The organism is Streptomyces sp. NPDC058985 (assembly GCF_042740985.1).
Lineage (GTDB): Bacteria > Actinomycetota > Actinomycetes > Streptomycetales > Streptomycetaceae > Streptomyces.
Window position 1 is genome coordinate 238679 of record NZ_JBHYJX010000001.1, and the last position, 57671, is coordinate 296349.

Below are 57671 nucleotides of genomic sequence, written 5' to 3' on the forward strand. Positions count from 1 at the left end.
TACCGGTCGTGCGAGTGGGCGCGGCGGTGGCGGCGCTGGGCTCGCTGCTGGCGTTGATCCTGGGCGTGTCACGGACCACGCTCGCCATGGCCCGGGACCGTCATCTGCCCGAAGCGCTGGCCGCGGTGCATCCGCGTTTTCAGGTGCCGCACCGGGCCGAGCTGGCCGTGGGCGCGGTGGTCGCCGGCCTGGCGGCCACGGTGGACGTGCGGGACGCGATCGGCTTCTCCTCCTTCGGTGTGCTCGTGTACTACGCGGTGGCCAACGCGTCGGCCTGGACGCTCGACCGGTCGAGGGCGTCGCGGGTGGTACCGGCGCTGGGTCTGATCGGGTGCGTGGTGCTCGCCTTCTCGCTTCCGGCGGGGTCGGTCGTCGTGGGTGTGGGTGTGCTGGCGGTGGGGGTCGTCGCGTACGGCGTGCGGGGGCAGCAGGTTTCGCGGTAGGTGGCCGTGGGGGGGGGGAGGGCCGTGGGGCGGGCTGGCCGCGAGGCCGTCATGCCTCGGGCTTCTCAGGGGGGTCTGGGCGGGGGGCGCGGCCGCCGTGGGTCCTCTTCCCTTGCGCAGGGGGAAGTCGGTCCACGGGACCGGTTCCGGGCCCTCGCTGGCCTCCTCGTACCAGCCCGTGCCGCCGAGCCAGGTGTGCAGCCGGCCCGTGAGGCACGGGGCATCGACGTACCAGTCGGCAGCAGACCGCACCCCGGCCGGAACCCGCCGTCCCCTATCCGCAGATACGGCTCGGCGAGCAGCGGAGGGAGGGAGTGGCCCAAGGCTGTCCCGGGCCGGGGCGGGGTCGTCCCGTCGACGGGCGCGGGCAAAGAATCCCGGCTCCAGGGGCGGGTGTTGTGTGCCTTGTCGGCCACCCGTGCCGGCAACTGCTCGTTCTCGCTCATGCATTCATCATGCAGGCCGCCACCGACGAACGAGCGGGCCTGTGGACAACCCGGAAGTTGTGGACAACGAGCGCTCCAGGCTCGTTCTACCAACCCGTCTGCCGGCCGCCCGCGGTGGCCGTGAACGGCTGGTCCGTCCGTACGATCTCGCGTCCCATCGGGAGCAGCGAGACGGGGATCAGCTTGAAGTTGGCGATGCCCAGCGGGATGCCGATGATCGTGACGCAGAGCGCGATGCCGGTGACGATGTGGCCGAGGGCCAGCCACCAGCCGGCCAGGACCAGCCACAGCACGTTGCCGACGCAGGAGGGGGCTCCGGCGTCCTGGCGCTCGACCGCCGTGTAGCCGAAGGGCCACAGCGCGTAGACGCCGATACGGAAGGCCGCGATCCCGAAGGGGATGCCGATGATCGTGACGCAGAGCAGCACGCCCGCGAGCAGGTAGGCGAGGAACAGCCAGAAGCCGCTGAGCACGAGCCAAATGACGTTGAGGATGGTCTTCACTGCTGACGACCTGCCATCTTTTCGAGCCGGGCGATTCGCTCCGCCATCGGCGGGTGGGTGGAGAACATCTTCGACAGCCCCTGTCCTGGTCGGAACGGGTTGGCGATCATCATGTGGCTGGCGGTCTCGATCCGGGGCTCCGGAGGCAGTGGAAGCTGCTTCGTGCCCGTTTCGAGTTTGCGCAGGGCGCTGGCGAGGGCGAGGGGATCGCCGGTGAGCTGCGCACCGGAGGCGTCGGCCTCGTACTCCCTGGAGCGGCTGATCGCCAGCTGGATGACGGTGGCGGCAAGCGGACCGAGAAGCATGATGAGGAGCATGCCCAGCAGACCGGGTCCGTCATCGTCGTTGGAGCGTCCGATGGGGATGAGCCAGGCGAAGTTGACCAGGAACATGATCACTGAGGCGAGGGCGCCCGCGACGGACGAGATCAGGATGTCCCGGTTGTAGACATGGCTGAGCTCGTGCCCGATGACGCCGCGCAGCTCGCGCTCGTCGAGCAGGCGCATGATGCCTTCGGTGCAGCACACGGCCGCGTTGCGCGGGTTGCGTCCGGTCGCGAAGGCGTTGGGTGCCTCGGTCGGTGAGATGTAGAGGCGCGGCATGGGCTGGCGGGCCTGCGTGGAGAGGTCTCGGACCATGCGGTACAGCGCCGGGGCCTCGAACTCGCTGACCGGGCGGGCCCGCATCGCGCGCAGGGCCAGCTTGTCGCTGTTCCAGTACGCGTACGCGTTGGTGCCCAGGGCGACGAGGACGGCCACGACAAGCCCCGCTCGGCCGAAGAAGCTGCCGATGACGATGATGAGCGCCGACAGTCCCCCGAGGAGTACTGCGGTCCTGAGCCCGTTGTGCCGGCGGTGCACGGTACGCCCTCCAAGTGGTGCGGCAGGGGAACCCTTCGCTTGCTGGTCTCGCTCGCTGTGGTTGCTTCCTGGTCTCCGGTGCCACCGGTGCCGTGGCATCACGTCCAGTGGACCCTTCCGTACTGGTCAACGCCAGGCGAGGGCCACCAGTTCCCCGGCGCTCACGGCGGGGCGCGTGGTCCGTACGGGTGACGGCCGCGGCGTCGGCACGCGCGTGGGGAAGCCGGGTGCGGCACGCGCGAGTGCCGGAGCGGCTGTGCTCAGAAGAGACCGGTGTCGGTGAAGCGGAGGATCAGCTGGGGTGCTCCGGAGAGGGCGAGGGCGAGGACCGCGGTCACGGTGATCGCCGCTGTGAGGGGGACGGGCACATGGTGGCCGACGGTCGGCTCCTCGGGCGCCCGGAACAGCTGGGCCGTCCATTGGAGGTAGTAGAAGAGCGCGATCACGACGTTGACCGCCATGACGACGGCCAGCCAGCCGAGCCCGGCGTCGACGGCTGCGGAGAAGACCGTGACCTTGGCGAAGAGGCCGATGACGCCGGGCGGCAGTCCCGCGAGGCAGAGCAGGAAGAACGCCAGGAGGAGGGCGGTCAGGGGGTTGGACGCGTACAGGCCGCGGTAGTCGGCGACGCGGTTCAGTGACCTCGTACGGCCCACCAGGGCGGCCACCGCGAAGGCGCCGAGGTTCACGGCGGCGTACATGAGCGCGTAGGCGACGGTGGAGCCGATGGACCGCTCGGGATCGTCGGAGTACGCGGCGGCGGCGATCGGCACCAGGAGGTAGCCGGCCTGGCCGACGGACGACCAGGCGAGCAGGCGTACCGCGCTGTACGCGCGCGTGGCCTGTTGCCGGAGGGCTCCGACGTTGCCGACGGTCATGGTGAGCGCGGCCAGCGCAGCGAGGGCAGGGCCCCAGAGGTCGGCGTAGGACGGGAGGGCGATGACCGTGACGAGGATCAGGCCGGAGAAGCCGACCGCCTTGCCGATCACGGACAGGTAGGCGGCGATCGGCAGGGGCGCGCCGACGTAGGTGTCGGGCACCCAGAAGTGGAAGGGCACGGCGGCCGTCTTGAAGGCGAAGCCGACGAGGGTGAGGACGACGCCGGTCTGGGCCAGCGTGGTGAGCTGCCCGTCGACGCTCTGGATGCGGTCGGCCACCTGGGTGAGGTAGAGGGTGCCGGTGGTGGCGTACACGAAGCTGATGCCCATGAGGCTGACCGCGGTCGCGGTGACCGAGGACAGGAAGAACTTGAGAGCGGCTTCGGAAGACCGGCGGTCGCCCTGTCGCAGGCCCACCAGGGCGAAGGCGGGGAGGGAGGCGACCTCCAGGGCGACGATCAGGGTCGCGAGGTCGCGGGAGGCGGGGAGCAACGCGGCGCCGGCCGCCGAGGAGAGCAGCAGGAACCAGAACTCGCCCTCGGGCAGTCCCCGGCCGGCGTCCTTGACCGCGGTGACCGAGAGGAGCGCGGTCAGGAGGGCCCCGCCGAGGACCAGGAACTGGATGGCGAGGGTGAAGGTGTCCGCGGTGTAGCTGCAGACATCGGCGTCGCCGGTCTGGCAGAAGGTCGAGCGGTCGCCGTTCACCAGGGGCAGCAGCATGAGGGCGGAGGCGGCGAGTCCGGCGACCGACATCCAGCCGAGCAGCGGCTTGCGGGCGTCCTTGACGAAGAGGTCGGTGACGAGGACGACGAGTCCGACGACGGCCGCGATGGTGGGCGGCGCGATGGCGAGCCAGTCGACGGACTGGACGAGGTTCTGGGCCAGCGGCTGCGAGACGGTCCCGGCGAGGGGGTGGTCCTGGAAGCTCATCGGGTGCCTCCTGAGAGGAGCTGCTGCACGGCCGGGTCGGTCAGCCCGAGGAGGGTCCTGGGCCACAGCCCGGCGACGACGGTGAGGACGACGAGCGGGGTCCAGGCGGCGAATTCGTACGTGCGTACGTCGGCGAGCCTCGGGGCTTCGCGCGGCAGGACGCCCATGCAGACGCGGCGGACCACGATCAGCAAGTACGCGGCCGTCAGCAGGGTGCCGAACGCGGCGATCACCATGAAGGTGAGGAAGGCGGGGCGGCTGAGGTCGTCGTGGGGGTCGAAGGCGCCGAACAGGGCCAGCATCTCGCCCCAGAAACCGGCCAGGCCGGGCAGGCCGAGCGAGGCGACCGCGGCGAAGGCGAGCAGGCCGCCGAGGCGGGGTGCCTTGCCGTACAGGGCGGCGCCGGTCTCCTCGGCGAGGGTGTCGAGGTCGGTGGTGCCGGTGCGGTCCTTGAGAGCGCCGACGACGAAGAAGAGCAGGCCGGTGATGAGGCCGTGGGCGATGTTGGCGAACAGGGCGCCGTTCACGCCGGTCGGGGTCATCGTCGCGATGCCGAGCAGGACGAAGCCCATGTGGCCGACGGAGGAGTAGGCGATGAGGCGCTTGAGGTCGCCCTTCGCACCCCTCTTGGCCAGGGCCAGGCAGGCCAGGGAGCCGTAGATGATGCCGACCACGGCGAAGGCCGCGAGGTAGGGCGCGAAGGTGCGGAATCCGTCCGGCGCGACCGGCAGCAGAATCCGGACGAACCCATATGTACCCATCTTGAGCAGAACACCGGCCAGCAGGACCGAGCCGACGGTCGGCGCGGCGGTGTGGGCGTCCGGCAGCCAGCTGTGCAGCGGCCACATCGGGGTCTTCACGGCCAACCCGATTCCGATCGCCAGAACCGCGATGACCTGCACGGACGTGGTCAGCGACCGGCCGTTGTCAGTGGCGAGTGCCACCATGTCGAATGTGCCCGCCGTGATTCCGATCAGGAGCAGGCCGAGCAGCATGACGACGGAGCCGAGGAGCGTGAAGAGGATGAACTTCCAGGCGGCCCCCGCCCGTCCCTCGCCGCCCCAGCGGGCGATGAGGAAGTACATGGGGATGAGGACCATCTCGAAGGCGAGGAAGAACAGGATCAGGTCGAGGGCGGCGAAGGTCGCGAGGGTGCCGGACTCCAGGACGAGCAGCAGCGCGACGAAGCCCTTCGGGCCGTGGCCCGCGGTCCGCGGCTCCGTCGGCGGCTCCTGCCGCTGCTTGAAGTACGAGTAGAGCGCGCACAGGAAGGTCAGCAGCGCGGTCAGGACCAGGAGGGGGAGGGAGATGCCGTCGATGCCGAGGTGGATGCGCACGTCGAGTGCGGGGATCCAGCTGATGTCCGTGCTGGCCTGCATCTTCGACGGATGGTCGTGGTCGAAGCCGAGCACGAGGACGATCGCGGCGATGAGGACGGCGCCGGTGACGGTGACGCCGTGCCGCAGGACGGCCTGCTCGGGCGACTTCCCCTTCAGCCCGGGCGGGGCGGGCAGCAGAGCGGCGGCGGCCCCCAGGAGCGGGCCGACGACGACGAACGCCAGAAGGATCTGCATCACGGACTCGTTGATATCGATCACGCCTGCTCACGCTCCCGTGGCGACGAGGACGGCGGCGACCGCGAGGACGACGGTGCCGGCGAGCAGCGCGCTCACATAGGTCTGCACATTGCCGGTCTGGGCACGTCGTACGGCGCCCCCCAGCCAGCGGGGCAGGGCGCCCGCCCCGCGTACGTAGGTGTCGACGACCTCGCGGTCGAGGAACCGCACGAGGCTCGCGCCGGCCTGGACGGGCCGGACGAAGAGGGTCGTGTACACCGCGTCCAGGTGGAAGCCGGCGGCCGCGTGCCGGTGCAGCGGGCCCAGCAGGAGCCGTCCGGGATCCGACGGGTCGGGTGCGGAGGCGACATCTCCGTAGGCGGGCTCGTGACTGGCGATGGCCTCGGCCTCCACCCGTGCGGCGTCGCCCTCCGGGTGGGCCGCGACCGCGCCGAGCGGGATTCGGGCCGCGAACGCGGTGGTGTGCCGCCAGGTCGCGTAGGTCACGATGCCGCCGATCAGGGCCACGCCAGTGCCGAGCACGGAGGTGGTGAGGGTCGGGGTGAGGTCCCGGCCGTCGAACCAGTCGGGCAGCAGTCGGAAGGCGAGCCCGCCGAGAGCGAGTGAGGGGATGGCGAGCACCCAGAGCACGGCGTTCATGACCACCGGCTGCCGCCCGTGGTCGGGAGCCTCGGCGCCCCGCCCGCGGAAGGCCAGCAGCCACAGGCGCGTCGCGTATGCGGCGGTGAGCAGGGCCGTGATCAGCCCGGCGACGAGGACCGTCCAGCCCGCGGCTCCGGGGGCGTGCTCGGTGTGGCCGGTGGCGACGTGCTCCGCGACGCCGAGGACGGACTCCTTGGAGAAGAAGCCGCTGAAGGGAGGGATCGCGGCGAGGGCGAGCAGCGCCACGCTCATCGTCCAGTAGGCGTCCGGGACCCGGTCGCGCAGGTTGTGCATGCGGGACATGGCGGCCAGCGAGTTGGTGCCGGCGGCGTGGATGATCACGCCGGCGGCGAGGAAGAGCAGCGCCTTGAAGGCGCCGTGGGTGAGGAGGTGGAAGACGGCGGCACCGCGGTCGCCGGCGGCGAGGGCTCCGGTCATGTAGCCGAGCTGCCCGATCGTCGAGTAGGCGAGGACGCGCTTGATGTCGTCCTGGGCGAGCGCGGCGAGCGCCGACCCGACCATCGTGACGGCGGCCATGACGGCGAGGACGACCATCGCTGCCCGTGAGGCCTCGAAGAGCGGAAGGAGCCTGGCGACGAAGTAGACACCGGCGGCGACCATGGTCGCCGCGTGGATCAGCGCGGAGACGGGTGTTGGGCCCGCCATCGCGTCGGGGAGCCAGGTGTGCAGCGGGAACTGCGCCGACTTGCCCGCCACACCGGCCAGGAGCAGCAGGGCGATCAGCGTCGGGTGGTCGAGCGAGCCGTTCGCGACCGCGCCGAGGATCTTCGTGATGCGGAAGGAACCGGCCTCGGTGGCCAGCGCGAGCAGACCGATCAGGAAGGGGACGTCACCGAGCTTGGTCACCAGGAAGGCCTTGAGGGAGGCGGCACGCGCCTCCGGGGTCTCCCAGTAGTGGCCGACCAGGAAGTACGAGCAGATGCCCATGATTTCCCAGCCGACCAGCAGCACCATCAGATCGCCGGAGTAGACGACGAGGAACATGGCGGAGGTGAACAGGGAGACGAGCGCGGCGTACGAGGGGTAGCGCGGGTCGTCGCGCAGGTAGCCCGTCGAGTAGATCTGCACGCAGGTGGCGACGGTGCCGACCAGGACGGCGACGAGGGCGGCGAAGCCGTCGATGTGCAGGGCGAGTTCGACGGGGACCGAACCGGTGGGCGTCAGCTCCGTGGCGGCGTCCACGGCCCGGCCACCGCCTTGGCGGGAGGCGACCAGGACGGCGAGGACGAGGGCAGCCAGGGTCGGCAGGACGGCCAGCGGGCGGACGAAGCCGGGCGCCGTGCGGCCCAGGAGGAGGCCGGCGGCAGCTCCGAGGAAGGGGAGGAGGGGGACGAGTACGGCGAGGGTGGTCGTGGTCACGCGGTGGCCTCAGCCTTCTCGGCGGCCGTCCCGGTCGCGGGGGTGTCGGTGTCGGGGCCGTCCGGCTCGTGGCCCTCGGCGGTGTCACGCAGTTTGTCGATGTCGGCGGTGCCGCGGTTGCGGTGGACGGCGAGCACGATCGCCAGGCCGATGCCGATCTCGGCGGCCGCGATGGCGATCGTGAACAGGGTCAGGGCCTGGCCGGAGTGCAGGGTCTCCTCGGCGGCCTTGCTGAGCCAGACGTCGAAGGCGACCAGGTTGAGGTTGACGGCGTTGAGCATCAGCTCGACCGACATCAGGACCAGGATCGCGTTGCGGCGGGCCAGGACACCGTAGAGGCCCGTGCAGAAGAGGAGGGCGGAGAGGACGGCGGGATAGGCGAGGTGCATCAGCGGTCACCGCCCTTGGCGGGGGCGTTCGGGGCGGCGGCCTCGGCCTTGGATCCCTCGGCGTTGGACCCCTCGGCCCCGAGTGCGTCGGCCCTGGGCGCGTGGGTCTTTGGACCGTCGGGCTTGGGCGCGTGCATCTTCGGGCCGTCGGTCTTGGGCGCGTCGCTCGCGCGGTCCGCCTTGGCCTTGCGGGACAGGACGATCGCGCCGACCAGCGCGGCGAGGAGGAGGACGGAAAGGGCTTCGAAGGGGAGAACCCAGTTCTGGAAGAGACTCGCTCCGGTGACGGCGGTCGAGCCGGCTGCCGGACCGTCCAGGTCGATCCAGGTGGCGCGGATGGCATCGACGACGACCCACACCAGGGCCGCCGCGGAGGCCACGGCCACGGTGAGGGCCGCCCAGCGGTTGCCGGAGTCGGCGTCCGGGGACCGGCCGATGGGGGCCCTGGTGAGCATCAGCCCGAACAGGATGAGAACGACGACCGCCCCGACGTAGATGAGGACCTGTACCCAGGCGATGAACTCGGCGGTGAGCAGCAGGTACTCGACGGCCAGGCCGCCGAGGGCCACCACCAGCCACAGGGCGGCGTGGACCAACTGCCGCGTGGTGACGGTGAGGACGGCGGCGCCGAATGTGACCAGGCCGACCAGGAGGAAGGCGATCTCGACGCCGGTCGGCGAGAGGAAGCCGTGGGCTTCGGCGGCCGTGGTCGCGGGGTCCGCGGCCAGATGGCGGACGGTCGCGGCGAGGGTCATTCCCGGCCCTCCTGTTCCGGCTTCGGCTGCTCGGGAGCGGCGGCCGACTCCCGCTTGTCCGCCTCCTGCTGGGCGGACTCCTGCTGGGCCGCCAGTTTGTCGGCGGTCTTGCGGGCGGCTGCGAGTTCCTTCGGTTCCTCGGCGCCCGGGTCGAGGGCCGGCGGGGCCGGGACGGTCCACATCCAGTCGCGGAGCCTGTCGCGCTCGTGGGTGAGGTCACGGATGTCGGTCTCGGCGTACTCGAACTCCGGGGACCAGAACAGGGCGTCGAAGGGACAGACCTCGATGCAGATACCGCAGTACATGCACAGGGAGAAGTCGATGGCGAAACGGTCGAGGACGTTGCGGCTGCGGTCGCGCCCGCCGGGGGTGGCCGCCGGGACCGTCTCCTTGTGGGAGTCGATGTAGATGCACCAGTCGGGGCACTCGCGGGCGCACAGCATGCAGACCGTGCAGTTCTCCTCGAACAGGCCGATCACGCCGCGGGTGCGGGGCGGCAGTTCGGGCTGGGCGTCCGGATACTGCTCGGTGACGGTCTTCCTGGTCATCGTGCGGAGGGTGACGGCCAGGCCCTTGGCCAGACCCGAGCCGGGGATGGGGGCCATGGTTACTGGATCACCACCTTGACGATGCCGGTGAGGGCGATCTGGGCGAGGGAGAGGGGGACGAGGAGGGTCCAGGAGAGTTTCTGGAGCTGGTCCTCACGCAGTCGCGGGTAGGTCACGCGCAGCCAGATCACGACGAAGGCGAGGACGGCCGCCTTCAGCAGGGTCCACACCCAGCCCAGGCCGTCCGCGCCCCACGGCCCGTGCCAGCCGCCCAGGAAGAGGACCGTGGTCAGGCCGCACAGGACGATGATCCCGGCGTACTCGGCGAGGAGGAACAGAGCGAAGCGCAGGCCGGTGTACTCGGTGTAGGCGCCGAAGATGATCTCCGAGTCGGCGACCGGCATGTCGAACGGAGGGCGTTGCAGTTCGGCCAGGCCGGCGACGAAGAAGACGATCGCGCCGACGATCTGCCAGGGCAGCCACCACCACTCGAAGGCGTTCAGGATGCCGACGAGTGAGACCGTGCCGGCCGCCATGGCCACCGAGGCGGCGGTGAGCAGCATCGGGAGTTCGTACGCGAGGAGCTGGGCGGCGGTGCGCAGGCCGCCGAGGAGGGAGAACTTGTTGGCGGAGGACCACCCGGCCATGAGCGAGCCGAGGACGCCGACGCCCATCACGGCGAGCACGAAGAAGACGCCCGCGTCGACGACCTGGCCGACCGCGCCCTCGCCGGGGCCGATGGGGATGGCCAGGAGCACCAGGAGGTACGGCAGCAGGGCGACTGCGGGAGCGAGCTGGAAGATACGGCGGTCCGCGTCGGCGGGGACCACGTCCTCCTTCTGCGCGAACTTCACGCCGTCCGCGACGAGCTGGGCCCAGCCGTGGAAGCCGCCGGCGTACATCGGGCCGAGGCGGCCCTGCATGTGGGCCATCACCTTGTGCTCGGTCTGGCCGACGATCAAGGGGAACGTGAGGAAGACGACGAACACGATCAGGAGGCGCAGGGTGACGTCGAGGGCGTCGTTCACCGCGGGCCTCCTGGGGGGTTCGGGGGGTTGCTGGGGTTGCTGGGGTTCTCGGGGTTCTCGGGGTTTTTCCGGTCCGACTTCCGGGGCTCGTCCGGCTCGTCCGGCTCGTCGGGAGCCTGCGGCTCCCCGGAGGCGTCGCCTTCGGCGCGCTTGTCCGCCGGCTCGTCGAACGCCGGGCGGTCGTGATGCCAGGGGGCGTCCGGGCTTCGGGGGGCGGAGGCGGGGGCCTCGCCGGACGACCCGGTCTTCTCCGGCTGCCCCGCGTCGGTGCCAGCCCGCTGGCTCGCCGAGCCCTGCGACACGCTGCGGCTGCGCCGGGGCGCCGGAGCCGCCGGAGCCGCCGGAGCCGCCGAGGGCTCGTCGGCCGGCGACGGCTGATCGGCCGTGGGCGTCTGGCTCGCCGAGCCCTCCGCCGCCGTACGGGAGCGACGCGGAGTGGACGGCGCTTCGGTGCCGGCCCCGGCGCCGGTGCTGGTGCTGGGCGGCGATGCCTGACTGGCGGAGCCCTCGCCCGCCGTACGGGTCCGGCGGACCGGCCGGTCACCGGCCGCGCGAGCCGGGCGCTCTCCGGCCGCACGTCCCGCGCCGCGTGCCGGGCGGGCCGGGGCGGGCGGGAGCTGGCCCTTCTGCGGGCCCCACTCGTTGGGGTCGGGGACGCCCGGCGGCAGCATCTGGCGGCGACGGGGTCCGCCGTGGTCGGACTCGCCCGGTTCCTTGGCGCCGGGCCAGGCCTTGGCCACGCGGGCGGCGAGGACGAAGTCCTTCCGCAGCGGATGGCCCTCGAATCCCTCCGGCAGCAGCAGATGGTCCAGCGCGGGATGGTCCGCGAACTGGACGCCGAACATCTCGTGGGTCTCGCGCTCGTGCCAGGCCGCCCCCGCGTACACCGCGACGGCGGTGGGCAGGGCCGGGGACTCGTGCGGAACCGTCGTGCGCAGCAGCAGCCGACGCACGGGTCCGAGGGCCACGACGTGTGCCGCGACGCGGAACCCCGTGCCCGGCTCGTCGACCGCGCTCAGCCAGTCGAAGTACGTGCAGCCCAGCCGGTCACGCGCGGTCTCCAGGGCGGAGATCCAGGAGGCCGGCGGTACGTCGACGGTCAGGACGTCGTACGACTCCTCGGCCGTGGCTTCAGGGCCGAAGAGCTCCTCGGCGCCGACGGGCAGCCAGCCGACCGCCGTCATCGCGCACCCCCTGCGCCCGATCCCGATGCAGGACCCGTTTCCGATTCAGGTCCGGAGCCCGACCCCGAGCCCGACTCCGGCGGTCGCACCAGTCCGCTCTGCAGCGCGGCCGTCGACGGCCGGCCCGACGTGCCGTACCGCTCGCCCAGCGACTCCCGTGCGATCTTCTCCTGGAGCTTGAGGATCCCCTGGAGCAGTGCCTCGGGGCGCGGCGGGCAGCCGGGGACGTAGACGTCGACGGGGATGATCTGGTCGACGCCCTTCGTCACGGAGTAGGAGTCCCAGTACGGGCCGCCGCAGTTGGAGCAGGCGCCGAAGGAGATGACGTACTTGGGCTCGGGCATCTGCTCGTACAGGCGCTTGACGGCGGGCGCCATCTTGTCGGTCACCGTGCCCGAGACGACCATCAGGTCGGCCTGGCGGGGGCCCGGCGCGAAGGGGATGACGCCGAGCCGGATGAAGTCGTGGCGGGCCATCGACGCGGCGATGAACTCGATCGCGCAGCAGGCGAGGCCGAAGTTGAAGACCCAGAGGGAGTACCGGCGGCCCCAGTTCAGGACGACCTTCATCGGCTCGGGGGCCAGGCGCGCGAGGGTGCCCAGCCGCTTCGGCCCGGGAAGCGGTACGGGCTCCGGGAGCGGTACGGGTCCGGAGGGGTTCACGTCCACGACAGGACGCCCTTCTTGTATGCGTAGAGCAGGCCCACGGCCAGGAAGCCCAGGAAGATGAACATCTCCACGAGGGTCGTCGCTCCGTAACCAGGATCGGCGAAGACCGTCGCCCAGGGGAAGAGGAAGATCGAGTCGACCGCGAAAATGACGTAGAGGAACGCGTAGACGTAGTAGCGGACCTGGGTGTGTGCCCAGCCCTCGCCGACGGGGTCCACGCCGCACTCGTACGTCAGCAGCTTCTCGGGCGTCGGGACCACGGGCCGCAGCAGCCGCCCGGCCCCGAAGGCCACGGCGACGAAGAGCACACCCACCCCGGCGATCAGTGCGACGACCGAGTAGGACTGGAAGTAGTCCGCGGCGAGCCCGACGGTCGGTTCCGGCACGTGCGCCCCCTCAATCCCTGTCCTGACCTGTCCTGGCCCTGTCCTGGCCCTGTCCTGAACGCCGGCTGCTCGACGATCTGTACGCACGGGAGTCTAGGGCCTGATAAAGAGACGGTAAGCAGCCCGTCGTACGTTGAGACGTGGGCCGGGGCCGGGGTGGGGTTTTCCTCAGTACATCCCGGCGGTCCACCTCATGGCGCGGTGCCGTGCCGCACGGCACGCTGATCCGTATGACCGAACACCTCGCGACTTCGACCCCCGCCGGGACCGCCGGTGGGGCGGACGGCGACCGCCTGCCGCCGGCCCGTCTCGCCTTCGACTGGCACACCTGGAAAGAGATCGCCCACCTGCTGGCGAACTTCCCGGCGTCGCTGATCGGCTTCGTCTATGTCTCCACGGTGCTGTCAGTCGGGGTCGGGTTGACGGTCACGGTGATCGGGTTGCCGCTGCTGGCGGCCGGACTGCTCGGCGCGCGTCAGCTCGGCAAGCTGGAGCGGGCGCGGGCCCGGGCGCTGCTCGGAGTGCGGGTGGAGGAGCCCAGTCCGCTGCCGTTGCACGGCGGGGGCGGGTTCTTTCCCCGGTTGTGGATGGCGCTGAAGGACCCGGTCGGCTGGCGCGCGGTCCTGTACGACTTCATGCGGCTCCCCTGGGGCGTGGTCACCTTCGTCATCACGCTGACGTCGTTGTTCGTGCTGTGGCCGGTACTGCCGTTCATCGCGCGGGGCCTGGCCAACGCCGACCGGGCGATGGTGCGCGCGCTGCTGTCCCCGTCCGACGAGCTGGAACGCCGGATCGCCGAGCTGGAGTCGGACCGGGGCGTCGTGGTGGACACGGCCGCGGCCGACCTGCGGCGCATCGAGCGCGACCTGCACGACGGGGCGCAGGCCCGTCTGGTCAACCTGGCCATGGGCCTGGGGCTGGCCAAGGAGAAGCTCCTGGAGGATCCCGACGCGGCGGCGGCGATGGTCGACGAGGCGCACGGCGAGGTGAAGCTGGCCCTTCAGGAGCTGCGGGACCTGGCGCGGGGCATCCACCCGGCCGTCCTGACCGACCGCGGTCTGGACGCGGCGCTCTCCTCGGTCGCCTCCCGCTGCACCGTGCCGGTCAGGGTGACCGTCGACTTGGCGGAGCGTCCGGCGCCGGCCATCGAGGGCATCGCGTACTTCACGGTGTCGGAGCTTCTCCAGAACGTCAGCAAGCACAGTGGGGCGCGTTCCGCCTCCGTGGAGGTGTGGCGGTCGTCCGACCGGCTGCTCATACAGGTGGGGGACGACGGCCAGGGCGGCGCACGCCTCGACGGCGGTACGGGGATGAAGGGCCTCGCCGACCGGCTCTCCGCGGTCGACGGCCTGTTCGTCGTCGACTCGCCGGAGGGCGGACCGACGGCGATCACGGCCGAGCTGCCGTGGCGCGACCGCACCGCGGCGGACGCGGCTCCCGGCACGTCCGACGTCGGCCAGGCGCGGCCGACGTCCGGGACGCGGTGACGGACGACACCGCCCCGCACGCGAGGCACACGGGCGCGCGCCTCCCTGCCCGAGGTCTCGGGGCCCCGAGGCCCCGAGGTAGGGAAAACCCCCCTCTCCAGACGCCGACGGGCTCCATGGCCCGTGGATGCGCGGGCGAGGAGGCTGGAGTTACGACAGCAGAGCCGTAGGACGAGGAGAAGGACGGCACCGATGGCCACGGAATACGGACAGGGTTACGGGTTCGGGAGCGGGCCCGGCTTCCCCGGGGACACCGGGGCGCGTCGCCACCGGCTGCCGGCCGGGCTGCGGGCGCCGTTCGAGACACGCAGCTGGCGGGAGTTCGGCTACGTGCTGGTGGGTCTGCCGATCAGCATCCTGCTCTTCACCTACGCGGTCACGATGGTGTCGCTGGGAGCGGGCCTGCTGGTGACGTTCCTGGGTGTGCCGGTGCTGGCGGCGGCGCTCGCCGGGTGCCGGGGCTTCGGGGTGATGGAGCGGGCGCGGGCCCGGGCGCTGCTGGGGCTCGATGTGGCCGACCCGGAGCCGCTGCGGGTGCGGAAGCGCGGTGCGATGGGCTGGATGGGGGCCGTGCTCAAGAGCGGCGCCTCCTGGCGGAGCCTGCTGTACGCGTTTCTGCAGTTCCCGTGGGCGGTGTTCTCGTTCGTGGTCGCCGTGAACTTCTGGGCGGTCGGGTGGGCGATGCTGACGTACCCGCTCTGGTTCTGGGTGTTCCCGATGTACGCGGGCCAGGACGGGCTCCAGCTCTACGGCGACGAGACGCACCGGATCTACCTGGACAATCCGTTCGAGATCGCCGTGACCGCGCTGGTCGGGCTGCTGTTCACGCTGGCGACGCCGTGGATCGTGCGGGCGCTGACGACGGTGGACCGGGTGATGGTGCACGGGCTGCTCGGACCGTCGCGGCTGGCGACGCGGGTCGTGGAGCTGGAGTCGGACCGCGGGGTGGTGGTGGACACGGCCGCGGCCGACCTGCGGCGCATCGAGCGCGACCTGCACGACGGGGCACAGGCCCGCCTGGTCAACCTGGCCATGGATCTCGGCTTGGCCAAGGAGAAGCTGCAGGAGGATCCGCGGGCGGCGGCGATCATGGTGGAGGAGGCACACGGCGAGGTGAAGACGGCCCTCCAGGAACTGCGGGACCTGGCCCGGGGCATCCACCCCGCGGTACTCACCGACCGCGGTCTGGACGCGGCGCTCTCCTCGGTCGCCTCCCGCTGCACCGTGCCGGTGCGGGTGGAGGTCGACCTCACCGAGCGGCCGGCATCGGCGATCGAGGGCATCGCGTACTTCACGGTGTCGGAGCTGCTGCAGAACATCAGCAAGCACGCGCGGGCCACGGCGGCCGCCGTGGAGGTGTGGCGGGTGGAGAACCGGCTGCTCGTCCAGGTCGTGGACAACGGCGTCGGCGGGGCGGACGTGACGGCCGGCTCGGGACTCGCCGGACTGGCGGAGCGGCTCGACGCGGTGGACGGGATCCTGGTGGTCGACTCTCCGGCCGGGGGGCCGACACGGGTGACGGCCGAGCTGCCCTGGCGGAACGAGCCGATATCCAGCTGAGGCGCGGCGGCGCGCCCACCCCGCTCTCCCCCACGCCGCTCAGGGCAGCCGGGGGCTCGGGCGGCCCGGGGTGACCCGGTGGGGGACGGACCCGGGGTGACCCGTCCGCCGCGGGTCGAAATCCGGCCATCGTGGAGCCGAAGCCGGACTGTACGGCCGGGACTTGCCGTCCTCTTCCCGTTGCCCCAGGGCATCCGGCCTCCGATGCTGGAATGCTGGACCCGTCGTACGAACGGTTCGTGGACGCGGTGTGGGCCGCGGGGACCGTGAGGCGGACGGGCTGTGGGGGGCCGAAAAATCGTGGAGGACAGGGTGCGGGTGGTCATCGCCGAGGATTCAGTGCTGCTCCGGGAGGGGCTGACCCGGTTGCTGACCGACCGAGGGCACGAGGTCGTGGCCGGTGTCGGCGACGGTGAGGCACTGATCAAGACCATCACCGAGCTGGACGCCCAGGGCGAACTGCCGGACGTCGTGGTCGCGGACGTGCGGATGCCTCCGACGCACACGGACGAGGGAGTGCGCGCGTCGGTGCGGCTGCGCAAGGCGCATCCGGGCCTCGGGGTGCTGGTGCTGTCGCAGTACGTGGAGGAGCGGTACGCCACGGAGCTGCTGGCCGGTTCCAGCCGGGGCGTCGGTTATCTGCTCAAGGACCGGGTGGCCGAGGTACGGGAGTTCGTGGACGCCGTCGTGCGCGTGGCGGACGGGGGGACCGCGCTGGACCCGGAGGTGGTCGCGCAGTTGCTCGGGCGCAGCCGCAAGCAGGACGTGCTGGCGGGGCTGACCCCGCGGGAGCGAGAGGTGCTGGGGCTGATGGCCGAAGGCCGGACGAACTCGGCGATCGCCCGGCAGCTCGTCGTGAGCGACGGGGCGGTCGAGAAGCACGTCAGCAACATCTTCATGAAGCTGGGTCTGTCCCCGAGCGACGGCGATCACCGGCGGGTGCTGGCCGTGCTCACCTACCTCAATTCATGACTCCCGGTTCCTGACCCCCCAGGGTCACAGACCGGGCCCGGCGGCCCTCCCACTCGTCCGGCTCATCCGGACGAATGAGAAACCGGAGGGTGTGCGGGGGACGTCCTCATCGGTGTCGAGGGGCGGGAAATCCCCGGAATCACGGGGCTGTGGGCCATCTCGAAGTCGTGTCCATCATGCGAATCTCCACCGGAAGTCAGCATCCGCGGACGTAGGGTTGATCCTGGGACGGTCGTGGGAGACCTGTCCCCGGACAGCCGCCTTGAGGGAGGTCCAGTTCAGTGACCAGCCAGGTCAGCAGCCCAGCGGAGCAGGCCGACGGAACCGACGAGACCGTCGTGGGAGCGCAGCGCAAACCGGTCGGAGCGAAGGACGTCCGCCGGCTGGACCGGGTGATCATCAGGTTCGCCGGGGACTCGGGTGACGGGATGCAGCTCACCGGCGACCGTTTCACCTCGGAGACCGCGTCGTTCGGGAACGACCTGTCGACGCTGCCGAACTTCCCGGCCGAGATCCGGGCGCCCGCCGGGACCCTGCCGGGTGTCTCGTCCTTCCAGCTGCACTTCGCCGACCACGACATCCTCACCCCGGGCGACGCCCCCAACGTGCTGGTCGCGATGAACCCGGCCGCGCTGAAGGCGAACGTCGGCGACCTGCCGCGGGGCGCGGAGATCATCGTCAACACGGACGAGTTCACCCGGCGGGCGATGCAGAAGGTCGGCTACGACACCTCGCCGCTGGAGGACGGTTCCCTCGACGGCTACCACCTGCATCCGGTGCCGCTGACCACGCTGACCGTCGAGGCCCTCAAGGAGTTCGACCTCAGCCGCAAGGAGGCCGAGCGCAGCAAGAACATGTTCGCGCTCGGGCTGCTGAGCTGGATGTACCACCGGCCCACCGAGGGCACGGAGAAGTTCCTGAACACGAAGTTCGCGAAGAAGCCGGACATCGCCGCGGCCAACATCGCGGCCTACCGCGCGGGCTGGAACTTCGGGGAGACCACGGAGGACTTCGCGGTCTCCTACGAGGTGGCGCCGGCGGCGACGGCGTTCCCGCCCGGTGTGTACCGCAACATCTCGGGGAACCTGGCCCTGTCCTACGGTCTGATCGCGGCCTCCCGCCAGGCGGATCTGCCGCTCTTCCTGGGCTCGTACCCGATCACCCCGGCCTCGGACATCCTGCACGAGCTGAGCCGGCACAAGAACTTCGGGGTGCGGACCTTCCAGGCCGAGGACGAGATCGCCGGCATCGGTGCCGCGCTGGGCGCGGCGTTCGGCGGCTCGCTGGCGGTCACCACCACCTCCGGTCCCGGCGTGGCGCTCAAGAGCGAGACGATCGGACTCGCGGTCTCCCTCGAACTGCCGCTGCTGGTCGTGGACATCCAGCGCGGCGGGCCGTCCACCGGTCTGCCGACCAAGACGGAGCAGGCCGACCTGTTGCAGGCGATGTACGGGCGCAACGGCGAGGCGCCGGTTCCGGTCGTCGCACCGCGCACCCCGGCGGACTGTTTCAGTGCGGCGCTGGAGGCGGCGCGGATCGCGCTGGCGTACCGCACCCCGGTCTTCCTGCTGTCCGACGGCTACCTGGCCAACGGCAGCGAGCCCTGGCGGGTCCCGGAACCGGACGAGCTGCCGGACCTGGCGGTGCAGTTCGCACAGGGCCCCAACCACACGCTGGACGACGGCACCGAGGTCTTCTGGCCGTACAAGCGCGATCCGCAGACCCTGGCCCGGCCCTGGGCCGTGCCGGGTACCCCCGGTCTGGAGCACCGGATCGGCGGCATCGAGAAGCAGGACGGTTCCGGGAACATCTCGTACGACCCGGCCAACCACGACTTCATGGTCCGCACCCGGCAGGCCAAGATCGACGGCATCGACGTCCCCGAACTGGCGGTCGACGACCCGGGCGGGGCGCGGACCCTGGTGCTGGGCTGGGGCTCGACGTACGGCCCCATCACCGCCGCCGTGCGCCGGCTGCGCACGGCCGGGGTGCCGATCGCACAGGCCCATCTGCGCCACCTCAACCCCTTCCCGCCCAACCTGGGCGAGGTGCTGAAGCGGTACGACAAGGTGGTGGTCCCCGAGATGAACCTCGGTCAGCTCGCCACCCTCATCCGGGCGAAGTACCTGGTCGACGCCCAGTCGTACAACCAGGTCAACGGCATGCCGTTCAAGGCGGAGCAGCTCGCCGCGGTGTTGAAGGAGGCCATCGATGACTGACGCCAACGCGCTGCTCCACCTCGTCCCCAAGGCCGAGGGCAAGCAGTCCATGAAGGACTTCAAGTCCGACCAGGAAGTGCGCTGGTGCCCCGGCTGCGGCGACTACGCCATCCTCGCCGCCGTGCAGGGCTTCATGCCCCAGCTCGGCCTGGCGAAGGAGAACATCGTCTTCGTCTCGGGCATCGGCTGCTCCTCCCGCTTCCCGTACTACATGAACACCTACGGGATGCACTCCATCCACGGCCGTGCCCCCGCCATCGCGACCGGGCTCGCCGCCTCCCGCCGCGACCTGTCCGTCTGGGTCGTCACCGGTGACGGCGACGCGCTCTCCATCGGCGGCAACCACCTCATCCACGCGCTGCGCCGCAACGTCAACCTCAAGATCCTGCTGTTCAACAACCGGATCTACGGGCTGACCAAGGGCCAGTACTCCCCCACCTCCGAGGTCGGGAAGATCACCAAATCGACTCCGATGGGGTCGCTGGACGCGCCCTTCAACCCGGTCTCGCTGGCCATCGGCGCGGAGGCGTCCTTCGTCGCCCGGACCGTCGACTCGGACCGCAAGCACCTCACCGAGGTGCTGCGCCAGGCCGCCGAGCACCCGGGTACGGCGCTGATCGAGATCTACCAGAACTGCAACATCTTCAACGACGGCGCCTTCGACGCGCTCAAGGACCGGGAGCGGGCCGAGGAGGCGGTGATCCGGCTGGAGCACGGGCAGCCGATCCGTTTCGGCGCCGACGGGGCCAAGGGCGTGGTGCGCGACCCGGCAACCGGTGACCTGAAGGTCGTCACCGTCACCGCGGACAACGAGGCGGACGTCCTGGTCCACGACGCCCACGCCACCTCGCCGACCACGGCCTTCGCCCTCTCCCGGCTGGCCGACCCGGACACCCTGCACCACACGCCCATCGGTGTGCTGCGCTCGGTGGAGCGGCCGGTCTACGACACGCTCATGTCCGACCAGCTCGACGCCGCCATCGAGCGGGACGGCAAGGGCGACCTCGCCGCGCTGCTCGCGGGCAACGACACCTGGACGGTCGTCGGCTGAGAGCGACCACTGGTGAGGACCGGCGAGAACCGGTGAGAGCCGGCGAGAACTGAGGGGCCCGGGCGGAGAACGCCCGGGCCCCAACACTTACCCAAGCGTAAGTACCTTACTTCAAAGTGGGCACTGCCCATTAGTTAGCGCAGCTCCTATGGTTGGTGACATCGCACCCCAGAAGGAGTACTGAACCCATGAGCATCGTCGTCACCGGAGCCACCGGACACCTCGGCCGCCACGTCGTGCGGCAACTACTGGAGAAGGTGCCGGCCGACCAGGTCACCGCCGTAGTCCGGGACCGCGGCAAGGCCGCCGACCTCGCCGCCGACGGCGTACGGCTCGCGGTCGCCGACTACAACGCGCCCGAGACCTTCGACGGCCTGTTCGCCTCCGGCGACCGGGTGCTGCTGATCTCCGGCAACGAGTTCGACAAGGGCCGCGTCCAGCAGCACACGGTGGTGATCGACGCGGCGAAGAAGGCCGGCGTCGCCCTGCTCGCCTACACCAGTGCGCCCAGCAGCCTCAAGGCCGCGCTCGCGGACGACCACCGCGCCACCGAGGACGTCCTCGTCGGCTCGGGCGTGCCCTATGTGCTGCTGCGCAACGGCTGGTACCACGAGAACTACACGGAGCGGCTCGCCCCGGTCCTGGAGCACGGCGCCGTCGTACAGGCGGCCGGCGAGGGCCGGATCTCCGCCGCCTCCCGCGCCGACTACGCGGCCGCCGCCGTCGCCGTACTGACCGGCGAGGGCCACGAGAACAAGGCGTACGAGCTGGGCGGCGACGAGGCGTGGGGCTTCGCCGAGTACGCCGCCGAGCTGAGCCGGCAGACCGGCAAGGAGATCGCCTACACCCCCGTCTCCGCCGAGGCCTACACCGGCATCCTGGCCGGCGCCGGGCTGCCCGCGCCGCTGGCCGACATCCTCGCGGGCGTGGAGGACTCCATCGAGAAGGGTGAGCTGGTCGTCACCAGCGGTGACCTGTCCCGGCTGACCGGCCGCCCCACCACCCCGCTCTCCGAGGCGGTCGCCGCCGCGGCCGGAAGCTGACGCCCGCGCGGGCCCGCCCCCGCCGCCTCCGCCGCCGCCTCCGCCACGACACACACCCCGCCTGTCATGACCGTATGGCGATACGGGCATGACAGGCGGCCGGGTGCGGCGCTACCTTTCGTCGTGGCATGCGTCCGTACCCGCATGCTGTGTGCGAGAAGGAGGTGCCCGTGGCCGGGTCGTCCAGGAGTGAGCAGCGCATAGGTCTGCTGAACGGCTTCGCGGCCTACGGGCTGTGGGGGCTCGTCCCGCTGTTCTGGCCGCTGCTCAAGCCCGCCGGGGCCGGGGAGATCCTCGCCCACCGCATGGCGTGGTCCCTCGTCTTCGTCGCCGTCGCGCTGTTCTTCGTACGGCGCTGGGCCTGGGCAGGTGAGCTGCTGCGGCAGCCGCGCAGGCTCGGCCTGGTCACCGTGGCCGCCGCGGTCATCACCGTCAACTGGGGCGTCTACATCTGGGCCGTGAACAGCGGCCATGTCGTCGAGGCCTCGCTCGGGTACTTCATCAACCCGCTGGTCACCATCGCGATGGGCGTGCTGCTGCTCAAGGAGCGGCTGCGGCCCGCGCAGTGGGCGGCGGTCGGCACCGGCTTCGCCGCCGTCCTGGTCCTCGCCGTCGGCTACGGACAGCCGCCGTGGATCTCCCTCTGCCTCGCCTTCTCCTTCGCCACCTACGGCCTGGTGAAGAAGAAGGTCAACCTCGGGGGCGTGGAGTCGCTGGCCGCCGAGACGGCGATCCAGTTCCTGCCCGCGCTCGGCTATGTGGTGTGGCTGTCGACACAGGGCGAGTCGACCTTCACCACCGAGGGCGTCGGGCACTCGGCGCTGCTGGCCGCGACCGGTCTGGTCACCGCGATCCCGCTGGTCTGCTTCGGCGCGGCCGCGATCCGCGTGCCGCTGTCCACGCTGGGCCTGCTGCAGTACCTGGCGCCGGTCTTCCAGTTCGCCCTCGGGGTCCTCTACTTCCACGAGGCCATGCCGCCCGAGCGCTGGGCCGGTTTCGCCCTGGTCTGGCTGGCGCTGACGCTGCTCACCTGGGACGCGCTGCGCACGGCCCGCCGGACGGCGCGGGCGCTCAGGGAGCAGCTGGACCGGACGGGCGCGGGCGTACCGCCGGTCAAGGAGAGCGACGCGACGCGGGACTCCGGCGATTCCGTTGCCCGCTCGGTCACGTAACCCATATGACTGGTCCATGACCTCGACACCACGACCCGCTCCCCTGCACTTCAAGATCGTCATCGACGCCGCCGCGCCGCACGCGCAGGCGGACTTCTGGGCCGCCGCCCTGCACTACGAGGTGGAGGACAACAGCGCGCTCATCGGGAAACTGCTGGGCTTCGGGGCCGTACCGGAGGAGCTGACCCTGGAGTCCCACGGGCGCCGCGCCTGGCGGGACCTGGTGGCCGTACGGCACCCCGACGACCCTTACGACGAGGAGAGCGGGACGGGGCTGGGGCGGCGACTGCTGTTCCAGCGCGTACCGGAGGCCAAGACCGGCAAGAACCGCGTCCACCTCGACGTGCACTCCCGGGAAGGGGAACGCGAGGCGGAGGTCGGCCGGCTGGAGGCGCTGGGGGCGAGCGTACTGCGGCGGGTGAGCGAACAGGGCGGGGAGTGGGTGGTGATGGCGGACCCCGAGGGGAACGAGTTCTGCGTTCACTAGGGGCCGTCCGGGCAGTCCGGGCCGTCCGACACGGGGCCGTCCACCGGCGGGGCGGAGCTTCCGATATCCGCGATGCCGTGGCCGAATAGCGGTCTTGACGGGCGGTCAGTCCCGGCCACACCATCCAGGCACCCCATTCACTGTGGAGTTCCCTCCCCAGGGACTCCCTAGGAATCCGGAGCCCCCCACATGAAGCTCCCCTACCCGAAGCTCCCCCTTTCCGGACGGGCGCTGACGGCCGGTGCCGTCGCGGTCGTCACACTGGCGGCCGGCGGTTCCGTGGCCGGCGCGGCCTCCGCCGCCGAGCGGTCCGGCCCCGCCTCGGGCACGGCGGCCGTCGCCGCCGCGCCCGACCTGCCGATCGCCAACGTCAAGGCCCACCTCGCCCAGTTCCAGTCGATCGCCACGGCGAACGGCGGGAACCGCGCCCACGGCCGCCCCGGCTACAAGGCCTCGCTCGACTACGTGAAGGCCAAGCTGGACGCCGCCGGATTCACCACGAGCATCCAGCAGTTCACCGCCTCCGGCCGCACCGGGTACAACCTGATAGCCGACTGGCCCGGCGGTGACGCGAATCAGGTTGTCATGGCCGGGTCACATCTGGACAGCGTCGGCTCCGGGCCCGGCATCAACGACAACGCCTCCGGCTCCGCGGCCGTCCTGGAGACCGCGCTCGCCGTGGCCCGGTCCGGCTACCAGCCCACCAAGCACCTGCGCTTCGCCTGGTGGGGAGCGGAGGAACTGGGGCTGGTCGGGTCCCGCTACTACGTCAACCGCCTCTCCTCCGCCGACCGCGCGAAGATCAGCGGCTACCTGAACTTCGACATGATCGGCTCGCCCAACCCCGGCTACTTCGTCTACGACGACGACCCCACCATCGAGAAGACCTTCAAGGACTACTTCGCCGGGATCGGCGTCTCCACCGAGATCGAGACCGAGGGCGACGGCCGCTCCGACCACGCGCCCTTCAAGAACGTGGGCGTCCCCGTCGGCGGCCTCTTCAGCGGCGCCGACTACCGCAAGACGTCCGCCCAGGCGGCCAAGTGGGGCGGCACCGCGGGCCAGCCCTTCGACCGCTGCTACCACTCGTCCTGCGACACGACCGCCAACATCAACGACACGGCCCTGAACCGCAACGGCGACGCCATCGCGTACGCGATCTGGGAACTGTCGCAGTAGGACAGCCCTCCGGGGCGGGGCCGCCCGGTCAGCCGGCCTGGGCCCGGGCGCGATCGGCGAGGCGGCCCATGCGGGTGCGGGCCGACTCCAGTTCCTCGGCGTCCTCGGCGGCCGGGCCCTCCTCGGCGGCGAGTTCGTCCCACAGGCCGACCAGGTCCTGCCCCAGCTCCATGCCCCGTTCGGGGTCGCGTACGGCACGCCAGGCGGTGGCCGCGCTCTGGACGTTGCCGTACGCGGCCTCGGCGTCGCCCGCGCGGCGGTGTATCCGGGCCAGGTCCAGGGAGAGGCGGAAGGCACGGTCGGGATCGCCGGACAAGTAGGCGATGTACGCGGTGAGTTCACGGAGCCGGAGTACCTCGGGGTGCTCCGGCCCCAGCGTCTGCGAGGCCTCCGCCACGGCCTGCTCCGCCAGCAGCGCCGCGTCCTGCGTACGCCCTTCCTTGACGGCCTCGTTGACCCGCGCGGTCGGCTGCGCGAGCAGCGCGGGGACGGTCGCGTCACCGGGCGCGGTGAGCGGTCCGTCCCCGAGCACGGCCTCGGCCACGGCGTCGAACCCGCGGGCGGGGGTCGGCTTGGGGTCGGGGTCGGCGAACGGGCCCGGGTCGGCGAAGGGCTTGGCATCGGCGAGCGGCTTGGTCTCGGCGAGCGGCTGCGCGCCTACGAACGGCTGCGCGTCAACGACCGGCCGCGCGTCAACGACCGGCTCGTGCCCGGCGAACGGGCGGGGGCCGCCGGCGAGGTGGGCCGCGGGCTCGGACACGGACGGCTCGCTCACGGACGCCCCGGACACGGACGGCTCACTCGCGGACGACCCGGACACGGACGGCTCGCTCACGGACGGCTCGCCGACAGGCGCCTCGGCCTCCGACGCAGCTCCCGGCGCCACTACGGCCCCCGAACCGTCGCCTGACGCGTACCGCGCACGGGCGAACGGCCCCGCAGCCTCCGGAGGGACCACCCCCGTCGCGCCCCCGGCACCCTCCATACGCGGCGGCGGTCCGAACTCCCCCGTCGGCGGCGCCACCGTGCCCGGCGCCGTGCCGCCGGAGGCTCCCGGCAGGACGCCGAGGGTGAACGTCGGCGGGGAGTCGCCGGCCGGCGTCCGTTCTGCGTCGGGCACCGCCGGGAGCGGGAACGTCGGGGCGCTGTCCCGTACGGCCTCCAGGGACCGGAGGACGTGTGTGGGCCGGTCCCACCCGGTCGCCGCCTCCTCCTCGGGAGCCGTCGGCACCGGGTCGGCGGCGAGGTGGCTGGAGCCGTCCGGGTCGACGCGGAGCGGGACGGAGTAGCCGATGCGCCGGTCGCGGATCGTGGCGAGGACGGGGTGGCCGACGGCGAGGGCGAGGCGGTGGAGGCGGTTCAGGACGGCGTTCTGGATCTCCTCGCCGGGTGCCGCGACGACCGTCGAACCGTCGATCGTGGCGGTCTGCGCGCCGGAACCGGCCTCCGGCACGCACACGTCGATCGGCGTCGCCGCGGGGTCCGGCGAACGCTCGGCGCGCTCGTGCTCCCGCTGCCTGTCGCGACCGAGTCGAGACATCGTTCCCCCACTCATCGGCGGCTTCCGTCGGCGGTCCCGTGTTCCCTGCCGTCCAGAGCCTGTCATGCCAGTCCTGCACCTGCTGTCGAGTCTCTCCGCTCGCTCGCGGTTCTCACGTCACCGGGGTGTCACAGGCTCGTTCCAGGAGGTCACGCGTGTATCGGCGGGTCGGCGCGAGGCCGGTGGGCGGGGTGCGTGATCCGGGGGGCAAGCGGGCAGGCGGTCAGGCATGCGACAGGGACCGGAGATATGGATCCGCGGACCGGCGGCGGCGCCCGAGCCGCCCCACCGGGGCCCGACCGCCCCCGAAATGCCACGTAACCCCTCCCCCGCCGAGGCGCCGGGCTTCTCCTGGATCGGCGTTCACGGAGGTGCCGGGGTGACGACGCTCGCCGGGGTGTTCGGCGGGCAGGACTGCGGGCGGGGCTGGCCCGGCCCCGGCGACCCGTCGTCGGTGCTGCTGGTGGCCCGTACGCACGCGGCCGGTCTCACGGCCGTCGGCCGGGCCGTGGAGGAGTTCCGGCTCGGACGGGCGCCCACGGGGGTCGGGCTCGACTCCGTCGTCCTCGTCGCGGACGCACCCGGACGGCTTCCCCGGCCGCTCGCCCAGCGGGTGCGGCTGCTCGAGTCGGCCGTGGACGTCCACCGCGTCCCCTGGGTCCCTGCCTGGCGCCTGGACGGGGCGCACAAGGGCCCACCCCGGGGGACGGAGTCACTGGTCCGCCGTACGCGGCGGGTGCGCTGAGCCCGGTCGGCACCCCTACGGCATCCCTGGACGCCGCCAGACAGATGCGTACGCATGGACAATTGAATGCGTACGCATATAATGCATGTGCTGGTATTCACTCTCCGCCGATCACTCCAGGGGACACCATGACACGCCGCTTTCTCTTCCTACTGGGCAGCAGCCGCCCCGACGGCAACACCGAGCTGCTCGCCCGCCGGGCCGCCGAACAGCTCCCCGCGGACGTCGAGCAGCGCTGGATCGACCTGGCCCGGCACCCGTTGCCCGAGTTCGAGGACCTGCGGCACGACAGCGACCACACGCGCCCCACCGAGGGCAACGCGGGTCTGCTGCTCGACGCCACGCTCGCCGCGACCGACCTCGTGATCGCGTCGCCGCTGTACTGGTACTCGGTGTCCACGCCGGTCAAGCGCTACCTCGACCACTGGTCGGGCTGGCTGCGCACGCCCGGCCTCGACTTCAAGGCGACCCTGGCCGGCCGCACCCTGTGGGGCGTCACCGCCCTGGCGCACCGGGAACTGGAGGTCGCCGACCCGCTGGCCGGCACCCTCAGCAACTCCGCGGCCTACATGGGCATGCGCTTCGGCGGAGTACTGCTCGGCAACGGCAGCCGGCCCGGTGACGTACTGCGGGACACGGACGCGCTGAGCCGCGCCAAGACCTTCTTCGCGGGTGAGGCGCCGCTCGCCCGCTTCCCGTACGACAAGGAGACGGCCGCCGTCTGAGGACCGCGGACGGAATGCCTACGCGGTGATGTCCTTCGCCGTGAACCGCGCCCATGCCGCCGAGCCGAAGACCACCGCGTAGAGGGCCTGGAGGCCCAGGTTCTTCACCAGGTCGTCCCAGTACACCGGTTCGCGCATCAGGTCGGCGAAGGACAGCCAGTAGTGCGAGAAGAAGTACGGCTGGAGCGCGTGCAGCTGGGGGATCTGGTCGAGGATCTGGACCGTGATCAGCAGCCCGACGGTGGTCGCCATCGCCGCGATGCCGCTGCCCGTCAGGGTCGAGACGAACAGGCCGAGGGCCGCGACGCCGACGAGTGAGGCGGCCACCACCAGGGCGATCAGCAGGGCGCGCCCCAGGCCCTCGGCGTAGCCGATCCGGGTGCCGGAGATGGTGACCAGGTCGCCCAGCGGGAAGAGCAGCGCCCCGACCGCGAGCGCCGAGACCGCGACCACCAGGGTGGCGGCGAGGCAGAAGGCGATCACCGTGGCGTACTTGGTGAGCAGCAGCCGGGTGCGCCCCGCCGGGGCGACCAGCAGGTAGCGCAGCGTGCCCGCGCTCGACTCGCCGGCGATCGCGTCACCCGCGACGACGCCGACAGCCATCGGCAGGAAGAACGGGAGGGTCGCGGCGAGCGCGGTGAAGACCAGGAACAGGCCGTTGTTGCTGATCTGCGAGATGAAGGCCGGGCCCTCGCCGCCACCACCGCCGCCACCGAGCGACGACGACCCGTCGCTGGTCTCGATCTTCACCGCGATGCCCACCAGGACCGGCACGGCGGCCAGGACTCCCAGCAGGGCGAGGGTGCGCCAGCGCCGGAAGATGATCAGCAGTTCGCTGCGCAGCAGCCCGAGGGACCACAGCGGGCTCGGCGTGCGCACCGCATCCACGCCCGCACCCGGGCCCGTCCCGGCACCGGCACCGGCACCCGCACCCGGGCCCGCGCCCGGCGTCTCCGCCCGCGCGACCGGCTCGTTCCCCGCCTCAGCCCGCGACATCGAATCCCTCTCCGGTCAGGGCCACGAACGCGTCCTCCAGGGAGGCCCGTTCCAGTGCGAAGCCGCGGACCCGGACGTGGGCCGCGACCAGGGCCGCGTTGACCTCGGCCAGGTCGCGGTCCGGGGGCTCGGCCGTCACCCGGTCCTCGGCGACGACCACGTCCCCGGCGCCCTGCTCCTTCAGCACCCGGGCCGCGTCGCCCCCGTCCGGCGTGGTCACCACCAGCCGGCCGCGCGCCCCGGCCGACAGGTCGGCGACGGCGCCCTGGGTGATCAGGCGTCCCTGGGCCATCACGGCGGCGTGCGTGCAGACCTGCTCGATCTCGTCCAGCAGGTGGGAGGAGAGGAAGACGGTGGTGCCGTCGGAGGCGAGTTCGCGGACCAGCGCGCGGATCTCGCGCATGCCCTGGGGGTCGAGCCCGTTGGTCGGCTCGTCCAGGACCAGCAGGCGGCGCGGCTGGAGCAGGGCGGCGGCGAGGCCGAGCCGCTGCTTCATGCCGAGCGAGTACGCCTTCGCCTTCTTGCCGGAGGCTGCCGCCAGGCCCACCCGGTCCAGCGCCGCCGCGACGCGCTCGCGCCGGGTGCGCGGGTCGGCGGTCGGGTCGGCGGCGTCGTAGCGCAGCAGGTTGTCGCGGCCGGAGAGGAAGCCGTACAGGGCCGGGCCCTCGATGAGGGCGCCGACCCTGGGCAGTACGGTGCGGGCCGCGCGCGGCATGGGCCGGCCGAGGACCCGGGCGCTGCCCGAGGTCGGTTCGATCAGGCCCATCAGCATGCGGATGGTGGTGGTCTTGCCGGAACCGTTGGGTCCGAGGAAGCCGAAGACGCTGCCCGCCGGGACGGTCAGGTCGAGACCGTCGACGGCGAGCTGTCCGCCGCGGTAGCGCTTGGTGAGCCCGCGGGTGGAGATGACGGCGTCGTCCGCCCGCTCCAGTCGTGGCTCCGGCTTCGGCTCCGTGACGGACGGTTCGGCCATCGGCTTCCTCTCCTGTACCCCTGCCCTGCGCCTCTGCCCTGCGCCTCTGCTCCGTTACTTCGCGGCGTTCGCGGCCTTCACCAGCGCGTCCTTGGTGACCGCACCGGCGTAGATCTTGCCGTCCTCGGTGATCAGAGCGTTGACCAGGCGGGTCTTGAAGACCGTGCCCGAGCCGAAGTCGCCCTTGACCTGGTCGCCGAGGGAGCCGAGGAAGCCGCCGAGGTCGCCGCCGCCCGCGGCGCCCGTGGGCAGGCCCTGGCCGCCGGTGTCGAACGCGGCGATCGAGTTCCAGCCCTCGCCGACGACCTTCAGGCCGTCCAGCTCCTTGGCGAGGTCGCCCTCGGCCTTGCGCCCGTGCTCCGGGGCCTTGGCCGCCTTCTCGTCGGCCTCGGTGACCTTCGCGCCCTTGGGCGGGGTGAAGTCGAACGTCGACGCGTCCGGCTTCGCGAAGCTGACCTTGGTGAAGCCCGCGTCCACGACGGCGGCGCCGCCGCTCGCCGGGGTCAGCGTGAACTTCAGCGGGGTGCCGGTCTCGGCGTCCACGGCGACGGTGATCGCACCGACCGTGGAACCCTTCTGCCTGGGCTCGACGACGAGCCGGTACGCGTCGCGGCCGGCCACCTGGGCGGTACCGGCGACCTTCACGGACGTGGTGTCGTCGATCGACTCGAGCGCCTGGTCGGCGAAGTCCTTCGGGGTGGCCGGCACGTCCTTCTCCGGCCGCTCCGCGCCGTCGGACGTGGAGTGGTAGACCTCGTTGGACTTGCTGTCGTAGCCCCAGACGTCCTTGCCGTCGTGGATGAGGCTGTACTCGGCGGCGTCCTCCAGCAGGGACACCTTCTGCCGGTCGGGGCCGTCGGCCGCGACGCGCAGGGTGTGGGAGCCGGAGACCAGCTGGGTGAGCTTGGCCGAGGGGTCGGCGGACGAGCCGCCGTCCTTCCCGTCCCCGCCCGGACCGCCGGACATTCCGGACATCAGGCCGCTCTCCAGGCCGCCGAGGTCCGGCAGGCCCAGGTCGGTGCTGATCCGGACCGTGCCGGAGAGCTGCTGGACGTCCGACTCGGCGATCTTCTGGACGAGTTCCTCCGCCGTGACCTTCGGCAGGTCGGGGTCGCCGGAGTCGGCGAGAGCGGGGACCAGCCCGATCGTCGCGGCCGCCACTCCCATCACCGCGACCGGGACGACGTACCGCGCGGCCTTGCGCCGTCGGGCGCTCAGCTCCTCGCCCGCCCCGGGGGTCGTGTTGTCGTCGGAATCGATCGGTGCCATCTGTGCCCTACCTCCGTCGTCGGCGGCGGCTGTCTCGCGACCTCGCACTCGTTCACCCGTGAGTTCCACGCTTGAGTTCACCCGTGAGCCGCCATTCTCACCCGAATCGGTGAGGATTGGTGTTTCCGTGGTGTCCATCTGACCAAATCACCGGAGCGCAATCGTCAGACCGCGGGCTCAACTCCACGTACTCCTGCGGGATGACACCGGAGGGCGGTTCCTCCCCCGCCCCGTAGGGGACGGGCGCGCCGCCCGCCGACGGAGGGCACCCGCCCGTGGCGCGGCGCACGGGCGGGGCGGGGCGGGGTTCAGCCGGCCCGGTGGACCACGGCGTCGCACAGTTCCACCAGCGCGGCCTTCGCCTCGCACTCCCGCAGCGGAGCCAGGGCCGCGCGGGCTTCCTTGGCGTAGCGGACGGTGTCCCGCCGGGCGTGCTCCAGGGCGGGGTGGGCGCGCAGCAGGCGCAGCGCCTCGGCGTGCCGGGCGTCGTCGCTCAGGTCGGAGTCGAGCAGCTCGCTCAGGGCGATGTCCTCGGCGAGGCCCAGCCGGGCCGCGCGCTCGCGCAGCCGGAGCACCGGCAGGGTGGGGATGCCCTCGCGCAGGTCCGTGCCGGGCGTCTTGCCCGACTCGTGGGAGTCGGAGGCGATGTCCAGGACGTCGTCCGCGAGCTGGAAGGCGACGCCGAGCCGCTCGCCGTACTGGGTCAGTACGTCCACCACCCTCTCGTCGGCGCCCGACATCATCGCGCCGAACCGGCAGGAGACGGCCACCAGCGAGCCGGTCTTGCCGCCCAGCACGTCCAGGTAGTGGTCGACGGGGTCCCGGCCGTCCTGCGGGCCGGCCGTCTCCAGGATCTGGCCGGTGACCAGCCGCTCGAACGCGAGGGCCTGCACGCGGACCGCCTCGGGCCCGAGGTCGGCGAGGATCTGGGAGGCGCGGGCGAACAGGAAGTCGCCGGTCAGGACCGCGACCGAGTTCTCCCAGCGGACATTGGCGCTGGCGACCCCGCGCCGTACGGCGGCCTCGTCCATCACGTCGTCGTGGTACAGCGTGGCCAGGTGGGTCAGCTCCACCACCACGGCCGAGGGCACGATCCCGGGGGCGTAGGGGTCGCCGAACTGGGCCGAGAGCATCACGAGGAGCGGCCGGAACCGCTTGCCGCCGGCCCGCACCAGGTGCTGGGCGGCCTCCGTGATGAAGGGCACCTCGCTTTTGGTTGCCTCAAGCAACCCTTCCTCGACCGCGACCAATCCGGCCTGGACATCGGCTTCCAGAGCCTGGTCCCGCACGCTCAGCCCGAACGGCCCGACGACGGTCACGAGGGGTCTCCTGTCTGCTGGTGTCTACTGGCGATTACCTGGTTTGTCGATAGGTCGCTGCCACCACTCGAGTCAGCGTATCCGGTCACCTTTCGATCACCGCTAGCGCCCACCGTTACAGGCCGGTCGGTATCGGATCATGAGCGGTATGTTTTTGATCGGTCGATATGAGCAGATATTGGCCGATTTCACTATCCCGCCCCCTCCCTCGTACGGATGCCGTCCGGATGCCCGTCCGGCACACGGAAACACCGGACGAGCGAAGCGCTCCCCATCGGGGGCCGGTTGAGGCAGAGTTGGGACTAATGCCCGTTTTGCCGCGCTTATTGAGGCCCGTGAGTTGGCTCACTCCGGAGCACCCTCGGGCAACCCCGCCGCAACCTGTGCCCTCCCTTTGCGCCGCAAGCCAGTTGAAGCTTGGCAACCGCAAAGGATCAAGAGCCTCAAACGTCTCAGACCAAGGTCAACAGGACGTTGGGTGATTCCTGCACTTGTTTCGGACATGTGCTCTCGCATACGTTCCCGGCCTGTCGGGCGGACGCCGAATCCTGCCATCGCCCGCACACACAGTCATCCACTCAACTCACTCGCCGGCAGGAGCGGGGGACCCAGGTAAGTCGCCGCACCGGTCACCACCGGAGCGGCTCGGGGTGAAGCCGTACCCGTCAGGGCGCGGCCGGGCACCTCCCCGCCCGAACCCGACAGCTCACCTCGCAGGCGTCAGGAGAGGGACACAGATGTCTGCCAACGGTCAGAACCGTCACGCCCGGACCACCCGCATCGCCCGCAAGCTCGCCGTGGCCGGCACCGGTGTCGCGGTGCTCGCCCTGCCGCTCATCGGCGCCACCGGCGCGTCCGCGGCCACCCCGGCCGCCACCAAGACGGCCGCCACGGCGGCGACCACGTACCCGGACAACCTCGACGGCTGGATCCGCGAGTCGCTCGACGTCATGGCGCAGCACGGCATCCCCGGCTCGTACGAGGGCATTCACCGCAACATCATGCGGGAGTCGTCCGGCAACCCGCTCGCCATCAACAACTGGGACATCAACGCCATCAACGGCACCCCGTCCAAGGGCCTGCTCCAGGTGATCGACCCGACCTTCCAGGCGTACCACGTCGAGGGCACCTCCTGGGACCCGTACGACCCGGTCGCCAACATCACCGCCGCCTGCAACTACGCGGCCGACCGGTACGGCTCGATGGACAACGTCTTCGGCGCGTACTGAGCCGCACCGGGACGTTCAGAAGACCCGTTCGAGGACGACGGCCACGCCGTCGTCCTCGTTCGTCGTCGTGACCTCGTCGGCCACCGCCTTGAGTTCGGGGTGGGCACCGGCCATGGCGACGCCGTGCGCCGCCCAGTCGAACATCGGGATGTCGTTGGGCATGTCGCCGAAGGCGATCGTGTGCCGCCGGCCCACCCCCAGGCGCTCGGCGGCCAGCGCCAGGCCGGTCGCCTTGGTGATGCCGCACGGCTGCAGCTCCACCGTGCCGGGCCCCGACATGGTGACCGTCGCGAGGGATCCCACCACCGCGCGCGCGGTCGACGCCAACTCGTCGTCGCTCAGGTCCGGGTGGCGCAGCAGCACCTTGCTGATCGGGGTGCGCCACAGCTGGTCGCGCCGCTCCACCCGCACCGCGGGCAGCGTGGGGTGGGGCATCAGGTACCCGGGCTCGATGAGGGTCAGGCCGTCGACGCCGTCCTGGTCGACCGCTGCGTGCACCTGGCCCACCTCGGCCTCGATCTTGCCGAGCGCGGTCTCCGCCAGCTCCCGGTCCAGGGTCACCGACCACAGCATCCGGTGCGCGCCGGCGTCGTACACCTGCGCGCCCTGCCCGCACACCGCGAGCCCCGTGCACCCGAGGCGGTCGAGCAGGGGCCGCACCCGGGGTGCCGGGCGTCCCGTCACCACCAGATGCCGCGCACCCGCCCGGGCCACCCGTGCCAGCGCGGCCAGCGACCGTTCGGAGACGGTGTCGTCGCCGCGGAGCAGCGTGCCGTCGAGATCGGTGGCGACGAGTGAGTATGCGGTGCGGTCCATGATCAGAGAATACGGACGCGACACCGGTCCGACTCACCCGCGACCGGTTCCGAACGAGGACGCGGTGAGTACGTTCGAACGCGCACGACGACGCACGAACTCACCCGCTTCATGTCCGAAACCTGGCACATCATCGGCTAAAGCCGGTTAAGGGCCTGTGCACCAGTTGGCAACAACATGGTCTGCTACCTACCCCCGGGGCGGCCCCCGGGGTACCTTCCTGTTGTCCAGGGGGGACTTGATCGGGGGGTCGGGTTGAACAGCGGACGCGTACGTGTGCTCAGACCACAGGAGCTGGGCGAGGGGGAACGGGAGCACTGGCGGGAGATACGCGCCAAGTCGACGGCGCCGCGCAACCCGTTCATGGAACCGGAGTTCACCGACGCCGTGGGCCGGGTACGGCCGCGGGCGCGGGTGGCGGTGCTGTACGACGGCGGTGAGGCGGCCGGATTCCTGCCGCACGAACGCGGGCCGCTCGGCCAGGGCCGGGCGATCGGGCTGGGGGTGTCGGACTGCCAGGGCGCGGTGCTGCGCCAGGGCCTCGCCCCGGATCCCCGCGCACTGCTGCGGGCCTGCTCCCTGTCGAGCCTCGCCTTCGACAACCTGGAGGCCGAGCAGGGGCTGTTCGTGCCGTACGCCGCCGAGGAGCACACCGCCTACGTCATCGACGTGGAGAAGGGCTACGAGGCGTACGAGAACGTCCTGCGTACCCAGTCGCCGAAGTTCCTGAAGACCACGCTCGCCAAGGAGCGCAGGCTGGGCCGCCAGGCCGGCGACGTGCGCTTCGTCTTCGACGAGCGTGAGCCGGCCGCGCTGCGCACGCTCATGGAGTGGAAGTCGGCGCAGTACCGCAGGATGGGACGCCGGGACCGGTTCGCGCAGGAGTGGATCAGCCGGCTCGTCGGCCGGCTCGCCCGGACGCGCGCGCCGGAGTGCACGGGCACCCTGTCCGTGCTCTACGCGGGCGGCCGGCCGGTCGCCGCCCACTTCGGGCTGCGTTCGGCGACGGTCCTGGCGTGCTGGTTCCCGGCGTACGACCCGGACTTCGCCAAGTACTCGCCGGGCCTCGTCCTGCACCTGCGGATGGCGGAGGCCGCGGCCGCCGCGGGCATAGGCCTGCTGGACATGGGGCGGGGCCCGGCGGAGTACAAGGACTCGCTGAAGACCGGGGAACTGCCGGTGTACGAGGGGGCGGCGACGCGCCCGGGGGCGGGCGCCGCCCTGCACTGGCTCGGCCGCGAACCGGCCCGCCGCGCGCACGGCTTCGTGCGCGACCGGCCGCGACTGGCGTCGCTCGCGGTACGGACGTTGAGGGGCGCGGCCCGGCTGCGCAGGTCCTGACGAGGTCAACCACGAGGGGGTGGACGCATGACCGGTGTGCGGCGTGCGCGGCAGGAGACATTGCGGGAGACACGACGGGAGATCGACGACTTCCTGCGCATCGGGGCGGTGCAGGTCGCCGAGCTGGATCTCGGCGACGGCACCGACGCGGCGGAGGAGGCGGCGGCGGTGCTGCGACCGGGCCCGGGGAGTCCGCCGGTGTCGTCCGGCGCGGTGTTCGTGCTGGTCAGACGTGCGGGCCTGCCCGTGGGCACGCTGCTCGGGCAGGTCCCCGAGGGTGCGGACCCCACGCGGGTGCTGGCCGGGCTCGCGCGGGAGCTGCCCCGGGAAGCGCCGCCCGAGCCGTGGCCCGCGCCCCCGTCCGCCAGTGTCGTGGTCGCCACCCGGGAACGCGCGGACCAGCTCGCCCGCGCCCTCGACTCGCTGCTCGCCCAGGACCACCCGGACTTCGAGATCGTCGTGGTCGACAACGCGCCCGTGACCGGTGAGACCAGGGAACTGGTCGAGCGGAAGTACGGCGAGCGGGTGCGGTACGTGTGCGAGCCGGTCCCCGGACTCGCCGTCGCGCACAACCGGGGCCTCGCGGTGGTCCGGGGCGAGGTGGTCGCCTTCACCGACGACGACGTGGTCGCCGACCCGCGCTGGCTCACCGAACTGACCGCGCCGTTCGCCGCCGACCCGCACCTCGGCTGTGCCACCGGCCTGATCCTGCCCGCGCGGCTGCGCACCCCCGCCCAGGTGCTCCTGGAGAGCCACGGCGGTTTCGCGAAGGGGTTCGTCCCGCGGACGTACGACCCGGAGCACCCGCCCGCCGACGAGCCGCTGTTCCCGTTCACCGCGGGCCGGTTCGGCTCGGGCGCCAACATGGCCTTCCGCACGGCGGTGCTGCGGACGGTCGGCGGCTTCGACCCGGCGACCGGCGCGGGCACCCGCGCGCGCGGCGGCGACGACCTCTACGGGTTCGTCCGCGTCCTCGCCCAGGGGCAGCGGCTGCGCTACACGCCCCGGGCGCTGGTCTGGCACCACCACCGGGAGACCTGGCGCGACCTGGAGACCCAGGCGTACGGCTACGGCGCCGGCCTCACCGCGTACCTCACGGCGATCCTGGTGAACCGGCCGGCGCTGCTGCCGGCCCTCCTCGCCCGGGTGCCGGGCGGACTCGCGCACGCCCGGCGCCTGACCGCGGTACGCGCCACCGGCGAGGGCGAGAGCGCGGGCGCGGTGGCGGTGGCGGTGGGGGCGCCGGGCGGGCACGACTCCCGTACGCACCCCTGGCCGCGGCGCCTGGCGCGGTTGCAGCGCCGGGGCATGCTGTACGGGCCCGTCGGCTATCTGCGCGCCCGGCGTGCGCTGCGTGCGGCCGGGGTTGAGGCGCGGTGAGCCGGGCGGGGGCCGTCTCCTCGGGAGCGGGTGGGGCGCCCGACGGAGTCCCGGCGCCGGGCGGCGGGCACATACCCGTGTTCCTGTACCACGCGGTGATGGAGGACCCGCCCTCGTGGATCGCCGAGTTCACCGTCACGCCGAAGGAGTTCGCCGCCCAGCTGGACGCGATCGTCGACAGCGGCATGACGCCCGTCACGATCAGTGCGCTCGCCGGCCATCTCGCCGGGCGGGCGCCCCTGCCGCCCCGGCCGGTGCTGCTCACCTTCGACGACGGCTTCGCCGATCTGCCCGGGCCCACCGCCGAGGCGCTGGCCGAGCGGGCGCTGCCCGCCACCGCGTACCTCACCACCGGGGCGATCGCGCCGGGCGGCCGCAGTCTGCTGCCGCCCGCCCCGATGATGACGCTGGACGCGGTAGCCGGGCTGGAACGCGCCGGCATGGAGATCGGCAGCCACACCGTCACGCACGCCCAGCTCGACACCCTGTCCGGCGCGGCCCTGTCGCACGAACTCCGCGAGTCCAAAGCGGTCCTGGAGGACGCCCTCGGGCATCCGGTCCGCCACCTCGCCTACCCGCACGGCTACAACAGCGCGAAGGTGCGGGCGTCGTCGGCCCGGGCCGGGTACGAGACGGCGACCGCCGTGCGGCACGCGCTCAGCTCGGACCGCGACGAGCGGTACCGCATCGCCCGGCTGATCGTGCGGCGGAGCCATACGGTCGCCGACGTCGAGTCCTGGCTGGCGGGCGGCGGCGCCCGCACCGCCCCCTACCGCGACGGCCCGAAGACCGTCGCGTGGCGCTGGTACCGGCGGGGGCGGGCGATGGTGCGGGGCCCCGAGTTCGCGGGTTAGGGCCCGTCCGGCGGGGTGGCGGTCGGCGGGGTGGCGGTCGGCGGGGTGGCGGTCGGCGGGGTGGCGGTCGGCGGGGTGGCGGTCAGTCGTGCGGCTGGTTGAGGTGCGGGTCGGCGGCCACCTCCCGCAGGCTGTCCCAGGCCCGGTCGTTCGCCACGGCCAGGTTGCAGTGCGGTCCCGGGTCGCGGTAGTTCCACTGGAGGGCCGCCTTGACGCCCTCCAGATCCTTGAGCACCCGGGGTACCTGCGCGTACCAGTCCGCCTGCCGGTCCGGGCGCTTCGGGTCGGAGGCGCTGCCGAACTCCGAGAGCATCAGGGGCTTGTCGTCGGAGATGTGGGCGCGGATCCAGTCGTGGGTGGCGTACTGCGTCTGCGCGAAGCTGAGCCAGCCGGCCTTGTGGCAGAGGTAGTAGTTGTACTGGTTGTAGCCGATCCAGTCGACGTAGTCGTCGCCCGGGTACATCCGCTCGAACAGCTCGCCGTGGTCCAGGTATCCGGTGATGATCCAGGTCCACACCACGTTGTCGACGCCCAGTTCGCGGAAACGGTCGTGGATGTGGCGGTAGGCGCGGACGTAGTCGGCGGGGGTGCCGTTGTCCGGGGTGCGGGTGTCCATCTCCAGGTCGAAGGAGAGGAACACCTTCTTGCCCGTGCGCTGCCCGTACTCCTTGACGCGCCGCGCCTGGACGTCGATCACGGACTCGTCCAGGTCGCCGGCGGCGATCTGCTTCCAGGTGGGCTGCTGGTCCTTGGTGCCGCCCCACCACTTGCTCTCCCAGGACAGCAGCAGCATGCGGTCCTCGCCGACGCGCTGTTCCTGCTCGGTGAGGAGCTGACCCTCCAGCCGGGTCTCGGTGACGGCGGACATGTCGTGGTACGTGTACACGATGTCGAGCCCGCGGCCGACGCTCTTCTCGTACTCCCGGACCTTCGCGGCCAGGTCGGACTTGTCGTGCGGCACGAAGGCGCCGAACCAGGCGCCGCAGGGCGGTTCGAGGAGGGTGGTGGGGCGGCACCTCGGGTCGTCGGCCGGGCCGGCGGGTCCCGAGGCGTCGCGCAGGGCGAGCACCGCGACCAGGACCGCGCAGGTGGCGGTGATGGACGTGATCAGCAGGCGGCGTCTGCCAGGGCGCGCGGGGCGGCGCGTGGGGTGCGTGGGGTGCGTTGGCCGGCGGTGCTGTCCGGTCGTCGAGTCCGCGTTCGTGCGGCGAGCGGGACGGGCGAACCTCACAGAGTGGAACCCTTCCGTGTCGGTGGCGCGGCGCCCGGTGCCGTCCTGGGCGCCGGCAGGGCGCGCAGGCTCGGGCAGAAGGCGGCGAGGGTGGTCAGCAGGGTGAGCGCCAGCAGGACGCGGTCGCCGCTGAGGGTGTGTGTGGCGATCAGCGCCGTGGCGACGAGGATCGCGGCGCTGACGCTCAGCAGGACGGCCAGCACCAGCTGTTCCAGCAGGTCGGAGTGGCGCTCGAAGGCGTCGTCCCGGTGCTCGGCCGGGGCCTCGGCACGGCGGGCCCGGAGCGCGGGCCCGCAGATTCTGACCAGGGCGGCGCCGGGGCCGACGGCCAGGAAGACGGCGACGGCCGCGCCGCGCAGCGGGGAGCCGCCGGGCAGGGCGAGCGCCGCGAGCGCCAGCCAGCCGGCGAAGGGGGGCAGCATACGGATCACGAGGTCCTGCGGTGTCATGGTGGGTGCCCTCCTCAGCTCGCCGGTTTCAGGACGTAGAGCACGCCCGCGCTGTTCTGCGCCACGCGCTCGAAGCGCGGCGAGTCCGCGACGGACTCCCTCACGCGTCTCAACTGGGCCGTGTTCAGCTGGCCGTTCATCTCGGAGTTGGCCACCTGCCCCTGGGTGAGCAGGAAGTAGGCGCGGGCCGGCGCTTCCACGCCGGCCATGTCGCGGGCGAGGACGGCCGCCGGGTCGCGCACGATGTCGTCGACGTGGCTCCGGGTGTCCTCGAGGAACCAGTAGTGGTCGACCCGCCAGTACTGCTCGTGGGCGAGCGGGTAGTTGCGGTTGGCGGCGACGACCAGGGAGTCGTCGGGCGCCTGGTCGAAGAGCTGCCGCACGAGCGCCACCTCGCCGGGCGGGAAGTAGCTGACGCGGTCCTTGCCCGAGTAGCTCGGCACGAAGGCGAGGGTCCCGGCGAGCAGCACGAGCGGTGACAGCCAGGCCGCGTACCGCAGGGGCGGCAGCGAGGGCAGGGGGAATCGGCGGCGGTGGGCGGAGACGAGGGCGGGGTCGGGGACGGGGGCGAGCGGTACCCCCCGCTCCGTCTCCCGCGCGTCGGCGGCCGGCGTGGGGACCCCGGGCAGCAACGCGGCGGCGGCGAAGAAGGCCGCGCCGGGCAGCATGAACATCAGCACCCGGAAGATCATCTCGCTGCCGTAGCTGCTCGCCACGAACATCGGCAGCGGGGCCGCCGCGACCAGCAGCAGCGGCAGCGCCCGCTGCCGCAGTGCCCTTTGGCGCAGTACGCCGGCCAGCGCCAGCAGCAGGACGGAACCCGAGAGCAGCCGGGCCACCCAGGAGGTGGTGACCGCGCCGGTGCCGGTGGGCGTGGACCCGTACCCGGTCTCGACGTTGGCCCCGATGTCGCCGACGGACCGGATCATGTCCGGCATGGCGGCGGACAGGAAGGGCAGCGCGGCGGTGAGACACCAGGCCAGGAAGATCACGACCGTGGTGACCAGCGGGACCCAGTCGCGGTGGCGTCGGGTGAAGGCCAGCGCCAGGAGCGTGACCACGAGCATGCCGGGGGTCAGCTGGTGCGAGACGACGATGGCGATGACCAGCACGCTGAGCAGCACGGTCCACACCGCCTGCCGCTGCCGGTCGCTACGGCCGCCCGGGCGGCCGTAGCGGCGCAGGACGACCGCGAGGACGCCCAGGTGCAGGGCGAAGGCGACGGACTGCGGCGAGAAGTAGTCCTGGCCCACCCAGTTGCCGACGCAGAACAGCCACAGGGCGGTCCAGATCAGGCGCCGGTCCTCGGTGAAGGTCCGGTAGATCAGCAAGAGCGGCAGGAGGAGCAGCACGCTGGAGACCAACGGCCACCACGCCATGTACATCGCCGCGTTGTCCACCCCAAGGAGCCGCACCAGCGCGGCCTGCGCCGCGAAGAAGCCGGGCCACTGGTCGTACACCGCCATGTCGCCGAGCCGGTCCGCGCTCTGGAGTCCGCCGGACGTCAGCAGATGGTCGACGACCGCGTCGTGCTTCCACGCCCATGCGTACAGCGGGGTCGGGTAGAGCACGGCCTGGGTGGCCCGCTCGATCACCAGCAGACCGAGGACGTACGCCGCCGGCCAGCCGGCCCGGCGGCGCGGGTCGCGGACCGTGAACCAGAAGCCCGCGGTGAGCACGGCGAGGCCCGCCCAGAAGGTGGGGTGCAGCGCGCTGACGAGGCCGTAGTCGTCCAGGTCGGACACGTCGGTGTGCCGCACCGCGTAGACCCACAGGGCGAGCGCCGCGAGCAGCGGAACGGCGGGCCAGGCGGCCGCCGCGCGCGCCGGCCGGGCGGCGGGGGTGGGGACGGGCGGGTCCGGCCGGGCGGAGGCCTCGTGCGCACGCGTGGTGGACGCCTCCTGCGAGGTGCGGGAGTCGTGCTCGGGGTGTTCGGGGGTCTCCCCCGTCTCGGGCACGGGCTCAGATGCGGATCTCTCCCGTGGAGTTGCTGGCGGACGCACGACGGTTCCCCCCTGGCGAATCGGCTCTGTGCTTGATCAGTCCCGGAACGTGTCCGTCGGTCTGGTGTGGCTGGTGACGCTGGTGTGGCTGGTGTCGTCGGTGTGTCTTGTGTGGTGCGGAGTCCCGGCCGGGCGGCGCACCGACAGGAGCACGGCGGCGAGGACGAGCAGCACGAGGAGCGGCGGCGTGAGCGGTGCGAGTTCCCGCCCCCAGAGCCAGCTCGCGACCGCGGCGAGATAGAGGACGCCCCAGCGCCCCTGCCAGGGCAGCCGGCCACCGCCCGTCTTCGTGAGCAGGGTCCACAGCGGCACGAGGCACAGCAACTGGAGGACCAGCGGTGCCCAGCGCAGTACCGGGCCGGGTCCCTCGATGCCCAGCGCCTCCGCGAGGAATCCGGCGGCCCTCGCGTACAACTCCCCGCCCACCGCCTCCGGTTCCCGGCCGAGGGCGACGGGCGCCGCGTGCAGCGCGAGTACGGCGGAGCCGAGCGCGGCGCCGGGCAGCCACGGGTCGGGGCGTACGGACAGGGTCACCGCCGCGACGAACACCACGAGCAGCGCGGCGCCCGCGACCAGCGCCGGGAGGGGCAGCCCGCGCAGCAGCTCCCGGCCGGTGATTTCGGCGCCGGTCCCGGACGTGGCGCCCAGCCAGGGCAGTCCGCGCAACGCCGCCCAGAAGACGACGGTGGCGGCGCCGGACAGCAGCCACAGGGCGGGCCTGAGGTAGCGCTCGGGGACCGGGCCCGGGCCGTCGTCCTGGGGACCGTGGGGGTGGGCATGCGCGGCGTGGACGTGGGCGTCCGGCTCGCGGGCGTCGGCATGCGCGGCGCCGACGTGAGCGTCCGGTTCGTGGATGTGCGGGTCCGGGTCGGGGTGGCGTGGCCGGCGGATCACCGCGAGGGTGTCCGCCTCCAGGGCCTCCCGTTCGTACCCGGGGCGCCCTATGAACAGGGCGACGGTGTCCTCCCCGGACGCGTCGTCGGGCCGTCCGTGCTCGGATGCCGCCCGCCGGGCCCAGGTCGTACCGTACCCGGCGGTCGGGTTCAGCCGGGCCGGGCCGTGGCCGTGGGAGTTACCGGGCCGTGGCTTCGGTCCGAGCGGGCCGGTGTCCACCGTGGCACCCGGGTCGCCGGAACGGCCCGCCCCGTCGATGCCCCGCAGGGCGGAGCGCAGCCCAGGTGCGCAGCCCAGGGCGACCACCGTCATGCTCACCAGCACCGCCCAGCCGGCACCGGAGATCCCGGCCGGCGTGAACAGCATCGCCGCGCTGCCCAGGACGAGGACGCACATGGCGCCCTGTACCGCGGCGAGCACGCCGGTGCGCCCCTGGACGCGGAGTACGCCGATGTACAGCTCGACCACGATTCTCGGCAGCGCCCCGAGGGCGAGCAGCCGCAGCACCGTGGAGCCGTGCTCGGCGTAGTCCTCGTCGAAGGGTGCGAGGATCTGCGGGGCGAAGACGACCAGGAAGAGCACCACCGGCACCAGCAGCACCGTCATGCGGCGCAGCGCCCCCCGGATGCCGTCGGCGAGGCGGCGCGGGTCGTGCGAGGCGTGCGCGGTGAGCGAGGAGGCCATGTTGATGGCCATGAACTCCATCGTGCCGCCGACGGTGTAGGCCACGTAGAAGTAGCCGTTCTGCGCGGCGCTGAAGTTGACCGCGACCATCACCGGCAGCAGGTTGATCATCGCCAGGCTGAACAGCGCCCCCAGCGAGTCCCCGGCCAGGAAGCGGCCCATCTCGCGGGTCTTCGGCGGCTCCACGTCGCGGTCGGCCTCGGCCTGGCGCGGGATCAGCCTGCGGAAGATCAGCCAGCCCAGCGGCACGGTGGAGAAGGCGATGGCCACGGCCCAGGACACGAAGATGCCGAGCACCGGCAGCGAGGCGGCGAAGACGGCGAGCAGGATCAGCTTGCCGACCGAGAACACCGCGTTCCCCGCGGGCACCCACTCCGCCTTGCGCAAACCGGTCAGCACGCCGTCCTGGAGGGTGAGCAGCGCCCAGGCCACGCACGCCAGGACGAACAGGGTCCCCATCGCGGCGGTGCCCAGCGGGGCGTACGAGGCGCCCCACAGGTCGAGGGTGAGCAGGAAGACCAGAGCGGCGACGGCGACGACCACCGAACTCGCCGCGTACGCCCGCCACACCAGCGGTCCGGTGGCGCGGCCGGCGCGGGGCACGAAGCGGACCACGGCGCCGATCATCGTCGTCGCCGTGATGCTGGCGAGCAGCCGCATGGCGGCGATCGCGGCGGAGCCCTGTCCGACGGCCTCCTCCGAGTAGTAGCGGGCGGCCACGAGCCAGAAGCCCAGGCCGAGCACGGCCGAGACGCCGGTGCTGAGCATCAGGAAGTAGGCGTTCTTGAAGAGCGAGTCGCCCCCGTGCCCGCTCTCGGGCAGCGCGGTGCCGCCGTCCGCCGGTTCGACGGCCGTCTCGTGCACCCGGGTCTCAGCCACCGGACGGGATCAACCCCTCCGGTGCCTTGGCCGGTCGTACGCCGGACTCCTGGAGCGCCGCGATCACGGCACGGGCCCGCAGCGGTTCGACGGGCAGCGCGTGCCGCGCGAACCAGCGTGCCCCCTCGGGCGCGGGCGACGGGTCGGTGAGGGCGGCGCCCGCGTAGTCGTCGAGCGGCGGGTCGTAGAGGTAGCCGACGACGATGCCGCGCTTGGCCAGCGCCCGGACCGCCGCGTCCCGGTCGGCCACGAGCAGCGGCACCCGGAACAAGGGCTGTGCCGTGCCGGACGTCCGGCTCCGCGTTCCCTCCCACCCGGCCGGTCCCGCCCAGGGCGTCGACAGCAGCAGCTCCGTCCCCGCCCGGCACTCCGCCAGCACCTGGTCCAGCCGGTCGAGCCCGCGCCCGATCCGGCCGAGCCGGAACCGGCCGCCCCGCAGCCGGTAGTCGTGCATGTCGACGCGGACCCACGGGTCGTGGGCGTCGAGGCCGGGTGCCGAGGCGGCGGCGCGGGCCAGTTCCTGCGGGCGCAGCGGCATCCGGATCTCCTCGCGCTCCATCCGCCCCAGCAGCCGCAGCGTGGCCCAGGCGGCCCGGCGCAGCCCCAGCCCTCGCACGGCGGCCTCCGCGTACGGCCGTGCGGCGTAGGCGACTTCGGCCCTCGTACGGCGCGGCAGCAGCAGGTCTTCGCAGGTCTTCGCCAGCGTCTCCCGCAGCCCCGGGTCGGCGACCGCGAGGATGCCCCCGGCCTTGGCGCCGACGTGCTTGGAGAGGCTGAAGACGGAGGCGTCGCCCCAGGCGCCGACCGGCCGGCCGCCCACCTCGCTGCCGATGGCGTGCGCCGCGTCCTCGAACAGCGGGATGCCCAGGGCGTCGCAGCGGGCGCGCAGCCGGGGCGCCCGGTCCGGGTTGCCGTACAGGTTGGTCGTCAGTACGGCGGACAGCGAGCCCCAGACGTCGTCGGGCACGGCGTCCACGTCGATGGACGCGTCCGACGGGTCCAGCGGCGCCTGTACGGGGCGCAGCCCGGCCGCGAGCACGACGAAGAAGATGACGTCGTCGTTGACCGGCGACATCAGGACCCGGCCGCCGGGCGGGCACCAGTGACGCAGTGCCGCGTACAGCCCGAACCGGCACGACGGTACATACACGCATTCCCGGTCGAGCCGGCCGCGCATGGTCTCTTCCAGCCGTCTGTCCGGCCGTGAACCATCCCGCCCCGCACCCGGACCGGCCTCCCCAATGGCCATCCGTTCCCCCCAGATGTGCCGTCGAAGGCCCCCTCCCCGAGACCTCCCGGCACCCGCCCAGAGTCTCCCTGTTCGCACCGCTCCGTCAAGATTGCGTGGCGGCCTGTGGACAACTTCCCGCACACGGACGGACGCGGAGCGCCACATTTGCCGCCGTACGCGCGGGCGTGCGCCGTCGGCGGAGGCCCCGTCCCACGGTCACTTCCTGCCTCTCGCGCACCGGCGTGCGGGCCGTTCCGCACACGTCAGCCCGCCTGCGCACGCCCTCGTCCCCCACATGGAGCCACCTCCCGCCGCACTGCCCAAGACGGCCGTGTCACCCGTAACGTGTGGCCAGTCCACGCACCACGCGGCGCACACCGGTCACGTGGCGCACACGGCGCGCACGGCGCACATGGCGAGCACGAAAGCGAGGCAGCACCCGATGCCCCCCTTCGATGTCCCCGAGGGCGACCCCTTCGGCCCGCACAACCTTCCGTACGGCGTGTTCTCGATCCCCGGCACGCGGGAGCGGACGGTGGGCGTCCGGCTCGGCGACCACGTCCTCGACGCCGGCGCGGCGGCCCACGCGCTCGGCTCGCCGTACGCCTCCCTGCTCGCGCGGCCCACCCTCAACCCGCTGCTGGCGGCCGGTCGCACGGCCTGGTCCGACGTGCGGCGCGCGCTGACGGCCTGGGTGACGGTGCCCTCCCACCGCGAGACGCTGGAACCCCTCTTCCACCCGCTGTCGTCGGTGACCCTGCACCTGCCCTTCGAGGTCGCGGACTACGTCGACTTCTACGCCTCCGAGAACCACGCCCGCAACGTCGGCCGGATCTTCCGCCCCGACGCCGCCGATTCCCTCACCCCGAACTGGAAGCACCTCCCGATCGGCTACCACGGCCGCTCCGGCACGGTGTTCGTCTCGGGCACCGACGTCGTACGCCCGTCCGGGCAGCGCAAGGCACCGGCCGACGCCGCGCCCGTCTTCGGCCCGTCCGTCCGCCTCGACATCGAGGCCGAGGTCGGGTTCGTCGTGGGGGTGCCGTCCGAACCGGGCGACCCGGTCGCACTCGGCGACTTCCGTGAGCACGTCTTCGGGCTCTGCCTGCTCAACGACTGGTCCGCGCGGGACGTCCAGGCCTGGGAGTACGTCCCCCTCGGCCCGTTCCTCGGCAAGTCCTTCGCCACCTCGGTGTCTGCGTGGATCACGCCGCTGGACGCCCTGGAGGAGGCGCGGGTGGCGCCCCCCGCACGCACGCACGACCTGCTGCCCTACCTGGACGACACGGCCGACGACCACGCCGAGCCCGGCGGCTACGACCTGCGGATCACCGTCGCGGTCAACGGTCACGTCGTCTCCGAGCCGCCGTTCTCCACCATGTACTGGACGGCCGCCCAGCAGTTGGCCCACATGACCGTCAACGGCGCCTCACTGCGCACCGGCGACCTCTACGGCTCGGGCACGGTGAGCGGACCCGGCGAACGGGAACGCGGGTCGCTCCTCGAGCTGACCTGGAACGGCCGCGACGCGCTGGAACTCCCCGACGGCAAGCGGACGTTCCTGGAGGACGGGGACGTGGTGACCCTGTCGGCGTGGGCACCGGGTCCGGACGGGATCCGGGTGGGGCTGGGCGAGGTGACGGGACGCGTGGTCGGACGGAGGGTCTGAGGGCCGGGCAGCGGCGGACGGAGAGTCGGGAGACGGAGGGCCGGAGGGCGGGCAGCGGCAGGGCTCACGGATCCGGTGGCCGCCGGCACCTGACTCACACCGCCCGACAGCGGCATACTGGCGTCGGGCGGTGTGCGCGGCACCCCGCCCCGCGTTTCCGCCCCGCCCTGCCAGAGCCGCCCGTCCTCTCGACCAGGATCCGGAGCCAGTGGCATGACCGTCTGCCTGCTCCTGCTGTTCGCCGTCGCCGTGACCGCCGCGGTGCCGGTGCCGCGCGCGCTGACCCGGTCCGCGTGGCCCGAGCGGGACCCCGTGCTCGCGCTGTGGGTGTGGCAGTGCCTGGTCGCCACCGTCCTGCTGTGCTGTCTGACAGCCCTGGTCCTCGGTGCCACCGCCGTCTTCGGCACCGTCCGCGCCCAGCTCTTCGCACCGGCGCCGCCCGCGGTGACCGCCGCCTACAACCTCTCCGCCGGGCCTGCCTGGGCGGCCGCCCTGACCCTGCTGCTGGCCGCCGGTGCCGCCTGGACAGCCGCGATGCTGGGCCGCGAACTCGTCGAGGCCCGCAGGCGGCGCGCCCGGTCCCGCGCGCACCTGCGCGAGCGCGCCCCCGACCTGCCCGCCGGGCTCCCCGCCGCCCGCGGGCCGCTGCTGGTCCTGGAGGACGAGTACCCGGACGCCTGGTGGCTGCCGGGCAGTCCGGCCCAGCTGATCGTCACCACGGGCGCCCTGCACCGCCTCACCGACCACCAGCTCGACGCCGTGCTCACCCACGAGCGCGGCCACGCCCGGGCCCGCCACGACTGGCTGCTGCACCTGTCCACCGCGCTGGCCACCGGCTTCCCGCGCCTCCCGCTCTTCGCCCACTTCTGCGACCAGACGCACCGCCTGGTCGAACTCTCCGCCGACGACACCGCCTCCCGTCGCTGCGGCCACCTGACCACGGCGCTGGCACTGATCGAGCTGAACCAGCACCGCGGGGTCCTGTCCTGCGCCTCCAGCCACCGCCTCCTCGGCGAACGAGTCGACCGCCTCCTGGAGCCCCCGCCCCGCCTGGCCCCACGCCACCGCGCCCTGACCACGGCAACGGCCGCGCTGGTGCCCCTCCTTCCTCTCCTGATCACCTTCGCGCCGGGGTTGACGGCGCTCACCTGAACGGCGGCGCGGCTGCGGCTCCCCCTCAGGCCCAGTCCTCGGGCTCCGGCTCGGGCTCGGTGTCGGGCCACTCGTCCGGGCCGGGCCCGGTGTCGCCGCCGGAGGCGGGAGCCGCCTGCGCCGCCCCCGAGAGTTCTGCGAGCACGGCGACCACTCCCTCCCCGTAGGTCGCGAGCTTCTTCTCTCCGACGCCGCTGATGCCGCCGAGCTGTCCGACGGAGGTGGGCCATACCGTGGCGATCTCCCTGAGCGTGGCGTCGTGGAAGATCACGTAGGCCGGGACGCCCTGCTCGCGGGCCCGCTCGGCACGCCAGGCGCGCAGTGCCTCGAACGCCGGCTGGAGCTCCTCGGGCAGCTCGGCCGCGGCGGCCTTGGCCTTGCGCTCGCCGCGGGCGGCCGTCCCGCGTGCCGCCGCCGGCTTCTTGGGCTCCTTGCGCAGCGGCACCTCGCGCTCCCGCCGCAGCACCGCGCCGCTGTCGTCGGTCAGCACCAGCGTGCCGTACTCCCCCTCGACGGCGAGCAGGCCCTGGGCGAGGAGCTGCCGGGCGACGCCCCGCCACTCGCTCTCCGCGAGATCCTCGCCGATGCCGAACACGGAGAGCTGGTCGTGGTCGAACTGGATCACCTTGGCGGTGCGCTTGCCCAGCAGGATGTCGATGATCTGCCCGGCGCCGAACTTCTGCCCGCGCTCCCGCTTCAGCCGCACCACCGTGGACAGCACCTTCTGCGCCGCCACCGTGCCGTCCCAGGTCTCCGGAGGGGTGAGGCAGGTGTCGCAGTTGCCGCAGCCGGACGGGTCCGGGTCCTGGCCGAAGTAGGCGAGGAGCTGGCCGCGGCGGCAGCGGACGGTCTCGCACAGCGCGAGCATGGAGTCCAGGTGGGACTGGGCCCGACGGCGGAAGGCCTCGTCGCCCTCGCCGGACTGGATCAGCTTGCGCTGCTGTATGACGTCGTTGAGTCCGTACGCCATCCACGCGGTCGACGGGAGTCCGTCGCGGCCGGCGCGGCCGGTCTCCTGGTAGTACCCCTCGACCGACTTGGGCAGGTCCAGGTGGGCGACGAACCGCACGTCCGGCTTGTCGATGCCCATGCCGAAGGCGATGGTGGCCACGACCACCAGGCCCTCCTCCCGCAGGAACCGGGACTGGTGCGCCGCGCGGGTGCCCGCGTCCAGGCCCGCGTGGTACGGCACCGCCTCCACGCCGTTGCGGGACAGGAACTCGGCGGTCTTCTCGACGGAGTTGCGCGAGAGGCAGTACACGATGCCCGCGTCGCCCGGGTGTTCCTCGCGCAGGAAGCTCAGCAGCTGCTTCTTGGGGTCCGTCTTCGGCACGATCCGGTACTGGATGTTGGGCCGGTCGAAGCTGGCCACGAAGTGCCGCGCCGCCGGCATGTTCAGCCGCTCGGTCAGCTCGCGGTGGGTCGCGTGCGTGGCCGTCGCCGTGAGCGCGAGGCGGGGGACGTCCGGCCAGCGCTCGCCGAGCAGCGACAGGGCGAGGTAGTCGGGCCGGAAGTCGTGGCCCCACTGCGAGACGCAGTGGGCCTCGTCGATGGCGAAGAGCGAGATCTTGCCCCGGGAGAGCAGATCGAGGGTGCCCTCCAGGCGCAGCCGCTCGGGCGCCAGGTAGAGCAGGTCCAACTCGCCGGCGAGGAACTCGGCCTCCACCATGCGCCGCTCGTCGAAGTCCTGCGTGGAGTTCATGAAGCCGGCCCGCACGCCGAGCGCCCGCAACGCGTCCACCTGGTCCTGCATCAGCGCGATGAGCGGTGAGACCACGACGCCGGTGCCGGGCCTGACCAGAGCCGGAATCTGGTAGCACAGCGACTTGCCGGCGCCGGTCGGCATGAGCACGACGGCGTCGCCGCCCGCGACCACGTGGTCGACGACCTCTCCCTGCTCGCCACGGAAGGCCTCGTACCCGAAGACCCGGTGCAGCGTGGCCAGCGTCTCGCTGCCCCCGTCGTCCACGCGCCTCGCCTCAGCCGCCTCTGCCATCTCGCCGATCACACCCGTCCCGCCCATCGTCCCGTCCCCCGTACGTCTGGCCTCGCCCGTCTGGTCTGCCCGGTCCGCCCTGCCCCGACCACTGCCTCAACGATAGGGGGCGGCGCCGACAGCCTCGGAGTTATCCACAGGCTTCAGTGATCGCCGTCCGTTACTTCTCGATAGCCTGAAGTGACGACAATCGCTCCTACCGACGGGCATTCATGAAGGTGACATCCGAGGCCTCGCTGCCTGACTGGCCGGACCCTCCCGACGGGGGCTGGACCGCTGACGATCTGGACCGCCTGCCCAACCTGCCCCCGCATACGCAGCTGATCGATGCCGGACTCGTCTTCCCCTGCCCGCAATCGATCTTTCATGAGCGGGCAACGTCCTTCTTCGGTCGACAGCTCGCCGTAGGTGCTCCGCAGGGACTCGATGCTCTGTGCAGATTCAGCATCGACGTGGACCGGCAGAACAGGTTGGAGCCGGATGCGCTGCTGCTGCAGGAAGAAGCGCTGACAAGTCCCGACCAGACCCGCGTCCCGGCGACGGCCGTCGTGCTAGCCGTGGAGGTCGTCTCGCCGGACTCCGTCTCCCGCGACCGCGAGACCAAGCCCCTCAAGTACGCCCGCGCCGGCATCGCCCACTACTGGCGGGTGGAGCACGAGAAGGGGCTCGCCGTCGTTCACGCCTTCGAGCTGGAGCCCGCTACAGGTGCCTACACCAGCGTCGGCATCTTCCGTGAGCGCATGAAGCTGAGCGCCCCGTTCCCGATGGACCTGGACCTCACCGCCATCAAGGCACGCCGCGGCGGCGAGTAGCCCCCCGCACACACGACGGCGGCCCGGCGCCCCCGAGGGGGTGCCGGGCCGCCGTCTCAAGCACAGCAGGCGCCGGGTCAGCGGACGAAGACCCCCGCCTGGCCGGCGAGGTCCAGGAAGTACTGCGGTGCCACGCCCAGGACCACCGTGACCGCGACTCCGACGCCGATCGCCGTCATCGTCAAGGGAGACGGGACCGCCACCGTCGGCCCCTCCGGCCGGGGCTCGCTGAAGAACATCAGGACGATCACGCGGATGTAGAAGAACGCCGCGATCGCCGAGGAGATCACGCCGATCACGACCAGCGGGGCCGCGCCGCCCTCCGCCGCCGCCTTGAACACGGCGAACTTGCCGGAGAACCCGGAGGTCAGCGGGATGCCCGCGAAGGCCAGCAGGAAGATCGCGAAGACCGCCGCCACCAACGGCGACCTGCGGCCGAGCCCGGCCCACTTGGACAGGTGCGTCGCCTCGCCGCCCGCGTCGCGCACCAGCGTCACCACGGCGAAGGCGCCGATCGTGACGAAGGAGTACGCGGCCAGGTAGAAGAGCACGGACGAGATGCCGTCCGGCGTGGTCGCGATGACACCGGCGAGGATGAAGCCCGCGTGCGCGATCGACGAGTACGCCAGCAGCCGCTTGATGTCGGTCTGCGTGATCGCGACGATCGCGCCGCCCAGCATGGTGACGATCGCCACGGCCCACATCACCGGCCGCCAGTCCCAGCGCAGGCCGGGCAGGACGACGTAGAGGATGCGCAGCAGCGCGCCGAAGGCGGCCACCTTGGTCGCCGCCGCCATGAAGCCGGTCACCGGCGTCGGCGCGCCCTGGTACACGTCCGGCGTCCACATGTGGAACGGCACCGCGCCCACCTTGAACAGCAGGCCCATGACGATCAGCGCGGAGCCGACGAGCAGCAGCGCGTCGTTGCCCATGGTGTCGGCGAGTGCCGGGGTGACGTTCTGCACGGTGCCGTCCACGACCTGGGCGATCGTGCCGTACGACATTGAGCCCGCGTAGCCGTAGAGCAGGGCGATGCCGAAGAGGGTGAACGCGGAGGCGAAGGCGCCGAGCAGGAAATACTTGACCGCCGCCTCCTGCGACATGAGCCGCTTGCGGCGGGCCAGCGCGCAGAGCAGGTAGAGCGGGAGGGAGAAGACCTCCAGGGCCACGAAGAGCGTCAGCAGGTCGTTGGCGGCCGGGAAGACCAGCATGCCGGCGACCGCGAAGAGCAGGAGCGGGAACACCTCCGTGGTGGTGAAGCCCGCCTTGACCGCCTTCTGCTCGCTCTCGCTGCCCGGTACGGCCGCGGCCTGCGCGGCGAAGGAGTCGACGCGGTTGCCGTGCGCCTCCGGGTCGAGCCGCCGCTCGGCGAAGGTGAACAGGCCGACCAGCGCGACCAGCAGGATCGTGCCCTGCAGGAAGAGGGCCGGTCCGTCGACGGCGATGGCGCCCATCGCCGCGATGCCCGCCTTGGTCGTGCCGTGTCCGCCCGCCGCGAGCGCGACGACCGCGGCGAAGGCGGCGACCAGCGCGACGGCCGACACGAACATCTGCACGTAGTAGCGGGCCCTGCGCGGCACGAGGGCCTCGACCAGGATTCCGATGATCGCCGCGCCGACGATGATGAGGGTGGGCGCGAGCTGCCCGTACTCGATCTTCGGCGCGTCGATCTTGGCGATCGGGTCGGCCGCCGCCGTTGTCCACAGGCTGTGGACGGCTGTTGCGCTCACTTGGCCGCCTCCACCTCAGGCTGGGGGTCCTTCTTGTGTACGTCGGACATGGTCTGCTCCACCGCGGGGTTGACGATGTCCGTGACGGGCTTCGGGAAGACGCCCAGGAAGATCAGCAGCGCGACCAGCGGCGCCACCACGACCAGCTCGCGCACCCGCAGGTCGGGCATGGCGGAGACCTCCGGCTTCACCGGGCCCGTCATCGTCCGCTGGTAGAGGACGAGGGTGTAGAGCGCGGCGAGGACGATGCCGAAGGTGGCGATGATGCCGATCACGGGGTAGCGCGTGAACGTGCCGACCAGGACCAGGAACTCACTGATGAAGGGCGCGAGGCCCGGCAGGGAGAGGGTCGCGAGGCCGCCGATCAGGAAGGTGCCGGCGAGGACCGGCGCCACCTTCTGCACCCCGCCGTAGTCGGCGATGAGCCGCGAGCCGCGCCGCGAGATCAGGAAGCCGGCGATCAGCATCAGCACCGCGGTCGAGATGCCGTGGTTGACCATGTACAGCGTCGCGCCGGACTGGCCCTGGCTGGTCATCGCGAAGATGCCCATGATGATGAAGCCGAAGTGCGAGATCGACGCGTACGCGATCAGCCGCTTGATGTCGCGCTGGCCGACCGCGAGCAGCGCGCCGTAGATGATGCTGACGACTGCCAGGACCAGGATGACCGGCGTCGCCCACTTGCTCGCCTCCGGGAAGAGCTGGAGGCAGAAGCGGAGCATCGCGAAGGTGCCGACCTTGTCGACGACCGCCGTGATGAGCACCGCGACCGGGGCGGTCGACTCCTGCATGGCGTTGGGCAGCCAGGTGTGCAGCGGCCACAGCGGCGCCTTCACCGCGAAGGCGAAGAAGAAGCCGAGGAAGAGCCAGCGCTCGGTGCTGGTCGCCATGTCGAGTTCGCCGCTCGCGCGGGCCGCCGCGATCTCGGTGAGCGAGAAGTTCCCCGCGACCACGTACAGCCCGATCACCGCGGCCAGCATGATCAGACCGCCGGCCAGGTTGTAGAGGAGGAACTTCACCGCGGCGTAGGACCGCTGCGTCGCCGCCGTCTTCTCGCCGTGCTCGTGGGCCCGGTCCCCGAAGCCGCCGATGAGGAAGTACATCGGGATGAGCATGGCTTCGAAGAAGATGTAGAAGAGGAAGACGTCGGTGGCCTCGAACGAGATGATCACCATCGCCTCGACGAGCAGGATCAGGGCGAAGAAGCCCTGTGTCGGCCGCCACCGGCTGCTGCCGGTCTCCAGCGGGTCGGCGTCGTGCCAGCCCGCGAGGATGATGAACGGGATCAGCAGCGCGGTCAGCGCGATCAGCGCCACCGCGATGCCGTCCACGCCCAGTTCGTACCGGACGCCGAAGTCCGCGATCCAGGAGTGCGACTCGGTGAGCTGGTAACGGTCGCCGCCGGGGTCGAAGCGGACCAGGACCGCGATCGCCAGCGCGAGCGTGGCCAGCGAGACCAGCAGCGCCAGCCACTTGGCCACGGTGCGTTTCGCGGCCGGCACGGCGGCCGTGGCGATCGCCCCGACGGCCGGGAGGGCCGCCGTGACTGTCAGCAGGGGAAAGGACATCGGTATCAGACCGCCCTCATCAGCAGGGTCGCGGCGACGAGGACCGCCGCACCGCCGAACATCGAGACCGCGTAACTGCGCGCGAACCCGTTCTGCAGCTTGCGCATCCGCCCGGACAGGCCGCCGACCGAGGCCGCCGTGCCGTTGACGACCCCGTCGACCAGGGTGTGGTCGACGTAGACCAGGGAGCGCGTGAGGTGCTCGCCGCCGCGGACCAGGACGACGTGGTTGAAGTCGTCCTGGAGCAGGTCGCGCCGGGCGGCCCGGGTGAGCAGCGACCCGCGCGGGGCGACGGCCGGGACCGGACGGCGCCCGTACTGCGCCCAGGCGACGGCGACGCCGATCACCATCACGGCCACCGTGGAGACGGTGACCGTCAGGGCGCTGATCGGCGCGTGTCCGTGGTCGTGCCCGGTGATGGGCTCCAGCCAGTGCACGAACCGGTCGCCGATGCTGAAGAACGCGCCGCCGAACACCGAGCCGACGGCCAGCACGATCATCGGGATCGTCATGAGCTTCGGCGACTCGTGCGGGTGCGGAGGTTCGTACGCGCCGCGGGTCTCGGCGGCCGGCTCCACGTCGGGGGCGGCGGGCGACGGCGTCGGCGCCTTGCGCCAGCGCTCCTCGCCGAAGAACGTCATGAGCATCACGCGCGTCATGTAGTAGGCCGTGATGGCCGCGCCCAGCAGGGCCACGCCGCCGAGGATCCAGCCCTCGGTGCCGCCCTTGGCGAACGCCGACTCGATGATCTTGTCCTTGGAGAAGAAGCCGGACAGCCCCGGGAAGCCGATGATCGCGAGATAGCCGAGGCCGAAGGTGACGAAGGTGACCGGCATGTACTTGCGCAGTCCGCCGTAGCGGCGCATGTCGACCTCGTCGTTCATGCCGTGCATGACGGAACCCGCGCCGAGGAACAGCCCGGCCTTGAAGAAGCCGTGCGTCACCAGGTGCATGATCGCGAAGACGTAGCCGATGGGGCCGAGTCCGGCGGCCAGCACCATGTAGCCGATCTGCGACATGGTCGAACCGGCCAGCGCCTTCTTGATGTCGTCCTTGGCACAACCGACGATCGCACCGAAGAGCAGCGTGACCGCGCCCACGATGGCGACCACCAGCTGGGCGTCGGGCGCGCCGTTGAAGATCGCGCCGGAGCGGACGATCAGGTAGACGCCCGCGGTCACCATGGTCGCGGCGTGGATGAGGGCCGAGACCGGGGTCGGGCCCTCCATCGCGTCCCCGAGCCAGGACTGGAGCGGCACCTGGGCGGACTTGCCGCAGGCCGCGAGCAGCAGCATCAGGGCGATGGCGGTGAGCTTGCCCTCGCCGGCCGAGCCCGCGAGCCCGGCCTCGCCCTCGCCGCCGAGCACCGGCCCGAAGGCGAAGGTGCCGAACCACAGGAACATCAGCATGATCGCGATGGACAGGCCCATGTCGCCGACGCGGTTGACCAGGAAGGCCTTCTTCGCGGCGGTGGCGGCGCTGGGCTTGTGCTGCCAGAAGCCGATCAGCAGGTAGGAGGCGAGACCGACGCCCTCCCAGCCGACGTACAGCAGCAGGTAGTTGTCGGCGAGGACCAGCAGCAGCATCGCCGCGAGGAACAGGTTGAGGTAGCCGAAGAAGCGGCGGCGGCGCTCGTCGTGCTCCATGTAGGAGACGGAGTACAGGTGGATCAGTGAGCCGACGCCGGTGATCAGCAGGACGAACGTCATCGACAGCTGGTCGAGCCGGAAGGCGACGTCGGCCTGGAAGCCCTCCACGGGGATCCAGCTGAACAGGTGCTGCGTCAGGGTGCGGTCCTCGGCGCCGCTGCCGAGCATGTCGGCGAAGAGGACGACGCCGATCACGAACGACGCGGCCGCCAGCAGCGTGCCGATCCAGTGGCCGACGGCGTCGAGCCGGCGTCCGCCGCACAGCAGAACCGCAGCTCCGAGCAAGGGCGCCGCGACAAGCAGCGCAATCAGATTCTCCACGATTCAGCGACCCCTCACAGCTTCATCAGGCTGGCGTCGTCGACCGAGGCCGAGTGGCGGGAACGGAACAGGGACACGATGATCGCGAGCCCGACCACGACCTCCGCGGCGGCGACGACCATCGTGAAGAAGGCGATGATCTGGCCGTCGAGGTTGCCGTGCATGCGGGAGAAGGCGACGAACGCGAGGTTGCAGGCGTTGAGCATCAGCTCGATGCACATGAAGACCACGATCGCGTTGCGCCGGATCAGTACGCCGGTGGCACCGATCGTGAACAACAGGGCCGCGAGGTAGAGGTAGTTGACGGGGTTCACTTCGACGCCTCCTCGGACCGCCTGGAGTTGTCCGGACCGGCCGCGCCACGCTCCAGGCGCTCCTCGGCCCGTTGCTCCAGGGCCTTCAGGTCGCCCAGTGCCTGGGTCGACACGTCGCGGATCTGGCCCCGCTCGCGCAGCGTCTTGCTGACGGTCAGCTCGGACGGGGTGCCGTCGGGCAGCAGGCCCGCGATGTCGACCGCGTTGTGCCGGGCGTACACGCCGGGTGCCGGGAGCGGTGGCAGGTGCTTGCCCTCGCGGACGCGGCGCTCGGCCAGTTCGCGCTGGGTCGCCGCGCGTTCGGTGCGCTCGCGGTGGGTGAGCACCATGGCGCCGACGGCGGCCGTGATGAGCAGCGCGCCGGTGATCTCGAAGGCGAAGACGTACTTGGTGAAGATGAGGGAGGCGATGCCCTCCACGTTCCCGTTCGCGTTCGCCTGGGCGAGGCCGGTGAACTCCGAGACGGAGGCGTTGCCGATGCCGGCGACCAGCAGGATGCCGAAGCCGAGCCCGGACACCAGGGCCAGCCAGCGCTGGCCCTTGATGGTCTCCTTCAGGGAGTCCGCAGCGGTGACGCCGACGAGCATCACCACGAACAGGAACAGCATCATGACCGCGCCGGTGTAGACGACGATCTGCACGATGCCGAGGAAGTAGGCGCCGTTGGCGAGGTAGAACACCGCCAGGACGATCATGGTCCCGGCGAGGCAGAGCGCGCTGTGCACGGCCTTCCGCATGAAGACGGTGCACAGGGCGCCGATCACCGCGACCGTGCCGAGGATCCAGAACTGGACGGCCTCTCCGGTGGAGGTGCCGGCGGAGAGGGTCGCCGCGGCGGCGAGCTGCGCGCTCATCGGCGGATCACCTTCTCCGACGCCGGTTCGGTCCCGCCGAAGGTCGAGTCGCCCTCCTGGACGACCTCGCCCTTGGAGTGCGCGACCTGCTGCTCGGTGCCGGGGGCCGCCTCGGTCACCAGGCCCCGGTAGTAGTCCTGCTCGTCCGTGCCCGGGTAGATGGCGTGGGGCGAGTCGACCATGCCCTCCTCCAGGCCGGCCAGCAGCTGGTCCTTGGTGAAGATGAGGTCGGCGCGAGTGGAGTCGGCCAGTTCGAACTCGTTGGTCATCGTCAGCGCGCGTGTGGGGCACGCCTCGATGCACAGGCCGCACAGGATGCAGCGGGCGTAGTTGATCTGGTAGACGCGGCCGTACCGCTCGCCCGGCGAGTAGCGCTCCTCGTCGGTGTTGTCCGCGCCCTCCACATAGATGGCGTCCGCGGGGCAGGCCCAGGCGCACAGTTCGCACCCGACGCACTTCTCCAGGCCGTCCGGATGGCGGTTGAGCTGGTGCCTTCCGTGGAAGCGCGGAGCGGTGGTCTTCTGCTGCTCCGGGTACTGCTCGGTCAGCCGCTTCTTGAACATGGCCTTGAAGGTCACGCCGAAGCCGGCCACGGGGTTCTGGAAACCGGGGTTGGTCTCCTTGGGTTCCTCAGCCATCGGACGCCTCCTTTCCATCCGTAGATCCGCCCACAGGTCCGTCACTCTGAGTATCGGGCCCGCCACTGACAATCAGCTCCCGCTCCCGGCGCGGGCGGCGCCGTGGCACCGGCGGCAACTCCTGTCCGGGCATCGGCGGTACGGGGAATCCGCCGGCCATCGGGTCGAAGGCGACGGGCTCCTCGGCGGGCTCCTCGGCCCGCTTGCCCTTGTCGCGGAAGATGTCCGCGGCGAAGGAGAGCAGCAGCAGGGCCAGGACGCCGCCGCCGATGTAGAGGGCGATGTCGGTGAAGTCGTAGCCCTCGTTCCGGAACGCGCGCACCGTGGCGATCAGCATCAGCCAGACCAGGGAGACCGGGATGAGGACCTTCCAGCCGAGCTTCATCAACTGGTCGTAGCGGACGCGTGGGAGCGTGCCGCGCAGCCAGATGAAGAAGAACAGCGACAGCTGGACCTTGACGACGAACCAGAGCAGCGGCCACCAGCCGTGGTTGGCGCCCTCCCAGAAGGTGCTGATCGGCCACGGGGCCCGCCAGCCGCCCAGGAACAGCGTGGTGGCGACCGCCGAGACGGTCACCATGTTCACGTACTCGGCGAGCATGAACATCGCGAACTTGATCGAG

At 71.8% G+C, this 57671-nt stretch carries 50 protein-coding genes, 1 pseudogene and 1 riboswitch (2 of these 52 running past the window's edge); of the genes and pseudogenes, 19 read left to right on the forward strand and 32 right to left on the reverse strand.

Annotated features, from left to right (window positions below):
* Positions 1-443, forward strand: partial view of an APC family permease gene (locus ACFW01_RS01150; RefSeq protein WP_234957985.1) — the 3' end only. It extends 802 nt beyond the left edge of the window; only the last 443 of its 1245 coding nucleotides appear in the window; the start codon falls outside the window, past its left edge; its stop codon occupies positions 441-443.
* Positions 444-521: 78 nt separating this feature from the next.
* Here ACFW01_RS01150 and ACFW01_RS01155 read toward each other — a convergent pair.
* From ACFW01_RS01155 to ACFW01_RS01215, 13 genes and pseudogenes are all read right to left on the reverse strand, one after another.
* A pseudogene (locus ACFW01_RS01155) lies at positions 522-889 on the reverse strand (hypothetical protein); the annotation flags it as partial.
* Positions 890-975: 86 nt separating this feature from the next.
* Positions 976-1392 carry a YccF domain-containing protein gene (locus ACFW01_RS01160; protein ID WP_234957986.1) on the reverse strand — a complete coding sequence of 139 codons (417 nt, stop codon included), beginning with the start codon at positions 1390-1392 and terminating at the stop codon, positions 976-978.
* Positions 1389-2252, reverse strand: coding sequence for a zinc metalloprotease HtpX (gene htpX / locus ACFW01_RS01165; protein WP_234957987.1), 864 nt, complete (start codon positions 2250-2252; stop codon positions 1389-1391). The genes ACFW01_RS01160 and htpX overlap by 4 nt, the downstream gene beginning before the upstream one ends.
* Before the next feature lie 260 nt (positions 2253-2512).
* Positions 2513-4060 (reverse strand): NADH-quinone oxidoreductase subunit N, encoded by a 1548-nt coding sequence (locus ACFW01_RS01170; RefSeq protein ID WP_234957988.1) that lies wholly within the window; start codon positions 4058-4060, stop codon positions 2513-2515.
* On the reverse strand, positions 4057-5658 hold the full coding sequence (locus tag ACFW01_RS01175) for a NuoM family protein (RefSeq protein ID WP_384501997.1): 1602 nt from the start codon (positions 5656-5658) through the stop codon (positions 4057-4059). The genes ACFW01_RS01170 and ACFW01_RS01175 overlap by 4 nt, the downstream gene beginning before the upstream one ends.
* A gap of 6 nt (positions 5659-5664) precedes the next feature.
* Entirely contained in the window at positions 5665-7659 is a 1995-nt protein-coding gene (locus tag ACFW01_RS01180; protein ID WP_384501999.1) for an NADH-quinone oxidoreductase subunit L, read from the reverse strand.
* Complete coding sequence (nuoK, locus tag ACFW01_RS01185) at positions 7656-8048, reverse strand: NADH-quinone oxidoreductase subunit NuoK (protein WP_234957991.1); 393 nt, start codon at positions 8046-8048, stop codon at positions 7656-7658. Before nuoK (ACFW01_RS01185) ends, ACFW01_RS01180 begins: the two co-directional genes overlap by 4 nt.
* On the reverse strand, positions 8048-8803 hold the full coding sequence (locus tag ACFW01_RS01190; protein WP_384502001.1) for an NADH-quinone oxidoreductase subunit J: 756 nt from the start codon (positions 8801-8803) through the stop codon (positions 8048-8050). Before ACFW01_RS01190 ends, nuoK (ACFW01_RS01185) begins: the two co-directional genes overlap by 1 nt.
* Entirely contained in the window at positions 8800-9408 is a 609-nt protein-coding gene (locus tag ACFW01_RS01195; RefSeq protein ID WP_234957993.1) for an NADH-quinone oxidoreductase subunit I, read from the reverse strand. Before ACFW01_RS01195 ends, ACFW01_RS01190 begins: the two co-directional genes overlap by 4 nt.
* A gap of 2 nt (positions 9409-9410) precedes the next feature.
* Positions 9411-10379 carry a complex I subunit 1 family protein gene (locus ACFW01_RS01200; RefSeq protein ID WP_234957994.1) on the reverse strand — a complete coding sequence of 323 codons (969 nt, stop codon included), beginning with the start codon at positions 10377-10379 and terminating at the stop codon, positions 9411-9413.
* Positions 10376-11563 (reverse strand): NADH-quinone oxidoreductase subunit C, encoded by a 1188-nt coding sequence (locus tag ACFW01_RS01205; RefSeq protein ID WP_384502004.1) that lies wholly within the window; start codon positions 11561-11563, stop codon positions 10376-10378. The genes ACFW01_RS01200 and ACFW01_RS01205 overlap by 4 nt, the downstream gene beginning before the upstream one ends.
* Positions 11560-12231 carry an NADH-quinone oxidoreductase subunit B gene (locus tag ACFW01_RS01210; RefSeq protein WP_384502006.1) on the reverse strand — a complete coding sequence of 224 codons (672 nt, stop codon included), beginning with the start codon at positions 12229-12231 and terminating at the stop codon, positions 11560-11562. Before ACFW01_RS01210 ends, ACFW01_RS01205 begins: the two co-directional genes overlap by 4 nt.
* The gene (locus ACFW01_RS01215) at positions 12222-12617 is read right to left on the reverse strand and encodes an NADH-quinone oxidoreductase subunit A (protein ID WP_234957997.1); all 396 of its coding nucleotides are present in this window, start codon (positions 12615-12617) and stop codon (positions 12222-12224) included. Before ACFW01_RS01215 ends, ACFW01_RS01210 begins: the two co-directional genes overlap by 10 nt.
* 230 nt (positions 12618-12847) lie before the next feature.
* On the opposite strand from ACFW01_RS01215, the gene ACFW01_RS01220 reads away from it, so the two are divergent.
* The 9 genes from ACFW01_RS01220 (at position 12848) to ACFW01_RS01260 (ending at position 23787) form a co-directional block, all read left to right on the forward strand.
* Complete coding sequence (locus tag ACFW01_RS01220; RefSeq protein ID WP_384502008.1) at positions 12848-14104, forward strand: sensor histidine kinase; 1257 nt, start codon at positions 12848-12850, stop codon at positions 14102-14104.
* Between the two features lie 192 nt (positions 14105-14296).
* Positions 14297-15664: a sensor histidine kinase gene (locus ACFW01_RS01225; RefSeq protein ID WP_384502010.1), complete on the forward strand. Its 1368-nt coding sequence runs from the start codon at positions 14297-14299 to the stop codon at positions 15662-15664.
* A gap of 312 nt (positions 15665-15976) precedes the next feature.
* Positions 15977-16636: a response regulator transcription factor gene (locus ACFW01_RS01230; protein WP_277343293.1), complete on the forward strand. Its 660-nt coding sequence runs from the start codon at positions 15977-15979 to the stop codon at positions 16634-16636.
* A gap of 281 nt (positions 16637-16917) precedes the next feature.
* Positions 16918-18855: a 2-oxoacid:acceptor oxidoreductase subunit alpha gene (locus tag ACFW01_RS01235; RefSeq protein ID WP_234958001.1), complete on the forward strand. Its 1938-nt coding sequence runs from the start codon at positions 16918-16920 to the stop codon at positions 18853-18855.
* The gene (locus ACFW01_RS01240; RefSeq protein ID WP_234958002.1) at positions 18848-19906 is read left to right on the forward strand and encodes a 2-oxoacid:ferredoxin oxidoreductase subunit beta; all 1059 of its coding nucleotides are present in this window, start codon (positions 18848-18850) and stop codon (positions 19904-19906) included. The genes ACFW01_RS01235 and ACFW01_RS01240 overlap by 8 nt, the downstream gene beginning before the upstream one ends.
* Positions 19907-20094: 188 nt before the next feature.
* Positions 20095-20949, forward strand: a complete 855-nt coding sequence (locus tag ACFW01_RS01245; protein ID WP_384502013.1) for an SDR family oxidoreductase — start codon at positions 20095-20097, stop codon at positions 20947-20949.
* Positions 20950-21119: 170 nt separating this feature from the next.
* Positions 21120-22121: an EamA family transporter RarD gene (gene rarD, locus ACFW01_RS01250; RefSeq protein WP_234958004.1), complete on the forward strand. Its 1002-nt coding sequence runs from the start codon at positions 21120-21122 to the stop codon at positions 22119-22121.
* Between the two features lie 16 nt (positions 22122-22137).
* Positions 22138-22608: a VOC family protein gene (locus ACFW01_RS01255; protein ID WP_234958005.1), complete on the forward strand. Its 471-nt coding sequence runs from the start codon at positions 22138-22140 to the stop codon at positions 22606-22608.
* Between the two features lie 189 nt (positions 22609-22797).
* The gene (locus ACFW01_RS01260) at positions 22798-23787 is read left to right on the forward strand and encodes a M28 family metallopeptidase (RefSeq protein WP_234958006.1); all 990 of its coding nucleotides are present in this window, start codon (positions 22798-22800) and stop codon (positions 23785-23787) included.
* 28 nt (positions 23788-23815) lie between these two features.
* On the opposite strand, the gene ACFW01_RS01265 is transcribed toward ACFW01_RS01260, so the two are convergent.
* Positions 23816-25327 (reverse strand): tetratricopeptide repeat protein, encoded by a 1512-nt coding sequence (locus ACFW01_RS01265; RefSeq protein WP_384502016.1) that lies wholly within the window; start codon positions 25325-25327, stop codon positions 23816-23818.
* 229 nt (positions 25328-25556) lie between these two features.
* On the opposite strand from ACFW01_RS01265, the gene ACFW01_RS01270 reads away from it, so the two are divergent.
* Positions 25557-26072, forward strand: coding sequence for a DUF6668 family protein (locus tag ACFW01_RS01270; protein WP_384502018.1), 516 nt, complete (start codon positions 25557-25559; stop codon positions 26070-26072).
* A gap of 128 nt (positions 26073-26200) precedes the next feature.
* Complete coding sequence (locus ACFW01_RS01275) at positions 26201-26797, forward strand: NAD(P)H-dependent oxidoreductase (protein ID WP_234958009.1); 597 nt, start codon at positions 26201-26203, stop codon at positions 26795-26797.
* Positions 26798-26815: 18 nt separating this feature from the next.
* On the opposite strand, the gene ACFW01_RS01280 is transcribed toward ACFW01_RS01275, so the two are convergent.
* The 4 genes from ACFW01_RS01280 to ACFW01_RS01295 all read right to left on the reverse strand — a co-directional run bounded on the left by ACFW01_RS01280 (position 26816) and on the right by ACFW01_RS01295 (position 31354).
* Entirely contained in the window at positions 26816-27793 is a 978-nt protein-coding gene (locus ACFW01_RS01280) for an ABC transporter permease (protein ID WP_384502021.1), read from the reverse strand.
* The gene (locus ACFW01_RS01285) at positions 27780-28766 is read right to left on the reverse strand and encodes an ABC transporter ATP-binding protein (protein WP_384502023.1); all 987 of its coding nucleotides are present in this window, start codon (positions 28764-28766) and stop codon (positions 27780-27782) included. The genes ACFW01_RS01280 and ACFW01_RS01285 overlap by 14 nt, the downstream gene beginning before the upstream one ends.
* A gap of 54 nt (positions 28767-28820) precedes the next feature.
* On the reverse strand, positions 28821-30035 hold the full coding sequence (locus ACFW01_RS01290; RefSeq protein ID WP_384502025.1) for an outer membrane lipoprotein carrier protein LolA: 1215 nt from the start codon (positions 30033-30035) through the stop codon (positions 28821-28823).
* Positions 30036-30343: 308 nt separating this feature from the next.
* Positions 30344-31354, reverse strand: a complete 1011-nt coding sequence (locus tag ACFW01_RS01295; RefSeq protein ID WP_234958013.1) for a polyprenyl synthetase family protein — start codon at positions 31352-31354, stop codon at positions 30344-30346.
* Between the two features lie 578 nt (positions 31355-31932).
* Positions 31933-32088: riboswitch (cyclic di-AMP (ydaO/yuaA leader) on the forward strand.
* Between the two features lie 3 nt (positions 32089-32091).
* Between ACFW01_RS01295 and ACFW01_RS01300 the strand changes: the two genes are divergently transcribed.
* Positions 32092-32583: a transglycosylase SLT domain-containing protein gene (locus ACFW01_RS01300; RefSeq protein WP_234958014.1), complete on the forward strand. Its 492-nt coding sequence runs from the start codon at positions 32092-32094 to the stop codon at positions 32581-32583.
* A gap of 15 nt (positions 32584-32598) precedes the next feature.
* On the opposite strand, the gene ACFW01_RS01305 is transcribed toward ACFW01_RS01300, so the two are convergent.
* Entirely contained in the window at positions 32599-33399 is an 801-nt protein-coding gene (locus tag ACFW01_RS01305; RefSeq protein ID WP_234958015.1) for an HAD family hydrolase, read from the reverse strand.
* 276 nt (positions 33400-33675) lie between these two features.
* Between ACFW01_RS01305 and ACFW01_RS01310 the strand changes: the two genes are divergently transcribed.
* From ACFW01_RS01310 to ACFW01_RS01320, 3 genes are all read left to right on the forward strand, one after another.
* Complete coding sequence (locus ACFW01_RS01310; protein WP_384502028.1) at positions 33676-34740, forward strand: GNAT family N-acetyltransferase; 1065 nt, start codon at positions 33676-33678, stop codon at positions 34738-34740.
* 27 nt (positions 34741-34767) lie between these two features.
* Entirely contained in the window at positions 34768-36120 is a 1353-nt protein-coding gene (locus ACFW01_RS01315) for a glycosyltransferase (RefSeq protein ID WP_384502030.1), read from the forward strand.
* 98 nt (positions 36121-36218) lie between these two features.
* Positions 36219-36974: a polysaccharide deacetylase family protein gene (locus ACFW01_RS01320; protein ID WP_384502032.1), complete on the forward strand. Its 756-nt coding sequence runs from the start codon at positions 36219-36221 to the stop codon at positions 36972-36974.
* A gap of 82 nt (positions 36975-37056) precedes the next feature.
* Here ACFW01_RS01320 and ACFW01_RS01325 read toward each other — a convergent pair whose 3' ends face one another.
* From ACFW01_RS01325 to ACFW01_RS01345, 5 genes are all read right to left on the reverse strand, one after another.
* Entirely contained in the window at positions 37057-38205 is a 1149-nt protein-coding gene (locus ACFW01_RS01325; RefSeq protein WP_384502034.1) for a glycoside hydrolase family 26 protein, read from the reverse strand.
* Entirely contained in the window at positions 38202-38654 is a 453-nt protein-coding gene (locus tag ACFW01_RS01330) for a hypothetical protein (protein WP_361353074.1), read from the reverse strand. Before ACFW01_RS01330 ends, ACFW01_RS01325 begins: the two co-directional genes overlap by 4 nt.
* 14 nt (positions 38655-38668) lie before the next feature.
* On the reverse strand, positions 38669-40612 hold the full coding sequence (locus ACFW01_RS01335) for a glycosyltransferase (RefSeq protein ID WP_384502036.1): 1944 nt from the start codon (positions 40610-40612) through the stop codon (positions 38669-38671).
* A gap of 81 nt (positions 40613-40693) precedes the next feature.
* Positions 40694-43114 (reverse strand): lipopolysaccharide biosynthesis protein, encoded by a 2421-nt coding sequence (locus tag ACFW01_RS01340; RefSeq protein ID WP_384502038.1) that lies wholly within the window; start codon positions 43112-43114, stop codon positions 40694-40696.
* A complete protein-coding gene (locus ACFW01_RS01345; RefSeq protein ID WP_384502040.1) occupies positions 43107-44291 on the reverse strand; it encodes a DegT/DnrJ/EryC1/StrS family aminotransferase in 1185 nt (394 codons plus the stop codon). The genes ACFW01_RS01340 and ACFW01_RS01345 overlap by 8 nt, the downstream gene beginning before the upstream one ends.
* 496 nt (positions 44292-44787) lie before the next feature.
* Here ACFW01_RS01345 and fahA point away from each other — a divergent pair, with 496 nt between their 5' ends.
* Complete coding sequence (gene fahA / locus ACFW01_RS01350; RefSeq protein WP_384502042.1) at positions 44788-46014, forward strand: fumarylacetoacetase; 1227 nt, start codon at positions 44788-44790, stop codon at positions 46012-46014.
* A 213-nt stretch (positions 46015-46227) separates the two neighbouring features.
* Positions 46228-47166 carry a M56 family metallopeptidase gene (locus tag ACFW01_RS01355; RefSeq protein WP_234958024.1) on the forward strand — a complete coding sequence of 313 codons (939 nt, stop codon included), beginning with the start codon at positions 46228-46230 and terminating at the stop codon, positions 47164-47166.
* Positions 47167-47191: 25 nt separating this feature from the next.
* On the opposite strand, the gene recQ is transcribed toward ACFW01_RS01355, so the two are convergent.
* On the reverse strand, positions 47192-49189 hold the full coding sequence (recQ, locus tag ACFW01_RS01360) for a DNA helicase RecQ (protein ID WP_384502044.1): 1998 nt from the start codon (positions 49187-49189) through the stop codon (positions 47192-47194).
* Positions 49190-49374: 185 nt separating this feature from the next.
* Between recQ and ACFW01_RS01365 the strand changes: the two genes are divergently transcribed.
* Positions 49375-49974 (forward strand): Uma2 family endonuclease, encoded by a 600-nt coding sequence (locus ACFW01_RS01365; protein WP_234958026.1) that lies wholly within the window; start codon positions 49375-49377, stop codon positions 49972-49974.
* A gap of 77 nt (positions 49975-50051) precedes the next feature.
* Here ACFW01_RS01365 and nuoN read toward each other — a convergent pair whose 3' ends face one another.
* The 7 genes in view from nuoN to nuoH are tightly spaced (at most 14 nt apart) and all read right to left on the reverse strand, a layout consistent with a single transcriptional unit that may run on beyond the window.
* Positions 50052-51704, reverse strand: a complete 1653-nt coding sequence (gene nuoN, locus ACFW01_RS01370) for an NADH-quinone oxidoreductase subunit NuoN (protein WP_384502047.1) — start codon at positions 51702-51704, stop codon at positions 50052-50054.
* On the reverse strand, positions 51701-53272 hold the full coding sequence (locus ACFW01_RS01375) for an NADH-quinone oxidoreductase subunit M (protein WP_234958028.1): 1572 nt from the start codon (positions 53270-53272) through the stop codon (positions 51701-51703). The genes nuoN and ACFW01_RS01375 overlap by 4 nt, the downstream gene beginning before the upstream one ends.
* A gap of 5 nt (positions 53273-53277) precedes the next feature.
* Positions 53278-55242, reverse strand: a complete 1965-nt coding sequence (gene nuoL, locus ACFW01_RS01380) for an NADH-quinone oxidoreductase subunit L (protein WP_234958029.1) — start codon at positions 55240-55242, stop codon at positions 53278-53280.
* Positions 55243-55256: 14 nt separating this feature from the next.
* Positions 55257-55556, reverse strand: a complete 300-nt coding sequence (gene nuoK, locus ACFW01_RS01385) for an NADH-quinone oxidoreductase subunit NuoK (RefSeq protein WP_003974374.1) — start codon at positions 55554-55556, stop codon at positions 55257-55259.
* Positions 55553-56410, reverse strand: coding sequence for an NADH-quinone oxidoreductase subunit J (locus ACFW01_RS01390; RefSeq protein WP_234958030.1), 858 nt, complete (start codon positions 56408-56410; stop codon positions 55553-55555). Before ACFW01_RS01390 ends, nuoK (ACFW01_RS01385) begins: the two co-directional genes overlap by 4 nt.
* On the reverse strand, positions 56407-57048 hold the full coding sequence (gene nuoI, locus ACFW01_RS01395) for an NADH-quinone oxidoreductase subunit NuoI (RefSeq protein WP_384502050.1): 642 nt from the start codon (positions 57046-57048) through the stop codon (positions 56407-56409). Before nuoI ends, ACFW01_RS01390 begins: the two co-directional genes overlap by 4 nt.
* Positions 57041-57671, reverse strand: partial view of an NADH-quinone oxidoreductase subunit NuoH gene (gene nuoH, locus ACFW01_RS01400; RefSeq protein WP_384502052.1) — the end only. 746 nt of this gene lie beyond the right edge of the window; the window shows 631 of its 1377 coding nt (coding positions 747-1377); its start codon lies off the right edge, out of view; the stop codon is at positions 57041-57043. Before nuoH ends, nuoI begins: the two co-directional genes overlap by 8 nt.

Excerpts from the sequence above, each read along its gene's own strand:
- ACFW01_RS01205 (WP_384502004.1), bottom strand. The coding sequence starts at position 11,563 with ATGACGGCGGTCGGCTGGCTGCCCGTCGGCGCCGAGGAGCTCTTCGGC.
- ACFW01_RS01375 (WP_234958028.1), bottom strand. The coding sequence starts at position 53,272 with ATGTCCTTTCCCCTGCTGACAGTCACGGCGGCCCTCCCGGCCGTCGGG.
- nuoK (WP_234957991.1), bottom strand. The coding sequence starts at position 8,048 with ATGCACCTCGCCTATCCCGCCGTCCTCTCCGCCCTCCTCTTCTGCACG.
- ACFW01_RS01195 (WP_234957993.1), bottom strand. The coding sequence starts at position 9,408 with ATGGCCCCCATCCCCGGCTCGGGTCTGGCCAAGGGCCTGGCCGTCACC.
- nuoI (WP_384502050.1), bottom strand. The coding sequence starts at position 57,048 with ATGGCTGAGGAACCCAAGGAGACCAACCCCGGTTTCCAGAACCCCGTG.
- ACFW01_RS01270 (WP_384502018.1), top strand. The coding sequence starts at position 25,557 with ATGCGACAGGGACCGGAGATATGGATCCGCGGACCGGCGGCGGCGCCC.
- ACFW01_RS01345 (WP_384502040.1), bottom strand. The coding sequence starts at position 44,291 with ATGCGCGGCCGGCTCGACCGGGAATGCGTGTATGTACCGTCGTGCCGG.
- ACFW01_RS01390 (WP_234958030.1), bottom strand. The coding sequence starts at position 56,410 with ATGAGCGCGCAGCTCGCCGCCGCGGCGACCCTCTCCGCCGGCACCTCC.
- ACFW01_RS01225 (WP_384502010.1), top strand. The coding sequence starts at position 14,297 with ATGGCCACGGAATACGGACAGGGTTACGGGTTCGGGAGCGGGCCCGGC.
- ACFW01_RS01305 (WP_234958015.1), bottom strand. The coding sequence starts at position 33,399 with ATGGACCGCACCGCATACTCACTCGTCGCCACCGATCTCGACGGCACG.
- ACFW01_RS01255 (WP_234958005.1), top strand. The coding sequence starts at position 22,138 with ATGACCTCGACACCACGACCCGCTCCCCTGCACTTCAAGATCGTCATC.
- ACFW01_RS01320 (WP_384502032.1), top strand. The coding sequence starts at position 36,219 with ATGGAGGACCCGCCCTCGTGGATCGCCGAGTTCACCGTCACGCCGAAG.
- ACFW01_RS01170 (WP_234957988.1), bottom strand. The coding sequence starts at position 4,060 with ATGAGCTTCCAGGACCACCCCCTCGCCGGGACCGTCTCGCAGCCGCTG.
- ACFW01_RS01290 (WP_384502025.1), bottom strand. The coding sequence starts at position 30,035 with ATGGCACCGATCGATTCCGACGACAACACGACCCCCGGGGCGGGCGAG.
- ACFW01_RS01280 (WP_384502021.1), bottom strand. The coding sequence starts at position 27,793 with ATGTCGCGGGCTGAGGCGGGGAACGAGCCGGTCGCGCGGGCGGAGACG.
- ACFW01_RS01260 (WP_234958006.1), top strand. The coding sequence starts at position 22,798 with ATGAAGCTCCCCTACCCGAAGCTCCCCCTTTCCGGACGGGCGCTGACG.
- ACFW01_RS01315 (WP_384502030.1), top strand. The coding sequence starts at position 34,768 with ATGACCGGTGTGCGGCGTGCGCGGCAGGAGACATTGCGGGAGACACGA.
- recQ (WP_384502044.1), bottom strand. The coding sequence starts at position 49,189 with ATGGGCGGGACGGGTGTGATCGGCGAGATGGCAGAGGCGGCTGAGGCG.
- ACFW01_RS01300 (WP_234958014.1), top strand. The coding sequence starts at position 32,092 with ATGTCTGCCAACGGTCAGAACCGTCACGCCCGGACCACCCGCATCGCC.
- fahA (WP_384502042.1), top strand. The coding sequence starts at position 44,788 with ATGCCCCCCTTCGATGTCCCCGAGGGCGACCCCTTCGGCCCGCACAAC.
- ACFW01_RS01265 (WP_384502016.1), bottom strand. The coding sequence starts at position 25,327 with ATGTCTCGACTCGGTCGCGACAGGCAGCGGGAGCACGAGCGCGCCGAG.
- ACFW01_RS01220 (WP_384502008.1), top strand. The coding sequence starts at position 12,848 with ATGACCGAACACCTCGCGACTTCGACCCCCGCCGGGACCGCCGGTGGG.
- ACFW01_RS01190 (WP_384502001.1), bottom strand. The coding sequence starts at position 8,803 with ATGACCCTCGCCGCGACCGTCCGCCATCTGGCCGCGGACCCCGCGACC.
- ACFW01_RS01330 (WP_361353074.1), bottom strand. The coding sequence starts at position 38,654 with ATGACACCGCAGGACCTCGTGATCCGTATGCTGCCCCCCTTCGCCGGC.
- ACFW01_RS01245 (WP_384502013.1), top strand. The coding sequence starts at position 20,095 with ATGAGCATCGTCGTCACCGGAGCCACCGGACACCTCGGCCGCCACGTC.
- ACFW01_RS01285 (WP_384502023.1), bottom strand. The coding sequence starts at position 28,766 with ATGGCCGAACCGTCCGTCACGGAGCCGAAGCCGGAGCCACGACTGGAG.
- ACFW01_RS01365 (WP_234958026.1), top strand. The coding sequence starts at position 49,375 with ATGAAGGTGACATCCGAGGCCTCGCTGCCTGACTGGCCGGACCCTCCC.
- ACFW01_RS01275 (WP_234958009.1), top strand. The coding sequence starts at position 26,201 with ATGACACGCCGCTTTCTCTTCCTACTGGGCAGCAGCCGCCCCGACGGC.
- ACFW01_RS01240 (WP_234958002.1), top strand. The coding sequence starts at position 18,848 with ATGACTGACGCCAACGCGCTGCTCCACCTCGTCCCCAAGGCCGAGGGC.
- ACFW01_RS01355 (WP_234958024.1), top strand. The coding sequence starts at position 46,228 with ATGACCGTCTGCCTGCTCCTGCTGTTCGCCGTCGCCGTGACCGCCGCG.